The sequence below is a fragment of the Shewanella corallii genome, from assembly GCF_023349125.1.
Lineage (GTDB): Bacteria > Pseudomonadota > Gammaproteobacteria > Enterobacterales > Shewanellaceae > Shewanella > Shewanella corallii.
Genome location: NZ_JAKIKT010000004.1, coordinates 228,345 through 286,015, shown reverse-complemented (window position 1 = coordinate 286,015; position 57,671 = coordinate 228,345). Strand labels below are relative to the sequence as shown.

At 48.6% G+C, this 57,671-nt stretch carries 55 protein-coding genes (2 of these 55 cut by a window edge); 36 read left to right on the top strand and 19 right to left on the bottom strand.

Annotated elements, in window-relative coordinates:
* The 16 genes from L2725_RS12835 to L2725_RS12755 form a co-directional block, all read left to right on the top strand.
* Positions 1 to 4,269, top strand: partial view of an RHS repeat-associated core domain-containing protein gene (locus L2725_RS12835; RefSeq protein WP_249249328.1) — the 3' end only. The gene continues 6,516 nt to the left of window position 1, outside the view; the window shows 4,269 of its 10,785 coding nt (coding positions 6,517-10,785); its start codon lies off the left edge, out of view; it ends in the stop codon at positions 4,267 to 4,269.
* 1,269 nt (positions 4,270 to 5,538) lie between these two features.
* Positions 5,539 to 5,850 carry a hypothetical protein gene (locus L2725_RS12830; protein ID WP_249249327.1) on the top strand — a complete coding sequence of 104 codons (312 nt, stop codon included), beginning with the start codon at positions 5,539 to 5,541 and terminating at the stop codon, positions 5,848 to 5,850.
* Positions 5,851 to 6,234: 384 nt separating this feature from the next.
* The gene (locus L2725_RS12825) at positions 6,235 to 6,576 is read left to right on the top strand and encodes a hypothetical protein (protein WP_249249326.1); all 342 of its coding nucleotides are present in this window, start codon (positions 6,235 to 6,237) and stop codon (positions 6,574 to 6,576) included.
* 417 nt (positions 6,577 to 6,993) lie between these two features.
* Complete coding sequence (locus L2725_RS12820) at positions 6,994 to 7,359, top strand: hypothetical protein (protein WP_249249324.1); 366 nt, start codon at positions 6,994 to 6,996, stop codon at positions 7,357 to 7,359.
* A 59-nt stretch (positions 7,360 to 7,418) separates the two neighbouring features.
* Positions 7,419 to 7,745, top strand: a complete 327-nt coding sequence (locus L2725_RS12815; protein ID WP_249249323.1) for a hypothetical protein — start codon at positions 7,419 to 7,421, stop codon at positions 7,743 to 7,745.
* A gap of 122 nt (positions 7,746 to 7,867) precedes the next feature.
* A complete protein-coding gene (locus L2725_RS12810) occupies positions 7,868 to 8,260 on the top strand; it encodes a hypothetical protein (RefSeq protein ID WP_249249322.1) in 393 nt (130 codons plus the stop codon).
* An 85-nt stretch (positions 8,261 to 8,345) separates the two neighbouring features.
* Positions 8,346 to 8,702, top strand: a complete 357-nt coding sequence (locus tag L2725_RS12805) for a hypothetical protein (protein WP_249249321.1) — start codon at positions 8,346 to 8,348, stop codon at positions 8,700 to 8,702.
* 19 nt (positions 8,703 to 8,721) lie between these two features.
* Positions 8,722 to 9,072 (top strand): hypothetical protein, encoded by a 351-nt coding sequence (locus L2725_RS12800; protein ID WP_249249320.1) that lies wholly within the window; start codon positions 8,722 to 8,724, stop codon positions 9,070 to 9,072.
* 31 nt (positions 9,073 to 9,103) lie between these two features.
* Complete coding sequence (locus tag L2725_RS12795; RefSeq protein WP_249249319.1) at positions 9,104 to 9,463, top strand: hypothetical protein; 360 nt, start codon at positions 9,104 to 9,106, stop codon at positions 9,461 to 9,463.
* Between the two features lie 975 nt (positions 9,464 to 10,438).
* A complete protein-coding gene (locus L2725_RS12790; protein ID WP_249249382.1) occupies positions 10,439 to 10,768 on the top strand; it encodes a hypothetical protein in 330 nt (109 codons plus the stop codon).
* A gap of 296 nt (positions 10,769 to 11,064) precedes the next feature.
* Complete coding sequence (locus tag L2725_RS12780; protein WP_249249317.1) at positions 11,065 to 11,418, top strand: hypothetical protein; 354 nt, start codon at positions 11,065 to 11,067, stop codon at positions 11,416 to 11,418.
* Between the two features lie 643 nt (positions 11,419 to 12,061).
* Complete coding sequence (locus L2725_RS12775) at positions 12,062 to 12,490, top strand: hypothetical protein (RefSeq protein ID WP_249249316.1); 429 nt, start codon at positions 12,062 to 12,064, stop codon at positions 12,488 to 12,490.
* Positions 12,491 to 13,216: 726 nt separating this feature from the next.
* Positions 13,217 to 13,570 (top strand): hypothetical protein, encoded by a 354-nt coding sequence (locus L2725_RS12770; RefSeq protein ID WP_249249315.1) that lies wholly within the window; start codon positions 13,217 to 13,219, stop codon positions 13,568 to 13,570.
* 540 nt (positions 13,571 to 14,110) lie between these two features.
* Complete coding sequence (uvrD, locus tag L2725_RS12765; RefSeq protein ID WP_249249314.1) at positions 14,111 to 16,276, top strand: DNA helicase II; 2,166 nt, start codon at positions 14,111 to 14,113, stop codon at positions 16,274 to 16,276.
* A gap of 206 nt (positions 16,277 to 16,482) precedes the next feature.
* Positions 16,483 to 17,349 carry a 4-hydroxybenzoate octaprenyltransferase gene (gene ubiA, locus L2725_RS12760; RefSeq protein WP_249249312.1) on the top strand — a complete coding sequence of 289 codons (867 nt, stop codon included), beginning with the start codon at positions 16,483 to 16,485 and terminating at the stop codon, positions 17,347 to 17,349.
* A 198-nt stretch (positions 17,350 to 17,547) separates the two neighbouring features.
* On the top strand, positions 17,548 to 18,201 hold the full coding sequence (locus tag L2725_RS12755; protein WP_249249311.1) for a GntR family transcriptional regulator: 654 nt from the start codon (positions 17,548 to 17,550) through the stop codon (positions 18,199 to 18,201).
* Between the two features lie 118 nt (positions 18,202 to 18,319).
* Here the strand turns inward: L2725_RS12755 and L2725_RS12750 are convergent, their stop codons facing one another.
* Genes L2725_RS12750 through L2725_RS12740 form a run of 3 tightly spaced genes read right to left on the bottom strand, consistent with a single transcriptional unit; the run spans position 18,320 to position 20,844 of the window.
* On the bottom strand, positions 18,320 to 19,285 hold the full coding sequence (locus tag L2725_RS12750; RefSeq protein WP_249249310.1) for a DMT family transporter: 966 nt from the start codon (positions 19,283 to 19,285) through the stop codon (positions 18,320 to 18,322).
* 54 nt (positions 19,286 to 19,339) lie between these two features.
* Positions 19,340 to 20,515, bottom strand: coding sequence for a UxaA family hydrolase (locus tag L2725_RS12745; protein WP_249249309.1), 1,176 nt, complete (start codon positions 20,513 to 20,515; stop codon positions 19,340 to 19,342).
* A complete protein-coding gene (locus L2725_RS12740) occupies positions 20,515 to 20,844 on the bottom strand; it encodes a UxaA family hydrolase (protein WP_248936478.1) in 330 nt (109 codons plus the stop codon). The genes L2725_RS12745 and L2725_RS12740 overlap by 1 nt, the downstream gene beginning before the upstream one ends.
* Before the next feature lie 639 nt (positions 20,845 to 21,483).
* On the opposite strand from L2725_RS12740, the gene L2725_RS12735 reads away from it, so the two are divergent.
* Positions 21,484 to 21,672, top strand: a complete 189-nt coding sequence (locus L2725_RS12735; RefSeq protein WP_249249308.1) for a DUF2986 domain-containing protein — start codon at positions 21,484 to 21,486, stop codon at positions 21,670 to 21,672.
* Positions 21,673 to 22,089: 417 nt separating this feature from the next.
* On the opposite strand, the gene L2725_RS12730 is transcribed toward L2725_RS12735, so the two are convergent.
* The 6 genes from L2725_RS12730 to L2725_RS12705 form a co-directional block, all read right to left on the bottom strand.
* Positions 22,090 to 22,404 carry a superinfection immunity protein gene (locus L2725_RS12730; protein ID WP_249249307.1) on the bottom strand — a complete coding sequence of 105 codons (315 nt, stop codon included), beginning with the start codon at positions 22,402 to 22,404 and terminating at the stop codon, positions 22,090 to 22,092.
* A 174-nt stretch (positions 22,405 to 22,578) separates the two neighbouring features.
* Entirely contained in the window at positions 22,579 to 23,007 is a 429-nt protein-coding gene (locus tag L2725_RS12725; RefSeq protein ID WP_249249306.1) for a hypothetical protein, read from the bottom strand.
* A 514-nt stretch (positions 23,008 to 23,521) separates the two neighbouring features.
* Positions 23,522 to 24,493, bottom strand: coding sequence for a lipase family protein (locus tag L2725_RS12720; RefSeq protein WP_249249305.1), 972 nt, complete (start codon positions 24,491 to 24,493; stop codon positions 23,522 to 23,524).
* Positions 24,494 to 25,136: 643 nt separating this feature from the next.
* Entirely contained in the window at positions 25,137 to 25,775 is a 639-nt protein-coding gene (locus tag L2725_RS12715) for a TlpA family protein disulfide reductase (RefSeq protein WP_249249304.1), read from the bottom strand.
* A gap of 44 nt (positions 25,776 to 25,819) precedes the next feature.
* On the bottom strand, positions 25,820 to 26,233 hold the full coding sequence (locus L2725_RS12710) for a cytochrome c-type biogenesis protein (protein WP_249249303.1): 414 nt from the start codon (positions 26,231 to 26,233) through the stop codon (positions 25,820 to 25,822).
* Positions 26,230 to 28,191, bottom strand: a complete 1,962-nt coding sequence (locus L2725_RS12705) for a heme lyase CcmF/NrfE family subunit (RefSeq protein ID WP_249249301.1) — start codon at positions 28,189 to 28,191, stop codon at positions 26,230 to 26,232. Before L2725_RS12705 ends, L2725_RS12710 begins: the two co-directional genes overlap by 4 nt.
* An 832-nt stretch (positions 28,192 to 29,023) precedes the next feature.
* Between L2725_RS12705 and L2725_RS12700 the strand changes: the two genes are divergently transcribed.
* The 12 genes from L2725_RS12700 (at position 29,024) to L2725_RS12645 (ending at position 41,686) form a co-directional block, all read left to right on the top strand.
* Positions 29,024 to 31,066 (top strand): multiheme c-type cytochrome, encoded by a 2,043-nt coding sequence (locus L2725_RS12700; protein WP_115137503.1) that lies wholly within the window; start codon positions 29,024 to 29,026, stop codon positions 31,064 to 31,066.
* A 153-nt stretch (positions 31,067 to 31,219) separates the two neighbouring features.
* Entirely contained in the window at positions 31,220 to 31,648 is a 429-nt protein-coding gene (locus tag L2725_RS12695) for a rhodanese-like domain-containing protein (protein ID WP_248936487.1), read from the top strand.
* A gap of 142 nt (positions 31,649 to 31,790) precedes the next feature.
* Positions 31,791 to 32,561, top strand: coding sequence for an FKBP-type peptidyl-prolyl cis-trans isomerase (locus L2725_RS12690; RefSeq protein WP_249249300.1), 771 nt, complete (start codon positions 31,791 to 31,793; stop codon positions 32,559 to 32,561).
* Between the two features lie 35 nt (positions 32,562 to 32,596).
* Positions 32,597 to 33,289: a tetratricopeptide repeat protein gene (locus L2725_RS12685; RefSeq protein ID WP_249249299.1), complete on the top strand. Its 693-nt coding sequence runs from the start codon at positions 32,597 to 32,599 to the stop codon at positions 33,287 to 33,289.
* Positions 33,290 to 33,417: 128 nt separating this feature from the next.
* Complete coding sequence (locus L2725_RS12680; RefSeq protein ID WP_115137627.1) at positions 33,418 to 34,125, top strand: 4Fe-4S dicluster domain-containing protein; 708 nt, start codon at positions 33,418 to 33,420, stop codon at positions 34,123 to 34,125.
* 3 nt (positions 34,126 to 34,128) lie between these two features.
* Positions 34,129 to 35,076, top strand: coding sequence for an NrfD/PsrC family molybdoenzyme membrane anchor subunit (gene nrfD, locus L2725_RS12675; protein WP_249249298.1), 948 nt, complete (start codon positions 34,129 to 34,131; stop codon positions 35,074 to 35,076).
* Positions 35,077 to 35,222: 146 nt separating this feature from the next.
* A complete protein-coding gene (locus L2725_RS12670) occupies positions 35,223 to 35,711 on the top strand; it encodes a nitrous oxide reductase accessory protein NosL (protein ID WP_249249297.1) in 489 nt (162 codons plus the stop codon).
* Positions 35,712 to 35,806: 95 nt separating this feature from the next.
* A complete protein-coding gene (gene nosD, locus L2725_RS12665) occupies positions 35,807 to 37,291 on the top strand; it encodes a nitrous oxide reductase family maturation protein NosD (protein ID WP_249249378.1) in 1,485 nt (494 codons plus the stop codon).
* 3 nt (positions 37,292 to 37,294) lie between these two features.
* Complete coding sequence (locus L2725_RS12660) at positions 37,295 to 38,230, top strand: ABC transporter ATP-binding protein (RefSeq protein WP_249249296.1); 936 nt, start codon at positions 37,295 to 37,297, stop codon at positions 38,228 to 38,230.
* On the top strand, positions 38,227 to 39,057 hold the full coding sequence (locus tag L2725_RS12655; protein WP_249249295.1) for an ABC transporter permease: 831 nt from the start codon (positions 38,227 to 38,229) through the stop codon (positions 39,055 to 39,057). The genes L2725_RS12660 and L2725_RS12655 overlap by 4 nt, the downstream gene beginning before the upstream one ends.
* A 391-nt stretch (positions 39,058 to 39,448) precedes the next feature.
* On the top strand, positions 39,449 to 40,732 hold the full coding sequence (locus L2725_RS12650) for a winged helix-turn-helix domain-containing protein (protein WP_249249294.1): 1,284 nt from the start codon (positions 39,449 to 39,451) through the stop codon (positions 40,730 to 40,732).
* Positions 40,733 to 41,065: 333 nt separating this feature from the next.
* Positions 41,066 to 41,686, top strand: coding sequence for an outer membrane beta-barrel protein (locus L2725_RS12645; protein WP_249249293.1), 621 nt, complete (start codon positions 41,066 to 41,068; stop codon positions 41,684 to 41,686).
* A gap of 90 nt (positions 41,687 to 41,776) precedes the next feature.
* Here L2725_RS12645 and L2725_RS12640 read toward each other — a convergent pair whose 3' ends face one another.
* Entirely contained in the window at positions 41,777 to 42,349 is a 573-nt protein-coding gene (locus L2725_RS12640; RefSeq protein ID WP_249249292.1) for a nucleoside triphosphate pyrophosphohydrolase family protein, read from the bottom strand.
* 153 nt (positions 42,350 to 42,502) lie between these two features.
* Here L2725_RS12640 and L2725_RS12635 point away from each other — a divergent pair, with 153 nt between their 5' ends.
* Positions 42,503 to 42,964: a BLUF domain-containing protein gene (locus L2725_RS12635; RefSeq protein ID WP_249249291.1), complete on the top strand. Its 462-nt coding sequence runs from the start codon at positions 42,503 to 42,505 to the stop codon at positions 42,962 to 42,964.
* 45 nt (positions 42,965 to 43,009) lie between these two features.
* Here the strand turns inward: L2725_RS12635 and fre are convergent, their stop codons facing one another.
* Positions 43,010 to 43,708, bottom strand: a complete 699-nt coding sequence (gene fre / locus L2725_RS12630) for an NAD(P)H-flavin reductase (protein ID WP_249249290.1) — start codon at positions 43,706 to 43,708, stop codon at positions 43,010 to 43,012.
* A gap of 47 nt (positions 43,709 to 43,755) precedes the next feature.
* On the bottom strand, positions 43,756 to 45,237 hold the full coding sequence (ubiD, locus tag L2725_RS12625) for a 4-hydroxy-3-polyprenylbenzoate decarboxylase (protein WP_249249289.1): 1,482 nt from the start codon (positions 45,235 to 45,237) through the stop codon (positions 43,756 to 43,758).
* Between the two features lie 450 nt (positions 45,238 to 45,687).
* On the opposite strand from ubiD, the gene L2725_RS12620 reads away from it, so the two are divergent.
* Positions 45,688 to 46,641 carry a TerC family protein gene (locus L2725_RS12620; protein WP_249249288.1) on the top strand — a complete coding sequence of 318 codons (954 nt, stop codon included), beginning with the start codon at positions 45,688 to 45,690 and terminating at the stop codon, positions 46,639 to 46,641.
* A 74-nt stretch (positions 46,642 to 46,715) separates the two neighbouring features.
* Here L2725_RS12620 and L2725_RS12615 read toward each other — a convergent pair whose 3' ends face one another.
* Together L2725_RS12615 and ppk2 are read right to left on the bottom strand one after the other, a co-directional pair.
* Positions 46,716 to 47,063 (bottom strand): hypothetical protein, encoded by a 348-nt coding sequence (locus L2725_RS12615; protein WP_249249287.1) that lies wholly within the window; start codon positions 47,061 to 47,063, stop codon positions 46,716 to 46,718.
* A gap of 20 nt (positions 47,064 to 47,083) precedes the next feature.
* On the bottom strand, positions 47,084 to 47,977 hold the full coding sequence (gene ppk2 / locus L2725_RS12610) for a polyphosphate kinase 2 (protein WP_249249286.1): 894 nt from the start codon (positions 47,975 to 47,977) through the stop codon (positions 47,084 to 47,086).
* Positions 47,978 to 48,114: 137 nt separating this feature from the next.
* Here ppk2 and L2725_RS12605 point away from each other — a divergent pair, with 137 nt between their 5' ends.
* Entirely contained in the window at positions 48,115 to 49,014 is a 900-nt protein-coding gene (locus L2725_RS12605) for a LysR family transcriptional regulator (RefSeq protein ID WP_249249285.1), read from the top strand.
* Positions 49,015 to 49,102: 88 nt separating this feature from the next.
* Positions 49,103 to 49,564 (top strand): type II secretion system protein, encoded by a 462-nt coding sequence (locus L2725_RS23245; RefSeq protein WP_283164289.1) that lies wholly within the window; start codon positions 49,103 to 49,105, stop codon positions 49,562 to 49,564.
* 31 nt (positions 49,565 to 49,595) lie between these two features.
* On the opposite strand, the gene L2725_RS12595 is transcribed toward L2725_RS23245, so the two are convergent.
* The 3 genes from L2725_RS12595 to L2725_RS12585 form a co-directional block, all read right to left on the bottom strand.
* Positions 49,596 to 50,426 (bottom strand): penicillin-binding transpeptidase domain-containing protein, encoded by an 831-nt coding sequence (locus L2725_RS12595; protein ID WP_249249284.1) that lies wholly within the window; start codon positions 50,424 to 50,426, stop codon positions 49,596 to 49,598.
* Between the two features lie 117 nt (positions 50,427 to 50,543).
* A complete protein-coding gene (locus L2725_RS12590) occupies positions 50,544 to 51,380 on the bottom strand; it encodes a leucine-rich repeat domain-containing protein (RefSeq protein ID WP_249249283.1) in 837 nt (278 codons plus the stop codon).
* 150 nt (positions 51,381 to 51,530) lie between these two features.
* Positions 51,531 to 52,934, bottom strand: a complete 1,404-nt coding sequence (locus tag L2725_RS12585) for a multiheme c-type cytochrome (protein ID WP_249249282.1) — start codon at positions 52,932 to 52,934, stop codon at positions 51,531 to 51,533.
* 352 nt (positions 52,935 to 53,286) lie between these two features.
* On the opposite strand from L2725_RS12585, the gene L2725_RS12580 reads away from it, so the two are divergent.
* Positions 53,287 to 54,174, top strand: a complete 888-nt coding sequence (locus L2725_RS12580; RefSeq protein WP_249249281.1) for a helix-turn-helix domain-containing protein — start codon at positions 53,287 to 53,289, stop codon at positions 54,172 to 54,174.
* Positions 54,175 to 54,359: 185 nt separating this feature from the next.
* Positions 54,360 to 55,913: an Ig-like domain-containing protein gene (locus L2725_RS12575; RefSeq protein WP_249249280.1), complete on the top strand. Its 1,554-nt coding sequence runs from the start codon at positions 54,360 to 54,362 to the stop codon at positions 55,911 to 55,913.
* A 96-nt stretch (positions 55,914 to 56,009) separates the two neighbouring features.
* Here L2725_RS12575 and L2725_RS12570 read toward each other — a convergent pair whose 3' ends face one another.
* Positions 56,010 to 56,396 carry a response regulator gene (locus L2725_RS12570; protein WP_249249279.1) on the bottom strand — a complete coding sequence of 129 codons (387 nt, stop codon included), beginning with the start codon at positions 56,394 to 56,396 and terminating at the stop codon, positions 56,010 to 56,012.
* 199 nt (positions 56,397 to 56,595) lie between these two features.
* Between L2725_RS12570 and L2725_RS12565 the strand changes: the two genes are divergently transcribed.
* Positions 56,596 to 57,105, top strand: coding sequence for a MerR family transcriptional regulator (locus L2725_RS12565; RefSeq protein WP_249249278.1), 510 nt, complete (start codon positions 56,596 to 56,598; stop codon positions 57,103 to 57,105).
* A 58-nt stretch (positions 57,106 to 57,163) separates the two neighbouring features.
* Here L2725_RS12565 and L2725_RS12560 read toward each other — a convergent pair whose 3' ends face one another.
* On the bottom strand, positions 57,164 to 57,671 hold the 3' portion of the coding sequence (locus L2725_RS12560; RefSeq protein WP_249249276.1) for a GNAT family N-acetyltransferase. 35 nt of this gene lie beyond the right edge of the window; 508 of the gene's 543 nt are visible here — the last part of the coding sequence; its start codon lies beyond the right edge, outside the window — the gene reads right to left on this strand; the stop codon is at positions 57,164 to 57,166.

Genomic DNA, 57,671 nt, shown 5'->3' with positions numbered 1-57,671 from the left:
AGGGTAATGAATATTGCGGGAGCTGCTACGGTAGTGACTTCAGTTGAAACAGATACTCCTGCTCAAGGCTCCTCAGAATTTGCTGAAGTGAAATACAGTTATCGCGGTGCCAGAGCGCAATTTGGCCGCGGAAGCCTCGGGTTTGAGTCGATTGTTACCGTATTCAATAAGCAGGGAGTTCCCTTCTCGACAGAGACTGAATATGGGCAGGTATTCCCTTTGACAGGGATGCCATTGCGAACAATTAAAAAGGCAGGAGGTACGATAATCAATGCTGCTGAAAATCGTTATTCAGTAGACTCTGTAGATCATGGTAATGGCAGTATAAGTTATCGTGTCTATCAAAATGAGAGTAGAGAATGTCAAGCTCTTGTTGACTCAATCGAAGGCTCGTTAGTCACTACTTCTGTATATAACTGTCAGCAAACCATCACGGTTCAAGATGAATATGCGAATGTGACGTCTAGTTTGAGTGGTAATTATGATGTGACAGACGCTTTAATGTTTGTTGATATGGAGGATGTTTTTTCGACTACGTTAAAAGCTGGTGCGCTTTCTAGTCTGTCGAATTCTAATCATTATGGTTCTTCTGAGACTGATAATCGCTTTGGACGCCTGAGTCATTCTACTGTAACTCATAGCAGGAGTATTAATGGAGAAGAACTCTCCGAAACCCGGAACAGTAGTTTTACCTATTACGACAATGGAATGCTTAAAACAGAGGTAATTGAACCTGAAGGGACTTGCGATACTCGTCTACTAACTGAATATATCTATGATGATCTTGGTAATATTGTTAACAAGATGATTAGCAATGGGAGTGGGTGTTCTCCACGTATAACCCGGACCAATACGACATTTTATGATGACACTGGTCGATATATTCTGGAGAGTTACAACAGTGGAGTATTGAATTCTAAGATTCTTCAAAGGAACGCACTTGGGCAGGCAACTAAACTTGAAAACACTGATGGCGTAGTAACTCGAATGTTACATGATGCATTTGGTACAGAGGTGTATAGGTACAGTGCGTCAGGAGCTCAATCAAGTAAGTTGAATAAGAGGTGCGATGATAGCTCTTTTTACTGCTTTAGTATGATTGAAGCCACTGAAAATGAAGTGTTAACTGCAAGGCAATATATTGATACCTCGGGAAGAGTCTTTAAGGAGAGTACAAGAGATGTACTGGGTAATTGGCACAGTAAATCCCAGCAGTATGACCAATATGGACGTGCGGTTTCTGTCATTGAACCTGGGCTTGAGCCGGTAACCAGCGAGTATGATGCTTTGGACCGGGTTAAGGCAACAGACGACCCAAATACAGGAACAGTTGCTTATCAAACCTTTGAAGCGAGAAATCAAACCAACACGCTGACTGGTGATTTGCCTGGAGGCACCCAAGCTAAGAAGACAGAATTTAATGCCCTCGGTGAGAAGTATCGTATTACAGATGCTATAGGCAATGTACTCACATATACCTACGATGTGTTTGGGAATTTAGACACGGTGCATAGCAGTGCAGATGAAAGAGTTTTATCTGATATCGACTATGACAAGCTGGGCCGCAAAACCCAAATGATTGATGAGGACAGAGGAACTTGGACCTATGAGTATGACGCGTTTGGGCAACTGACAAAGCAAACGGATGCCCGTGGCGTCATAACCGAAATTTACTATGACGATCTGGGACGGAAACGACACCAAAAGATGACAGGTACGGCTGAGGTCGTGTCTGAGGATATATACTGGGTTTATGGCACAGGCTCGACTAAACACCGCCTGTTGTACGAGTACACTGGAAGCTGGCGTCGCGATCTATATTACGACAACTTGGGGAGATCCGTTTCCACGTTGACGAATCTGGATGCCACTACAGAGTGTATAGCTAAAGCCGTATTTAATTCAGCGAATAACGATCTAAGGTTACTGGATGATGTTCTGACAAATCCGATTTCCAGCAGGTGTGTTATTCAGCAGACCAAATACGATGAATATGGCAGGGTATTTCAGCAATTTGATGACTATCGCAGGAAGCAAAATGGAGAATATATCGAGGCGAGAGGGGTTCGGTATCACTATGCATTCAATCAGGTACTAAAACAGCAGGAAGCAAGAGAAGGCGTTTCAGGCCGAATTTATAATGAGATTGTTCATATCGATGATGCGGGATTACTACGTGAGTACAGGAAAGGTAATCAGACAGTTGCACTTGAGTATGATGCAGCGAACAGGTTATCGGGAATCAGTAGTGGTAACCATATCCAAGCTGATATTTATAGTTACGATGGCATTAACAACCTTAAAACCCGACAATCTATTGGTCAGGTAAATGAAGATAGCTTTGGCTATGATGAGCTAAATAGGGTCACGGAAGTTAATGGGGTTCAACTATATCATTACGATGTCAACGGTAATCTGTCTGAAAAAGATGGTTGGACTTTAGGTTACGAGTCGGATTCAGACAAGCCAATTCATGGCGTTGCCAGTCGCAGTAAGTTGGGGTATGCGACAGAAACTTACGGTTACGATGCAAATGGTAATCAAATCTGGGGTGAGAAAGATGGTGCCGCGTGGAGAAGCATTTCCTACAGTGCTCGTAATAAGGCAAACAGAATTGAAGTTGATGGCAGAGCCAGCGCCTTTGGCTATGACGCTAACAATAGAAGGTTCAGACGCGTAGATGTTGGAGAAGATAGCTCAACGACGATTTTCTACGTTGGTAATCTTGAGCTAACCATAAAAGAAACTCCAGGGAGTGGCCAGCAACAGAGTTACATCAAGCGTTACGTTGGGGATGCAATGCAGACCTATTACGCTAATGGCAATAGTATGTTGCGTTGGTTGTATAAAGACCACCTTGGCTCGGTCACTGCGATCTCTAATGAGAGCGGCCAATTGGTAAAACGTTTTGCATATGATGTATTCGGCAACCAGACCGAAATCATACCTACTGAAGCAGAACGATTGGCATTCTACGAAAATACAGCTTTATCATCTTTGTTACTTGCTGAAATCAATCCTAACACCCGGGGTTATACAGGCCACGAGCCGGTAGCATTCGATGGTGATAATCGTATTGTCCATATGAATGGACGTATGTACGATGCTGCTTTGGGGCGGATGTTGCAGGCTGATCCAGTAGTGCAATCCCCAGACAATCTGCAAAACTACAATAGTTATAGTTACGTGTTGAATAATCCACTCAACGCTACTGATCCGAGTGGATACTTTATCAAGAAACTGATCAAGACGATTGCAGACATACCATGGCTAAATTCAATTGTAACAGTAGCTTTGAACTTTATACCTGGATGCCAGGTATGGTGCTCTTCTCTATGGAATGCAGCGGCGACTTATACTCAAACCGGCAGCTGGGAGGCGGCACTGACTTCAGGAGTTGGTTCAGCAGTAATCCAAAGTACTTTTATGGTCATCGGGCAAAGTTTTAACTATGAAGGAGCTATCAATGCAAAAGCGGTGAAGAAAGGGCTTATTGCTAGAGAGTCTTTTATTGAATTTGGGGGGAATCTGTTGACCGGAGGGCAAGTCACGGGGCAGATTAGTGCTCACGCTTTTGCTGGAGGTATATTCTCAGTCATTCAAGGGGGAAAGTTTGGCCATGGCTTCTTCAGTGCCGGTATAACTAAAGGATTGGGTGGTGCCTTCTTGCCAGGTGGCGGTGTGGAAGGATTCGAAAAGGTTAAAGCAACAGTGATTTCAGCAATCATTGGAGGGACCTCCTCTTCGCTGTCTGGTGGCAAATTTGTCAATGGTGCCGTGACTGGTGCTATGCAGTTTCTATTAAATCAGAATAGCAAGGATGAAGTATCTCCCCAAGATGAAAAAATTGCTATGGTAGTTTCTGGTAAAGCTATCAGCAAACTAATAAAAGGTTATGGCCATGAACTAGGCTTTGAAATAGATTCTAATGGGAAGTTTGTTTTAGCAGCAGATGCTGATTTGTCTTCAGTAAGGTTACAGATTAATTCTGAAGGTCAAGTCCAGTTTGTGAGTGATTATACTGCTGGAGGTTTTACAGTAGCCGATGGTCAGTTGAATTCTTTAGTGCTAGATGTCGGTTTAATTAGTGTGAATTTGACAGGTTATGAAAATATGGTATTAAATTATGATATTACTTTTGGTGCTGCTGTTGGTGTAAAAGTTTACGGCGGGTTCAACTTGAAGGAGTGGGCGCCAATTAAGATGGTACATGATGAAGTAGAAAGAAGTAATGACATCGTCTGTTATTACATGAACAAATACTGTTGACATAGGTGAAATTTTGAGATTACTAGTTATCATTGTTTTTTGTACTTTTATTTGTCCTTTTATAGAGGCAAGTGAATATACTGATAGAGACTTAGATAAGTTACTTGAGGATGCTATACGTAACGCGGTCGCTAGTAACATCGATGAGGCTGAAAGTGATTATCTCGAGGCCTATAATAGATTTTGTGAATCAAATAACGAAGATAAGTGTTCGATCGTGTATGCTTTCCTTGTAGATATATATTCACATAAAGGTGATCTTTTGAACTCCATTAAGTTTGGTAACCTTTTGTTTGAAAATGGATGTTCTAAGTTATGTGAAAAAATTAGGTATAAAAAAATATGTGGTAATAAGGAAGCCGCGAATTCAGTCTTAGAACTTAATGAGTTCTGTAATAAATGGTCTTATTTACAAAAAGATTTATGATGATAAAGCTGTGTTATACAGTTTTGTGGATACGCAAGTTGACTTTGTATATCATTGAATAGTTTTTGTATGAAATGACCGCACTTTCTCATAGAATGGTGTTTTAAATGAACTATAACTTTGATGATTGTTTTTCTCCGTTTATACAAATGCTAATTACTATTGCAGTGGCAAAGTGTCTCACCTTGGTTCAAGTGATGGCTTATATATGAGTAATGGCCTCAGTGCACTATCTTTGCAGTATGACAGAGCCTAGGTGTAACGCATGGCTGTCTTTATTGCTTACAGCAAAGATGTCAGATAGGAGCGTATTGGTATATTACTCGAGCTCATCGTCAGAGGGGGGGAGCAAAATAATGGGTTATGCACATCTATTGGATCTTGGGTCAGACCTGCTGACCCAATCTATTACGTTCAGATTCAGTGAATAACCTAGCTAATTTTATCTTACAGAAATTATGATGAGACAAGGCTGTATGAAATTAAGAGTGCTAATCCTGTGCTTCATAGCTATATGTAGTTGTACATATAGCGACGAAATGGTCTATCAACATAATGTGACAATAAAGCGTCATGGTTCCCATTGGGGAAATACCTTTTATATGAATTTGGAAGAGGGGTTTACCAAACCATGTAAATATGGCTATGCCTATTGTGCTGCTGATGAGCCAAGTTGTAAAAGTATGCTGGGTATTGCACTGACGGCGCAAGTAACAGGGAAAAAGTTGCCCGACTTTCGCTATATGTATAATGTCGACTCAAATATGTGCACAGTATGGTTGCTATCAACTGACCCAACATAATGATTATTAAATAATTTACAAACTAGCTGGAGAACAGCTATGAAGACTTTGACTTTATTCTTACTGTTGATGTTCTCATCTTTAGTGCATGCGAGTGGTGCAGGGCAAACCGTTAAACAGATTTACTACTGTGGTGAAGACTTTGCCATGCGCATGAGCGGTGGCGAATGGTACTTGGTTCAAAAACAGCGTGTTGGTGAAAAGAAGTTCGATCACTTTCTGTCTATGGCTTTGTTGATGTTGGCATCGGGTAAGAAGACGGCAAATGTATTCCCGGGCGACCCTATACCCAACTGGTGTGGTAACGCTAACTTCAGGCCTATATCCATTTTTAGTATACAAGCGGAATAAGTAGTGTGGTTTCGTTTAATCGTAAGAGGGCACACATGATGGCTTACCGCATTCTCCTGTTGGCAATGTTAGTTGCTGTATCACGACCTTGCTTAGCCAGGACCGATTGTCCCGTTGCTAAGGTGCTCCATATTCAATTGGAAGGCAGCAAAATAATGGTTTACCAAGAGGGTGGCCCGTGGCGAACGCTGGGTTATTTGAATGAAACCGGTACTAAAGAAAGATACTCAGCAGTACTGGCAGCCCAACATGCAGGCAAGGGAATAACGATTGGCTATGCGAGAAATGACTTTAACTGTAGCGCAACCAATTACGGTGAGTCCGCATATATAGTCAGAACCTTCAATCAATAGCCGACAGAGAGTTAACTGAGGAAAATAGTATATGGATATACGGAAACCTATATTTATATTGCTGGCGATAGCTATTAGCTTTCCCCTGTACGCAAATTCGTATTCTGGGCCAAGAACGATAAAAAGTATTGGCTGCCATAAGCGTGACAATATCTGTTTTATTGAAATAGACGGCGCTGCTGTTGGACCAAGTGGTTGTCATGCAACATCAGTAAGGTTTGAAACCGAAAAAGAGATTGCTGGTAAGTCTGCGTTCTCGCTTTTTACTGCGGCTTATTTCTCTGGCAAAAGAGTGAACTTAAAAGTGAGCGAAACTTGTTTTCAATATCAAACTAATTTCCCAACCTACGATTGGTTTTATATCGTGGATTAGTAATACTCAGCTGGAGATATGATGATCAGACTGCTCACGTTGATAGTACTTTTAACCAGTTTTCATGGTGTTGCTGATACTTCACTACCAAGTAGCAAAATAACCAAAATAGCAACGGGCTGGAGTAGCGAGGGACTCTATTTTTCATTGGAGGGTAGCATCAGAGCAGAAGGGTGTCATAACGCGAGGGTCAGGATCCCTTCGGACCACCCTATGTTAAACGAGATATTGGCCTTGGCATTATCTGCTTATCATGCAAACAAACCGGTCGTATTCAGAATTTCAGGTTGTATAGGTAATGATATGAAAGGAATAGCGATTGATATCTGACTATATAGCTATCGAGGGTCTAAATTTGAGCTTTTCAAGTAGTTGGTGTCACTGGCTCAAGTTATTGATACAGTTCAGGGGATGACGATGTTCATAGCCAACTTTAGAGTAATAGTATTGTTATCTATCACGGCCGTTTTATGTAACTCCAATATCTGTAAAGCTGGAGTATGGAGTGATGGAAGACAAGAGGTAAAGCACATTATTTGGCGGCCGGGGTTTCATGGTTTTTATGTTGACTCGAGTAATTTTCACAATCCTCAAGGTTGTTCTAACTCAAGTGCGAAGCTCTACCTACTCTCTCCAAGTTTTGAAAACCAGGCACCTGAAGACGTTCAACGTTTGTATTCGATGATGTTAACAGCATTTGCTATGGGTAAACCTCTGCATGTTTGGCTGGATGGTTGTCATAATGGTTATCCTCAATTCACAGGGTTGCAAATCAATCCCTAAATAACAGGAATTAAATGAATTTGGTCGTCAGCATTTATAGTTAACTCAGGAACACAGTAATGAAAAAGCTATCAGGGATTTTGGCTATTTATATTATCAGTTTTTCAGGAACTGCATGGGATGGTGTGAAAACCGGAAAAGTCGCTTCAGTCGACGTCACTGGCGGCACCAACTATGGATTTAGAGTTGTGTTGGAGGGGGCACCAAAATTATGTGGCAACGGCCATGGATGGGCTTACATCAATGAGCCAGATAGTAACTATCAAACATACGTGTCTGTACTGTTAGCAGCAAAAATGGCGGGAAGCACAGTAACTATATATGCCAATCAAGAGCGCAACTCAGGCAATGGATATTGCCATATTGGTTATATATCAGTGCGATAGCACTTAATGAATAATTATCTCAGACTTTGTTGAGGTTAGTTTCGGTAGTCATGCTAGTTTTGACCGCTCTTTATTATTTCATTTTATCTCAGTCACGAGCAGACATGCGGAGAGTTTAATTGATGGATATCAAAGTATTTTTTGTAAGGCTATTCGTGCTGTCGACTTGTTTACTTAGTACATCTTTGTTTGCAGCACCTCCGACTTGTCACAGCTCCCACGATGGTTATTGTCAGTATTCCGGGACGGTAAAATCTATCTACGTCAATTCAGGGAATGTGATCTTGATGTACTTTGACACCGGGTTTGACCCCTCTTCTGCCAGCGGGGCTGGTTTTACTGTGTCTAACGGTAATGCCGCAGCCATTAGAATTACCGACAACCCTGCTTTTGCCAATCTGTTTTATTCCACTGCACTTGCTGCCCAGGCCTCCGGCCGCCCGGTGACGGTTCAGATGAGAGGCGTGATATCCGGCTATCTGAAAATCGATCGTATCTGGCTGGCAGAGGAATAAGAGTGGATCGCACTGTGGGAGTAATTCTGTTTCTCATGAATGCCCTAAACAACGAAGAATTTAAAGGCCAACAGGAGAACGAGATATGAAAAAACTGATAGCGACCTTGATGTTGCTTTGCATCAGTTTTGTGTCACAAGCTGTGTGGCTGAATCCCTCGGGTAAGGTCACAGGCATCATTACCTATGCAGGTCGCGACACTGTGCTTATAACCTTGGATAGTCCGGGAACCAAGGTAAGTGAATGCGCCAGTGATAGTGTGTTCGCTATTGGTCATGACTACTCTGCTGAGCAGCGCGCCAGGATGTATGCCATGTTTCTTGCCGCGCAGGCATCAGATCGCCGTGTGACGGTATCCTACAATGACACCGGCAATTGCGAACCATGGGGAAGTACACCTTCGGTCTATCGAAGAATCGTGCGTATGACCCTGGGGAATTAGTACCGCGGAGATATGTAACATGGATAGAAAACGACTGTTGTTAAGTGGGCTATTGGCTTTAGCGTCATGCATTATTTCTCCTACAGTTGCTGCTGCCGATATTGTGCTTTATGACGTTGCAATTACACAGCTTTACACCCAGAGTCGAGATGGCAGCACTGCTCATTTTATCCGTATCGATAAAGATATTGAGTCCCAGTGCCATGCCGACAGAATCTATATCGATTTCGAGGATAAGGAGTTGTACTCAGCAGCACTTGCATTCAAAGTATCTGGGCAAAGGTTCAATATTGTCTACACCATTGATAGTGAGAATCGACTTGCCAGGAGGCATATATCAATACCATGCAAACTAATCAGCATGTTTTGATAATCTTTTTATTTTAGTTGGTAATATGTATATGAATATCATAAAAATAATATTTGTTGGGATCGCATTTTTATGTTTCGCTCCTGAGCTGTCTGCCGCTCATTACTACAGGAATGTAGAAATTACAGCCGCTGGTATTTATGGCCAAAACGGGAAAAGCATTCTCTTCATTAATATATCCGGAGATAAGTCTGGCATGCCAGCTTGCGCCAGTACCGGGCGCCTTGCAATTAACAGTGATGCTCCTCAGTTTAAGGAGCTGGTCAGTATTGCACTATCCGCCTATGCATTAAATGATTCGCAAGTTGATGTATATGCTAATGGTACTTGTAATTATTGGAGTAATAGTGAGGATATTTTAGGGATAAAGATGGGCGCTATGCCATGGTGAATATTATTAGATCAACTATATTTGTACTTCTTTGTTCGCTTTCAAGTTCAGTGTTTGCTTCTGATGTTCGGGTTCGCGATACCAAAATTGTCAGAATGATTTCCTATAACCAGTTTGGCAATGGTGATGTTGTCTTTCGCACTGAAAGCACATCAGATATTTGCTACGGATATTGGATTACTAAAGTAGATGATGGATTTGATTCAAATTTTAGTATGTTATTGTCCGCGTATCATTCAAGTTCTAAAATCAATGTTTACGCCTATAGTAATCAAAGATGGGCGGGCAGTAGTAATCATTGGTGTAAAGTATATGCAATTGAATATTTGAATTGATAGGTTCCTGTGTCTGCTCGTCAAGACATTGGGTTTTACCATCATTTAGATCTCTGTATTAGTATCTTTGGGTTGTTACTAATTGCTATCTACTAGTTCAATAGTAAAGATGTATATTCCTCTGTTCATTCCTTTGACGATTTTTCCTCGCTAAGCGTTTGTATAGTATAAATATAATGCAATTCATCTCTGAGTTGGCTATATATGGATTATTCGTATAATCAAGGTGTTAACATTCTGGCGGTTAGTTGATATTCCTATAGTACAACTAACGAGAGTTTTATATTTTATGATTAGAATCACGCTATTTTTAATTGCTCTATTGTCTTGCTCCTCATACGCAGCACCTCAATGGTGTAGCGGGAAAATTGTTCGTCTCTATGTTGAACGAAGTGGTTCTGTATATATATTTGGCAGTTGGCGCAATGATTATACGCAGATATGTAACTTAAATTACGATTGGAAGACAGTCTCAACTGAGCTGTGTAAAAGTTGGCTTTCCGTTGCGATGACAGCAAACATCAGCCAATCAAATGTCATTGTGCAGTACTCTGATACGGAATCATGCCAGACGATTCCAAAATATAGTGCGTCACCTTCACCAAATTATCTGATGCTAAAGGAATAGGATAGCTCCAGAATGAAACTATTCACTATTTTTTGCTTCACACTAATATCTGTATTTTCGGCAAATAGCGAAGCGGCTGATTATGTTATTCGAATATGTGATATGCAATCTCACTCGAATTCAAATAGTGCTTATATCAGGCCTTGTGACTATTGGTCGAGCAAAAATGGTTGCCCAGGAACAACTTGGCTGACTTGGGATATGAGTAAGTTTCAAGGGCAGGCTATGTACAGTACAGCCATGGCGGCTTTGGTTGCAGATAAAAAAGTGACCGTGCGACTGGATGGTCGCTCATGCAGCCATTACGACATCACAAGCATGATTCGGCTCCATAAAAATTGAGGTCGGTTCGTTTAGGGTCTATTGACCTTTGAAGATGGCTTTTGCAGCATTTTGTCGTTGTTTTATACAAAGCAACGCGATTGAAGTGTAGTTGTTCTACATAAATGAGCGTTAATGCAGTAGAAGGCGACGACAAACGCTGCCCGAAGGGCTCGGCTATACGCGCTTTACTCTTTGTTGCAAGGTATTTGCTTAGGCCCACTAGGCGGCACACCTTGCGTCGCGATTAAAGCGCGTCTATCTCGAGCAAAATTCAACCATGAAAGGTCAACAGACCCTAGGTAAAGGAATTGAATATGGGATTGCGAAAGTTGGTTTTGTCTTGCCTGCTATTACTTTCATTTGAGGCCAGTGCTGCATATACCTGCCATGGCTTGGTGAAAGGCTTGAGTATTGAAGCCAGAACCGGAGATGTACTTGTAGAGAGAATTGGCCCTTTGCAATGGCCAAGGTTATGCAAGGTCGATGGAGAGCATGAAGGTATCTCTGCTGAGGCGTGTCGGACTGTGTACTCAACCTTGATGACGGCCCAAGTCAGTCAAAAGAGCGTCACTTTGTGGTTTAACGATAACAAGGACTGTTCTGCGGCCAGCCATGCTCCATGGCAGTGGCTGACTGGTTGGTATTTCGGCCCACGCTTGGTGGATTGAGGAGGTTCTCTATGGCTCGGTTTAGTTGGATATCTTCGGTAATCTGCCTCATTTGTCTCATGTGCCACCAACCTGCTGTCGCCAGGGATATCGGGTTTGGGAAACTAAGCGGGGTAAAGGTATATGGCTTCTCTAATGATAAATCCGTTGCTCTATATTTTGAGCCAACGGCCACCCACTTAAATCCAGACTGTGACAGAAAGGCCACCTTCAGTTATTCCGAACATAGTATCGAAGAGATTAATCGTTTCCTCAGTATTGCGATGGCAGCCTACTTAAGCGGTAAGAAGGTTAGGGTTCATTCTCAAAGTGCTAATTGTGAGGGGCATTTTATCGCCTTACAGGATAGCTACTTTTAAAGGAGTATCAGGTTTGAGAACAATAGTGTTGTTGATAGTCATTATTTTAACTGCCCACCCAGGAGTATCCTCCGCGGGCCAGCAGACTGGCCTGATTACTCAGATCAATGTGCGTGATGAAGGTTTGCACTGGTTTCACCTTTCTGGAGATCGCGGGAGTATGCCGGACTGTACGAAGGGCCGATTCACCTACTGGATGATCAAAGACGAAAACTCTGTCTATGGCAAAAGTCAGTTCAGTATGTTGCTTGCTGCCTATATGTCGCAACAACCTGTGACTATCTATGGGACAGGAAATTGTACGCGATGGGGGGACGGAGAGGATATTAATCGTGTGCAACTTAAATAGCTCTGTTGGTGTGCGGGTGTTCAAACCCTTGTTGGCGGTTTTACTTATTATCTCTCCATGTTCTCTAGCTGGAGGCTTCTCTGCTGCAGCAACGCCTACGAGGATTGATATAGAAAGAGGCGGAGGATTGATGATCTTTGGCGCATTTGGTAATCCGTCTAGCTGTAGTGTCAGTGATCGTTTGTATGTTAAAGCAACACATCCTCAATATGACAAGATCTATGCCATGGCGTTAATGGCTTACGCATCGGGTAAAAAGGTATTTGCATACTCTCATAGCTGTGAACCTGTAGGCTGGTATGCAGTTGCAGAGACGACTTTCAATATAGTTCAGCCGTATGCTGCGTTTAATATCAGAGATTGAGGTGTGTTATGAGACTACTTTTCATCTGTCTTGTTTTTATTCTCTCTGTTTCTGATGTAAGTGCAGCAAATATCTGATGCAGAGGGACGGTAACTAATGCTTATATTGATGCGGGAAACAATTTGATAATTCTTGGAACCTGGAGGAATGGCTACACGCGTCTTTATAAGACAGATGGCTCTGCAGAAATTAATTCTGTCACTTGCTCCCTTTGGTTTTCAATTGTGACTACTTCAATGGTACATGAGAAAGAAGTGCTGCTTATGTACTCCGATAACAATGGAACTATGACCTGCGGCTCTATCCCTACATATAGCTCAGCGCCTAACCCTGCTTATGTCATGTTGGTAAAATAATTATCGTATTGGAATGTTAATATGAAAGTTAAGATAATATTTCTCATTGCTTTAGTTTTTCGTCAAACGTTTATGCGGATCCTTGGTCAGGATGGACTAAAATAAAAATTGTGTACCCATATGGTGGCGGCTTAATATTTATGTCCGAGTATTCTAACTCTGAGTTGAGTTCATGTGATAATGGAACCAGATTTCAAATACCATTGTCGCATCCAAATTATAATGTATTGTCTAGTTCATTGTTGACTGCATTTATTACTCAGAAGGATATCTCTTTTAATATTGATAGTGGCCAACCCAGATCCTGCTCGCCAAATATTAATAGGTTTATGGTGCAAAGATGATTCCGATGATCAAGTTGGAGAGAAGAATGAACAACAGGCTAATAGCATTATGCTGCTGCATATTTTTGCTGTTTCATCCAGAATTTGCATTAGCGGGTACAGGCTCTGGTGATGGACAGATTAAATTGCTTTATGTGCACCCCAGTAATAACTGGATTAGAGTCGATTTTACTCAGGGTATCCAGAATCCAGATAATTGTGAGGGCAGTGGGTTTTATATAGTCGAGCTAAATGATAGCAAGTCTTCCGATAGATTTTATAGTGCAATTCTCTCTGCTTATGCAGCACAGAAGACAGTTTACTTTTGGATTGCTGGCTGTTCCTCCGTGGCCCCTTGGGGTAAAAGGAGACCCAAAATTTACGACATCTATATGAAGTGAGGCACGAAAGCTGGAGGGTGTAAGAACTTAGCTTCGCGAGTATCACACATCAAGGCTAGTTTCTTGCTCATTAAAGGAGATCAGAGGGGATTAAGGTGAGGATGTTGGGTTTACTTTTGTTATTGGCCTGCTCGCAGGGGGATGCGGGAAGTCTTATATGTGAGGATGTGAAGGTCAAGCATGTTGTCTAACACATGAATAATAAGATGATGATTCTATGAATCTTCCGGTATTTTCTGCAGTCCAGATGCAGATTGGAACGTATCGGGGACTGGATATGTGACTGGAGCTTAAACCTGTAAGGCTTTGTTTTCGTTATTTCTCGCCGCCAGAACCAGTGGCGAGACTTTGACTCGGGTTCACTTCGATGGTGACGATGTACCTTCAAGCTTTGATGGCTGGGGACATTGGAAGTCTGCCAATATTCGCTTTATCAATTACTGAGGTTCAGTTCTTAGGGATTGTAATCTCGTTCACTCTCTTCGCCCTAATTCACATTGCTTACGATATAATGCCCGCGTATTTTTTGCGGAGGCGGGAATGGACGTATCTTCTTTACTTGATGGTCTGAACGATAAACAGCGTGAGGCGGTGGCAGCGCCACAATCTAGCATGTTGGTGTTGGCGGGTGCCGGCAGTGGCAAAACCCGGGTGCTGACCCACAGAATTGCCTGGCTGATGCAGGTAGAGAACCAGAGTCCCTATTCCATTCTGGCGGTAACCTTTACCAATAAAGCGGCTGCCGAAATGCGCGAGCGGGTTGAGAAAACCGTCGGCGGTAATGTCGGTCGCATGTGGATAGGTACCTTCCATGGCCTGGCACACAGACTGCTGCGTACTCACTATCAGGACGCCAACCTGCCGCAAAGCTTCCAGATCATCGATTCTGACGATCAACTGCGTATGCTCAAGCGTATTCTCAAAACCCTGAATCTGGATGAGAAGCAGTTTCCTCCCCGTATGGTTGCCGGTTATATCAATGGCAAAAAAGATCAGGGGTTGCGCCCCAATCATATCGACGCCGGTGGTTTCCCGCTGGAGCAGCAACTGCTGAACCTGTACAAGGTGTATCAGGACTCCTGCGATCGTGCCGGTCTGGTGGACTTTGCGGAGATCCTGCTGCGTGCTCATGAGCTTTGGCTCAACAAGCCCCATATTCTGGCTCACTATCAGGATAGATTCCGCAATATCCTGGTGGACGAATTTCAGGATACCAACGCCATTCAATATGCCTGGATCCGTGTACTGGCAGGTAATAGCGCCAATGTGATGATCGTGGGCGATGACGATCAGTCGATCTACGGCTGGCGTGGTGCTCAGGTCGAGAACCTGCATAAATTTCTGGGTGATTTTCCGGGGGCCGAAACCATCCGTCTGGAGCAGAACTATCGCTCCACCGGTAATATTCTGAATGCGTCCAACGAACTGATCGCCAATAACCCTGATCGTCTGGGTAAGAAGCTGTGGACTGAAGGCAAAGATGGCGAGCCTATCTCTGTTTACTGTGCTTTTAACGAGATGGATGAAGCCCGCTTTGTGGTCGGGCGTATTATGGATTGGCAGGATAAGGGTGGCATGCTCAGCGAGTGCGCCATTCTTTACCGCTCCAACGCTCAGTCGCGGGTGTTGGAAGAAGCCTTGCTGCACAAAGGTATCGCCTACCGTATCTATGGCGGCTTGCGCTTCTTCGAACGTCAGGAAATTAAAGACGCCATGGGCTACCTGCGCCTGATGGCCAACCGGGATGATGACGCTGCCTTTGAACGTGTGGTCAATACTCCCGCCCGGGGTATCGGTGACAGAACCCTTGATATTCTGCGTTCTACAGCTCGTAACCACTCACTAACTTTGTGGCAGGCGTGTCAGCGTTTGTTGGAAGAGAAGGTACTGGCAGGCCGTGCAGCCAATGCTGTACGTGGTTTTATGGATCTGATTATCCAACTGACCACAGATACCGAAGAGATGCCTTTGTATCGCATGGCTGATACCGTGATCCGTGATTCCGGCCTGAAGGCAATGTACGAGGCAGAGAAGGGCGAAAAGGCCCATGCCCGGGTAGAGAACCTTGAAGAACTGGTGACGGCAGCCCGCACTTTTGAGATGCCCGAGGAGCTTGAGGATATGGGTGAGCTCAATGCCTTCCTGTCCCATGCTGCTTTGGAAGCCGGTGAAGGTCAGGCTGATGCCTTTACCGATGCGGTTCAGTTGATGACGCTGCACGCCGCCAAAGGTCTGGAATTCCCCGTGGTGTTTATGGCCGGTGTTGAAGAGGGTTTGTTCCCCAGCAAGATGGCTTTGGAGGAGGGCGATCGACTCGAAGAGGAGCGTCGCCTGTGTTACGTGGGGATGACCCGAGCCATGCAGCATCTGTATATCACCTATGCTGAGTCCCGTCGTATTTACGGCCGCGAGGACTACTCCAGACCATCACGCTTTATCAAGGAGATCCCGCCTCAGTATTTGAACGAGATCCGTTTGAAGGCATCGGTGAGTGCACCTATGGCCAACAACAGATTCAATCAGCAACAGAAGGTGTTCAATGACTCAGGCTTCGCCATGGGCGACAGAGTCACGCACTTCAAATTTGGTGAAGGCAGGGTGACCAACTATGAGGGCAGTGGCCCTCAGGCGCGGGTGCAAGTGAACTTTGATGACGTCGGCAGTAAGTGGCTGGTCGTGGCTTACGCCAAACTGCAGAAGGTTTGATAGAGCAAAAAGTAAAAGCTGCAACTACGAAGCGCAGAAAGACAAGTAGCTTGAGTTTGTGCAGGAGCGACTTTGGATGGCTTAACTGGCGGTCACAATTGGTTATGTGATCGCCATCAAGTCAGCAAAGGCCTGTACAGTGACTGAATTACTTGCATAATGGATGACAAAGTGGGGCTGAAGTCGTATCAGGAGAGCCTAACGTAATGAATATTAGGGAAAAATTAGATGCTTATGCGAGGCTGGCGCGAATTGACCGGCCCATAGGTACCACCTTGTTACTTTGGCCATGCATGATGGCCTTGGTGCTGGCAGCCAATGGTATGCCGGATCTTAAGGTGCTGGCCATCTTTATCGTTGGTGTGTTTGTGATGCGCGCCTGTGGCTGCATCATCAATGACTTTGCTGACCGTAAACTTGATGCCCACGTAGAGCGCACCAAAGGCCGCCCATTGGCAACCGGAGAAGTCACCTCGAAGGAAGCATTAATCCTGTTCGTGGTGCTGGCATTGTTCGCCTTTGGTCTGGTGCTGATGCTGAACCCACTGGTGGTTCAGTTGTCTGTGGTGGGCATTATCCTCACCATTATCTATCCCTTTACCAAGCGCTTTACCAATATGCCGCAGATGTTCCTTGGCATTGTCTGGAGCTGGTCTATCCCCATGGCTTACGCGGCCCAGTTGGGTGAAGTGCCACATGCCGCATGGTGGCTGTTTGCCGCGAACTGGTGCTGGACTGTGGCCTACGACAGCATGTACGCCATGGTAGACAGGGATGATGACCTCAAGATAGGGATCAAATCCACTGCCATCATGTTTGGCAGTTATGACAGGCATATTATCGCCCTGTTCCAGCTGGCTGCATTGGCGTGTTTTATCACTGCCGGTTGGGCAGCAGATCGCGGTCTTTTGTATGCGCTGGGAATCATCACCTTTATCGGCTTTGGTCTGTACCAGCAAAAGCTGATCAATGGTCGTGAGCGCGCCCCATGCTTCAAGGCCTTCCTCAATAACAACTGGGCGGGCATGGTGCTGTTTATCTTCCTGGGTGCGGATCTATACTTCTTCGCCTGATGAGTTTAAGCGTCGGAGACCTGTGTATCCGGCGCATCAAGCTCCACTCCTTCAGACTGTTTATGTGAAACAGATCTCCTTCCTGATTGTGCCGAAAGACAGTGCTATTCTGGCAGACACTTATCTTCTGTTAAGCTGTGACGCTTATTGCAGTCATCCGGCATCAACGCTAATCGGTACAAGAGGCATATCCTGGGCATGAAAATCGTCAAACAAAGTCTGGAAGGGCAGACCACACAATACCTGCGCCAGGCGATCATTGATGGTCATATTGGCTTGGGTGAAAAGCTTGTAGAGAGCAATCTAGCTAAGGAGCTGGACTTGTCCCGCAGTACCATACGCATGGCGCTGAACTCTCTGGTTCATGATGGTCTGGTGGTGCAGAAGCCCTACTCCGGCTGGCATGTGATCTCTATTGAGCGGGAAGATCTGTGGGAGCTGTACAATCTGCGTCTGGCCCTTGAAGGTCAGGCCGCTGAGATGGCGACGCTGAAAGCTTCAGAGAATGACAAACTCAGACTCAAGGCACTGTTTGAAGAATACTGTCAGCTTTGCATTGATGCGCCGACAGATATTCAGGCGGTCAGTGAGATGGACTGGCGTTTTCACCAGTTGGTGGTGGAGATCAGCGGCAGTGATCGCATGAAGTCCATGTATGAGCGTATTCTGTACCAGCTGAAAGCCTACATAGGCATGACTCACCAGGATTACGACCTGTCTCAAAGTGGTGAGTGCCACAGAGCCCTGGTTGAAGCCATTTGTAGCGGTGATGGTGACCTTGCCCATAAAGAGGCGAGAGCCAATATTACGCTGTTCAGCGAGTTGCGAAGTGAAGAGCTGACTGCTGAATAATGATGGAAACACAGAAGGTGCCAATGGCACCTTTTTTGTTTTTGTTTCTGTTCGATACAAAAAACGCCCGCAGTTGCGGGCGTTTTAGCTTTGAAATCAATTACTGAGCCATCAGCAATTATTCAGCAACCGGCTGCTGAGAAACAGCCTTCTTACCAAATTTGATCTTGTCACCCAGGGTGTAGATACACAGGGCGATAACTACGGTCACTACACCGGCCAGCTTCTGCAGTGTGATGGTTTCACCCAGCAGGAAGTAAGCCACAACCATGGCAAACAGTGGCAGCACGTTCAGCGCCATAGTGGTGATAACTGCGTCCTGAGTTTTCAGGGTAGCCAGTTCCCAGATAGCGTAGGCGATACCGGAACACAGCAGACCCAGCGCCATGATGGCAGCAAAGTTCTTACCGTTTTCAACCAGTACAGCAGCTGAGCTGAAGTCTGCGCCTGTCACTACACCCAGTACCAGCAAGGCGACAGTGGCTGCAGCAAACTGGTAGAAGCTGCTTGAGAACAGGTCGTAACGGGAGTTCAGATCAGAACCAAACTTACCCAGAATATAGTTGTAGGTTACGAAGCCCAGTACACCCATCAGAGCGAACAGGTGGCCCAGATTCAGGCCCTGAATCTTGTTGGTTGGGTCATAGGCAATCACACCGGCACCGGCCAGAGACAGCACCACCGCGAAAATTTTAGGTGCAGTCGGCTTAATCTTGTCGATAACAAATACCGCCAGCATGGTCAGGAACGGTGCCATACCGTTGATTACACCGATCTCGCCGGAAGAGGTGAACTCATAGGCCAGAATGGTGAAGTAGAAAAACACTGCCTGGGCAGATACACCGGCAGCTGCCAGCAGAGCAAAGTCTTTCTTGCTTTGGATCTTCTTCAGGGTGTGCTTGCGGGAGAACATAAACAGCAGCACAAAGCCCAGAGTGGCAATAGCGTAACGGGCGATCGCCAGCACAACAGGGTCCAGCTTACCGGCCAGAACACCACCCAGAGGGAAAGATGCGCCCCACAGCGCGGCACACACCAGGGCCAGGGTCAGACCCAGTGATTTATTTGGAGTAACAGTACTCATTTTTCAGATCTCGAATAAAGGCGCTGCGCTCAGCGCCTTTGAAAAAGGGGAGAGTTATTGCGGGCAAATACCGATAACATGCTCTAAACGCTGGTCTTTCTGGTACAGGGATGCATAGGCATAACCCACACCTTCCAGGTTGGTCTTGTCACCGTTGGCAACAGCAAACACACGCTCAACAATCTTGTTGGATACGTTGTCGATGGTGTCGGTCGCATCCATGATGCCGCAGGCATTGATATCCATGTCTGCAGTGATCAGCGAGCTGTTACCGGATACGCGGATAACCGGAACGATAGAGTTGTTAAAGCCTGCTGCACCGGCAGTCCAGAGGATCAGCTGAGCGCCCAGAGAGGCAAAGTGCATAGCCGAGCCACCACACAGCATGGTGGTTTCAGTCAGGTAGAAACCTGGTGTGGTTGGCTTCTCACGGTGAATATGGCTGATACGCAGACAGTCCTGGATCGGGCGGGAACCTGTCTTGTGCATGGCACCCTGAGACTTCTCATCGATGGTGGTCAGGCCGCCAACACTGTTACCGATAGACATGGTTTCAGTGCCTTCAATCACGTGCCAGCGCTTCAGATCTTCAGCGATCAGACGTTCGATCTTGTCGCCCACTTCAGGGGAAACAGAACGTGCCTTCAGAATATCTTCACAACCCAGCAGTTCCAGCAGTTCGCCGGCCATAGTGGTGGCACCCAGGTCGATCAGCTTGTCAGAAGCCGCACCCACAGATGGGTTTGAAGCCAGACCGCTGGAGGTGTCAGAGCCACCACACTTGATACCGATGCGCAGCGCAGATACTGGGGCGTCTACACGCTCGATACCGTCAGCGTGGGCTTTCAGTTGTTTGGCCAGTTCGATACCGTCTTTGATGGTCTCGATAGTGCCTTTGTTTTTAATTACAGTCAGGGTATGAGCAGGCAGGCCTTCGGCGCGAACCGGACCGGCAACCAGCTCAGGGTCAATAGAGCCACAACCCATGGCAATCACCAGTACACCGGCGATGTTTGGGTTAATGCCAGTGTGGATGATGGTGTCGATCATCTCTTCGTTACCGCCGTACATACAGGTGTAGTGGTTGGTAACAACAACTGAGCCTTCAATCTCTTTGCTGATGTTGCGTGCGATACCTTCGCAGCACTCATCAATGGCCACGATCATAACGTGGTTACGAATACCAAAGGTGCCGTTTGGACGTGGGTAGCCTTTAAATGTTGCGGTCATTACTTTTCAATCCCCATCTGCTTGATGATTTCTTCGATAATGGCTTCTGGAATATCCAGGCGTTCACTGCGTACGTTCTGCACGTGAACCAGCTGGCCCAGCGGGATCTCGGTAATGGACTTACCGATGGAATGACCGGCTTTAAGAATCTGTTCGCCGTTGGCGATATCGCACAGGGCGATCTTGTTGCCGAAGGTAATTTTCTGAAGTGCCTTAATCTCAGCGATCACTTCATTGTCAGCAGAAATAATTTCTACTACTTCATGTTTTTCTACGTCACCCAGCAATGTTGCTACGTTGTCGTTAGAAGCAAGTTTGATTGCTTTCATTTATCGTCGTCTCAGCTATCGTTGATTTCCCGGGGTTGCTGTCCTGTGCACTGATCAGCAACTGGTTTCCCGGTTACCCATTTGCAGCCAAATGGGCGGATACATGTCGAACCTTATCCATGCGAAATGTTATCCGTCCCTTCTTTCGCTCATGGTCGATTGTCCGACAATCGACATTATACGGATAAGCTAAGGCTAAAATACGATCCTGATCACAGTCGGCTGGCACATTGTCAAATATGAGATCACGGCCACAGAACGAATCGCATTGTTTTTTCGCTATATGGATGTTGAAGTCTTATAAGTTGGGGGGCTTACTGGAAGTGTGTGCTTACATTTTCTGGCGTCGAACTCTATTGTGTTTGTCTGTTATTGCAGCAAAAACCTGCATATTTGAGGTGCTTTAGCTGGGGCGCGTATTCTGATTGAAGAAAAGATAAGCAGCAAGATGTCAGCATAAATTTTGATTTGAACTGCTGCCAGAGGCGTTTAATGGCAGTGATATTGCTGCTATAGTGCGCCGATTTTTCGTCATCTGTCGCCCATAAACGACAGCCGACACAGCGCTGAGACACTGCCTTTTATGCCTGACTAAAAGTACTCAAGCGCAATCCGAAAATTTTAGTGAGATGTGAAGCCATGAACCGCAGAAAGAAAATCAATCAGACGCTGATTGCCAAAGACAAAAAGAAGAAAGCCAAACTGCATGGCAGTAATAAGCCTAAGTATGTCAGCAAAGCTGAACGCGAGAGGTTGGCAGCTCTGGCAGAGCAGGGGGCCACCGAGGTGATTCAATCTGAAGCTCAGATTTACCCGCTGGTTGAGTAAGCCCTTGCAGGGCTTTGCCGCTATCACGGCGAGAGATAGCCAAGCTTCGCTTGGCAGAACTGGCGTTCTTCTGTCCCTGGCGGGACATGCCGCTTTCAGCGACGAAAGTCGTGGGTCTCCAACCCACACCCGGGGAAAGGGGACCGTTCCGGCTGGCCCCCTTATCCAATCCCCCATCGACTCCCGGCGAAGTGGAAATCCCCTCGGTGATTAGGTTCAAATTACCTATCGCGCCAGACGCTCGTCCATGATTCGACTGGCGCTGACTTGGCATCCATGCCTCGTCCACGGCATTTGTACCCATCCCCTTCGGCCACTTCGAGGGAGACTAGGTGTAACCTTCAACTCTTGTGTACTCAAAAAGATATGGGGGTCCTGTCTTCTCTCCCTGAACCCAGCGCGGTTAGTTCTTTGATTTCACGGCCGAATTAACTCTGCTTTTTTAGTGTTGAACTCAGCTTCTGAAATAACGCCTTTTTCTTTCAGTATGTGAAGCTTCTCGATTTCGTCTGCAACACTCGAGACTGAAAGTTGGTTTTTTTCAGGAAGGATAAAGCTCCACACAAGCGCGACCAGCCATCCGGCTCCACCTAACAGGCCGCCAAAAATATTGACGAGTGCGATAGGAACTGCATAAGGATGATTCTTTTTGAGAGCGATAATTGTTGGGAGAAAGGCTACCGGAAGAACTACCAAACTAATCAGAATTGGATAGAAGATAGTAATGTCCATAGTTAATCCTGAACTCTAAAGTGAATCTTGTCTGATACTAGCACGCTTGATTCTAAAGACATATGAGCCGCACTCTAGTGCGCTTAGTTGTCTCCTGAAGGCTGGTGAGCTTTCCTCTTTTTCGTACCTAATTAAATTAGAGGAGGTCTTTTCAATGGGATTGCTGGGCTGAAGCTACTCGTTACCTGTAATACTACCGTTCTGAATGTAGTGCTTTATTCTTTCGATTCTGGCTGTGTCTCTATGACTATCGATTTGTTTTGAACCGTCACAAATGCCAATGCGGATATCATTTTCGCGTTTAAAGATCAGGTATTCCCGGCCTATGGTCATCATAACCCCACAGTCACCGCCACCAGTGCCGGTTTGTATAAGGTCAATGTCCGGGGCGTATCCTTTTATTCTGTCTTTGACCTGCAGGTGTCCCTGAACCTGATGCCAACCGTCGTATGATTCAGGGTAAACAAGCTCTGCAGACTTCAATTCCCCAATGTAAATAATATCTGCACCTTCAACGGTGCCTTTCAGGCTCAAATCTACGCACGAGCATGCGTAGCCATAACCTGGAAGCAGCAAGAGCATGAGTAAACTGAACTGTTTCATATCAAAGCACCTCCATGCCAGCAAACCGGACATCTCACGGATGGAATCTAAGCTAGCGAATGGAATTGGTAGTGTCTAATGGGAAGGGATGGCGGTCGCAGTTTTAAAGTTGATTATCCAAGCTTCGCTTGGCAGAACATCGCGGACAAATCAGTCCTTGTAAAACAGCCAGTTTGCCGCCCATGGCTCAGTGACGCTTATGCTGTCATCCATGACAGCATCCACTATTGCATCCTAATCCCTCGATTCTAGCATCCTGCTTCGTTCTACCTCCTGCATCCATGCAGTCGTCCGGTAACTCCGGACGGGGACTAAATGCAATCTGCTCCGAAGGGTTAACTAACTGTGGTGCAGGAGTTACTTTGGACTCTAGAGGAGTATCTGGCCTTGCTCACCCGAACACACCACGGAAAGTGTTTTTGTGTGAAAATGGAGCGCCATCGACACACAAAAAAGAGCGTAGCATTATGTGCCGGATGGAGTAATTTGTTAGACGACACAATCCTAAACATAATCACGGTCTTCCTATACCAGTTGCTAGAGCTAACAACTCTGCATAGCCTTCTATTGAGTGTGCCTTTATGCTTGAAAGTAACTTGGGAACGTGGCCAGCCAATCCAAATGTGTCGGTACGCTCTGTCAATCCAATCGTTCCTGTATCAGTGAGCTCGTACTCTTTGCTGCTGTCAGCGAAGCCCATCTTTCTAAGCGGCACCGTTGGAACGAGATCATTCTTTCTATAAATATGGTGCGGGCCCGGGAAATTACAGACGCTACCAAGTCCGCAATACCGAGGCATACCAAAAGTATATGCGCAAATAGCATGACCCGGAATTTCCTCTGCTAGCCATATCCTAGTATTCCGGGCACCGTGGATCGCATAGCCTACAGCGGCCATTGCTCCTCCTAGTGAATGGCCAGTCCATACAACCTTGAGTTCGTTTCCAGAATTCTGTCGCTTCTTAATTTGGTCAGAGATAGATGCGAACTGAGGAATAACCGACTCAAAGAATCCTCGATGAAAGAATTGGTCGTCAAATCTAACGTAGCCATAATCAAAGGGATGAAAGTGTGGACTTCCATAAACATAATACTTCTCGGCATCTATATTTGCTTTCCAGTCCCAAAGCTCGCGGAATACCGTGCCTCTTATTGCAAGTATCACTACATCGTTAAGGATTGTGCCGAGCACCAATGCATATCGACCACGAACTATGAAAAATCTAGCATCTAAGTTCGCTTCGCCAAGCCCGTCGAGAATTGAGTTGACGGTGTGGTTTGCAATCAAGCTCCTATAAGTCTCGCTAGCAAAAAGATGAATTCGACTTGCCTTCTTTAATTCATACTCCTGAACATCTTCGTAAACTATTGAGGATAGTTCGGCACAAACCTGTGCCTTTCCGACAGAAAAGGACTCATCATTCCAATCTTGCTGGTAAGCAAGACTAAGAATTCCTTTCAAACGATTTTTAAGGTTTGCATCCATGATTTGTCTCCGCAGCATGACCGCCTAACCTTTTAATAACAAGAATCGCTATTTATTTGAATAACAGGACCTATCATTATCTCACTTTATAATTCACGTATAACGGACAGGGTTGATGGTTAAGGTATTGAATAATTGGTGATTTATTGGTCATTGTCTAGATGTCTATGAATTGTCTCTCTGGGATAACTGGAGCGCAAAAAGTAACTTTGAGACAACTCCGAGTTGGCGGGATACACCCATTCCCCATCGGTGCCGCCGAAGAATGTTGATGAAAATTGCGTGGCTTCGACATGGATGTCGAAGCAGGCTCGTCGAATCATGGACGAGCGTCTGAGCCGATAGCCATTTTCATCATAAATTCGAGGGGTAGTCGGCACCGTCTGGGGCGGCAAGGGAGATGCAAGAGGGAATTGCTGTTGATCCCCTCTTGCCCGGGTGAAGCCTGGAAGGCTTCGATCTTCCTATCGCCGGAACGGCGATTATTCTCTATGCCGAAGGCAAGTGTGGGGTGGAGACCCACGATTTCGGCCAAGCGCAGCTTGGCTCTCCAATCCCTAAGCTGAAGCCACTTCAAAAGCTGGAACCTGAACTCCCAACCCTTGGACCCCTCAGGACTAAATCAAAGAGATCCCCCGCGGCATCAATTGGCCGCGATATTCTCTGGAGTCTTCCCCGCATATTTGGCAATCAACTTATCCAAATACGGTTGTACGCCTTTGTCATCCCAGTGCAGGAAGCCGCGCATAAAGCCCACCAGGTTACCGGCGCCGTCAAATACATAGGTGGCTGGCACTACGTTGGCTGGCATGATCTGCTCAACCTTCTTGGTTGGGTCAGTTAGAGATTCAAAATCCTTAAAACCATGCTCTTCCATAAAGGCCGGAATGTTTTCCGGATGCTCGTCGATAGACAGAGATACGATCTCAATCTGGTTGCCCTTGTTGTTGGCCTTCAGCTTTTGCAGCGCCGGGATCTCCTGCAGACAAGGAGGACACCAGGTCGCCCACAGGTTCAGCAGCAACAGCTTGCCGTGGTAGTCGCTCAGCTTGACGGAGTTACCCTCAAGATCGGTAAAGGCTATGTCCTTTACGGTGCGGGCGTGCTGCATTTCGATAAAGCCGGTCATCTGCATGGTTTTCGGAATAGGCTCACCTGTGTGGTAGGCCTTGTTCTGCAGAGTGTGGGTGTTGGCGTTTACGCTGGCGGCGGCCAGGGTCAGGCACAGACCTGCGCCCAGGTTCAGACCCAGGCTCTTGGCTGACAGGAGTTTCTTCATCATGTTGAGCAGACTTCCTTGGAATTAAGTGAATTTCAAATGCCGACTTATGCGGCACGACGTGAGCGACGGACAAACAGCACGCAGCCGCCAATCCCGCCAAGCAATAGCAGTGCAGGGCCAAACCAGAGCAGGGCAGTGCCGCCGCTCAGGCCTGGGCTATAACGGATCTTCTCGCCGTATCTCTGCACCAGATAATCAACGATTTCGCCCTTGGTTTTACCCTCATCCAGCAGACGGAAGATATGGCCTTTCAGCTCATTGGCAATCTGGGCGTTGGAGTCAAACAGGCTTTGGTTGACCGACATGGGGCAGCGCAGTTCACGGGCGATTTCAAAGCCGAGATCTTTCTTCTGCTCCGGGGTGTACACCACTGCCGCCTCGCTGGAAGCGATAAACAGACCGGAGACGACGATTGCCGCGAGCAAGGCAATCGTCATTTTTTTCATTTGGGCAATCATGCAGATTCTCCTGCGAGTAGTGGCTGTTGGGCAGGATGTGATTCAGTCACGCTAACCCGACGTCGGCAAGGCAGAGCACACAGCAGGCCGCCAATCATCATCAGAGCGCCACCCAGCCAGATCCAGCAGGCCAGCGGCTTGATGCTGATACGCACCAGATATTCAGTGTCGGAAAGCTGCACACCTTTGGAGATATAGAGGTCGCGCAGGAAACCACGGTCGATACCTGCCTGGGACATCTGCATGCCATTGCTCTTAAAAGTCTGACGTTGCGGGAAGATATACCCCAGCGGGTTTTCTTCGGCGTCCAGTACAGCAATGCGGGCTTGCAGCGCAGTAAAGGCGGTGGATTCGACATTCTCTGTGGCTTCATACACAAAGATGTAGTCACCCAGCGGCTTGCCCTGACCGGGACCCATGCGCAGCATGGCTTCCTCTTCATAGTTGGAGATAGCCGTGGCACCGATAATGGAGACCACGGCACCGAAGTGGGCGATATACATGCCCAGCATACGGCGACTGAACTTGCGGTTTTGACCTTTACAGGCAAACAGACTCAGGATCAGGCAACCCAGCAACCAGATGGCGGAGGCACTGCCCAGCCAAAGGAACAGGTTCATCGGCTCTTTATGCAAGACACATAAAGTGGTGGCGCCCACCAAAGTGATGGCGGCCAACATCAGCAGAGGTTTCAGCTGCAGGCTTCTGTCTTTCTGCCACTGCACCATAGGGGTGATGCCCATAAGCACCACAGTGACAAAGGTCAGGGGTACGAAGATGGCGTTAAAGTAAGGTGCGCCGACAGAGATAGTGCCCAGACCTGCCAGTTCAAACAGCAGCGGGTAGAAGGTACCGAGCAGCACCGACATGGCGGCGGCCACCAGTATGGCAACGCCCATCAGAATAAAGCTGTCTTTGGAAACCAGCTCAAAATCCAGTGCGCGCTTAAAACGTTCACCTTTGAGGGCAAACAACAGCAGGGCACCGGCCACAAAGATAATCAGCAGGCTGAGAATAGACATGCCCCGGGTGGGGTCAGATGCAAAAGCATGTACCGACTGCACTATGCCGGAGCGCACCAGGAAGGTACCCAACAAACTCAGAGAGAAGGCCAGCAGGCACAGCAGTAGTGTGGTCAGCTTTAGGCCGTCGCGTTTCTCGGTAACGATAACCGAGTGCAGCAGTGCAGTGGCAACCAGCCAGGGAATAAAGGAGGAGTTTTCCACTGGGTCCCAGAACCACCAACCGCCCCAGCCCAGCTCGTTATAGGCCCACCAGGAGCCCAGTGCATTGCCACCGGTGAGGAATACCCAGGCGATCAATACCCAGTGACGCAGCCAGCCCGCCTGATGTTTTTCCAGCTTACTGCCCAGCAAAGCTGCCATGGCGGCGGCAAAGATAATGGTCAGGCCCACATAACCCAGGAACAGCAAAGGTGGGTGGAAGATAAGGCCGATATCCTGCAGTACCGGGTTCAGGTCGCGACCTTCAATGGGAATATTGGGCAGGTTGCGGGCAAAGGGGTTGCTGGTAAACAGCAAAAACAGGTTAAAGCCCGCAATGATCATCCCCAGAATGGCCTGCTGACGGGCAATAAAGTCAGGGTCATCCTGGTAGTGTTGCAGGGCAATAATGGCGCCCCACACGGCAATCAGGGTTACCCACAGCAACATGGAACCTTCGTGGCTGCCCCAGACGGCGGCGATTTTATAGAACCAGGCCAGCTGGGTATTGGAGTGGTTGGCCACATAGCTGATAGAGAAATCGTCGCTGATAAAGCCCCACGCCAGACACAATACCGAGGTGACCAGAGCCAAAGCGGCACTGGAGCTGAGTACCCGGGTGTAACTGCGCAGATAACCATTATTGGTCATGACACCATATAAAGGTACCAATGCCATAAGTAAGGCTAAGGCTGTGCTGATAATAAGCAGCAGGTGTCCGATTTCTGCAATCATCTTAATCCTTTCTGAATACAGTCAATCTGCCTTCCGGCAAATCAATTGTTTCTTCCAGCTATAACAGTGTGCGGTGCACCAGCTTATATATGCCGAAGCAAATGATATTGATTGGCGAATATTAAGTAAGCGGTACAGATTGGATAAGTGGTGTGACGAAAATCGCGCTTTTATATAAGCCTTTGCTGTTTTCAAATTCACATCACGCGCAAAGCGTATCCCAAGCGATCGGCGGTTAATGTGATCTTGCCTAATTAATCTAAACCTCAAGTTTTGAGACTGTGATTTTTTATATTTTTGAATAGGGGTAAAACGCCTTTTAGATATAAAAAGCTAAAAATCAGAACTGAAATAAAATCTTGTGGTTGAGTCTAAGTTGTTGTTTTTGCTGGTGGTTTTAGGGTTTTATAAGTCGTTATATGTGAGCGGAAAATTAGTGTGCGCTAGTTCAGGTTTTTCATTCCTTGGCTGTGAAGAATAGGCCTTGCTCAAGTGTTTATGTCGTTCGGTGAACTGTCGGGTTCAGTGACAAAAATAAAACTAACTTGGGAAGGATTGAATAGGTCTAGTGAGGGCTCTGCGGCGATTACAGTCGATAGATGCAAGGCGCAGCTCGAAGTTAATGGTGCTCCCTTGGCGAGAGTTGGAACGCAGCAGATGCGACTGTAATCCCGCCCTTCGGGGCTTCCGGGCGAACACGATTTCCACAGTATTTCAGACTCAAAAGGCGGCCAGCCTTCTCTCATCTGAAAACTTCGAACTCGAATTCGTCCGATAAGCCAGAGTACCGCTAAGACCTGTTCATTCCTTCCCTGAAAATTAGGAGTGAATGATGAAACAATGGAAACACAAGACAGCGCTCAGCGTGTTGTTTTGTTTTGGCGCGGTAGCCAGCACTTCCGCTCTTGCTGCCAAACCAGGTGAACCAGGTTATGGCACTAAAGAAATGGGTGTTTCTGCTCAGAAAACTATCGCTAACCCAGATCTGACAGAAGCAGATAAAGGCGTAAAGACCCTGCAGGATTATATCGTGCAGGAGAAAGAGCTGTTTGACTTTCTGTTCCAAAACCACCCTGTATTTAAATACCACGAAGAAGGTCGCCTGATCGGTACCTATAAGATTTCTGACCGTGGTGAAGAATATCTGGATCAAGGTAACAGCCAGAAGTACTCCAAGTACAAAGGCCGCCCAATGGCGATTCAGTATCGTCTGGGTGAAAAATCTATTCTGGATTATCCAAACAAGTTTGTAGGCCCTGAGAAGTGTGGTGAGTGTCACGCTGCTCAGTATGAAAAGTGGAGCCGCAGCCGTCACTCCAAGACCATTCGTTTCCCTGGTGAACACCCAGAGGTGGACAATGATCTGGAACAGACCATGTACGAAACCAAAGATACCTCTATTCTGCCAGACGGTATCACTCCTGACGCAATCTATGCCACCGTTGGTACTCCACGTACCAAGTACGGTCTGATCGACGCCTGGCTGGTTCGTGGTACTTACCACATCCGTGACGGTCTGCTGAAAGACGGTACCGGTACCATGGTGGCTGGTGGTAACCAGTTCTCCCGTGGTTGGGCTGAATGGCTGACTCCTGAAAAAGCTCAAGAAATCAAGAAGATTATCCCTGACTTCCCAACCAAGCTGGAAGAGTTCGGTCCTACCAGTTCTCACCAGTGGGGTATGACTTCTTACGGTGCCAAGTACGAGAAAGAGTTCCTGTTCCAGCCTGCGTCTTCTTACTGTGAGGTGTGCCACACCTTTAAGTTCGACTTCAAGAGCAAGGATGAATTTTTCGCTGCACTGGGTAACCCAGAAGAGCTGCGCAAGCACACTATCTCCCGCGGTATCGCCTGTGAAGAGTGTCACGGCGCAGGTGGTCACCTGGAAGGTGGTATCGGTGGCGGCATGCCATCCAACTGTGAACGTTGTCACCAGCGTTTCAACTTCGTTGACGAGCTGGTTGGCGCTGAAGGCAGCGACGACAAGCTGGAATACGCATTTGGCGTGAAGATGAAGTCTTCCTGCCCATCATGCGGTACCGAAGGTTCGCAGATGTTCTCTTCCATGCACTACGACAAGGGTATGCGTTGTGCGACCTGTCACGACCCACACGAAGTGACTGGTAACGATTGGAAGTCTGAGTACACCAAGCCTGCCATGAAGAAAGACTGTCAGGACTGTCACGAAGCGCAGAAAGTGATTGCTGACAACAGCAAGACTCACGCGAATCAAGACTGTGCTTCCTGCCACATGCCTAACACGGGTTCCTGTGAAAACTTCGCCGGTATTCAGTACCCAGACATGGCTGGTTTCGACGCGGTACGTAAGGCTCACGCCTGGAAGATCGACGTTCACCCAGAGCGCAAGATGCTGAACCCACCTGAAGGCAAGCCACGTGACTCTTCTGTGAAGGGTTGGACTATGGCCAAGGACGAAGCAGGTCACTACTACCTCGACCTGATGTGGTCCTGTGCCCGCACCGCGATCTCTGATCACGCAGTGGTAGACAACAAAGGCTGTCACAGCCCATTCCAGTCTGAACTGGAAGTTGGTCTGCACTACGAAGACCAGATGGAAATCTACGGTGAAGTTCAGAAGTGGCAGAAGCCTATCAAGGAAACCTATGCCCAGGTTGTTGCCGCTATCGAGCGCATCGACCAGCTGATGGAAGTGACCAAGCTGACCAACGACCAGAAGTCCGAAGTTTACATGCTGACTGAGAAAGCTCAGGAAACTGTAGACCTGCTGGAAGCCGACGGTTCATGGGGTGTTCACGGTCCTCGCTACACCAAGAAGCGTATCGATGCTGCTCTGTCTTACGTAACCAAGGCACAGGCAATCATCGACGGCTCTCTGACCGCCAAGAAGATGTAAGTCTCGCCTTAGTGTGAGAGGAGCATGAGTCAGGTGCTGTGTCTGACCCCGGGGCGGCTCCCCGGCAGACACAGCCCAACTCACCAGCCCCGGCAGACGCATTGCCATGCCGGGGCTGTTATCCAAACCAATCAATCCCTGACGGAAAAGACAATGACCAAGTTAATCAAACAGCTCTTCGCTTCTCTGGTGCTGCTTATGACAGCCAATACCTGTCTGGCCGGTGCCGGTGGTGATCTGACTCCTGCGGTGCAGCACGACCTGAACCCCAGATACATTAGTCTGCTGGAAGGTGAAGCACTGCATAAGCAAGGTGATGTTTATTTTTTCGACGTAAACACGCTGGAGATCTGGGCTGAAGGTTTTATCCCAGGCGCGGTTTTTTTCAACGTAAAGAGTTGGAGAGAGTTACTTCCAAAGAATAAAGACGCCCAGATGGTGTTCTATTGTGCCAACCGTCTGTGTACCGCCAGTGTCGTGGCGGCCCGGGAAGTGATGAAGCTGGGCTACACCAATGTGTTGCAGATGCCTGACGGCATCTACGGCTGGCGCATGTCCGGTCGTCCTCACGAAGTACCTTGATTATCTGCAAGCGCAAATTAGTTAACGGCCGACGCCACATCCTGCCCCCAGTGGCGTCGGCTACCTCAAATCAAACGGCAACACCCACAGCCGGGTTGCCGGGAATTTACAAAAGCTGCCAGCAGCCAAAGAGAGAGTGTCGATGAAAATGTTCAAGAAAACCCTGATTGCTTCTGTTGCCGCCCTGGTATTGGGTTCAAACGCCATGGCCGCCGACCTGACCAATGATCTGGAGCGCGAGTCTTATGCTCTGGGTGCTTCTGTTGGTAACTATATGTCCAACCAGGTGTATACCCAGACTGAGCTGGGCGCTGAAGTGAATATGGATGTGCTGGTAGCGGGCTTTGTGGATGCCCTGAAAAACCAGTCTGAAATCAGCGAAGAGGAAGTGGTTGATCTGCTGAACAAGCGTCTGGAGTTTCTGAACGCCAAGCGTGATGCCCAGGTTGCCAAGCTACAGGCCGAGAACAAGGCTGCAGGTGAAGCCTACCTGATTGAAAACAAGTTGAAAGACGGTGTGACCGTGACTGACTCAGGTCTGCAGTACGAAGTGCTGACCATGGGCAACGGCGATAAGCCAAAGCCGGAAGATGTGGTGACCTTCAACTTTGTGGGCAAGCTGCTGGACGGCACCGAGTTTGAATCCACCTACACCATGAACAAGCCTGCCCGTATGGCGATGATGACCCTGATTGACGGCTGGCAGGAAGGCCTGCAGCTGATGCCTGAGGGCTCTACTTTCCGCTTTACCCTGCCACCTGCACTGGCCTACGGCAGCGAAGGTGCTGGTGCCATTCCTCCTGAGTCCACTCTGGTATTCGATATCGAGCTGGTGAAGGTGGAAGTACAGAAAGACAAGCCTGCCGGTATGGGCATGGGAATGGGTATGGGCGGAATGGGTTCGGGTCACTAATCCAGGCTTAATAAACCAATTTCAGGGGAAACAGAATGAACAGTTTGGCAGTGGTTTTGGCGGGTGTGTTGATGGTGTTCAGCGGCATGCTGCTGGCGCATCACATGCAGTACACACGCAGAGCCGCTGCCCTCGCTCCGACAGGCGAGTCTGAGATTCCGGCCTTGAGCAAGGCCTCCCCCGGATTTCCTGCTGTGATGGCACTGTTTGTGGTGCTGCTCAGTGTGGGGATCTACCAGTCCACAGGCCGCTTCAGCGACTGGGACAAGGGCGTGCTGGACGACAACATTGATTACCTGGTGGCAGCCGAAATCACCAAGGGACGTCAGGCGGTCGACCAAATGCCCGACAATGAGATCGCATTACTGAATCTGGCGCACTCCTACATGGAGGGTGGCATGTACCGGAATGCGGTGGAGACACTGGATACTTTGCTGACCCTGACCGGGGAAGATGCGGAGTTGATGGGGCTCAAAGCCACAGCCATGTACTACCGGGATGAAAGAGCGATTGCTCCGGAAACCGGCATTGTCATCGCGAGGGTGTTGGCGCTCTTCCCGGAAGAGATGCAAACCCGCATGTTGCTGGCCAATGACGCTTACTTTAAAGGGCAGTACGCCAAGGCCATAGAGCACTGGCAGATCCTGCTGACCAATAAGCGCCAGGCCGTCAATCACAGAGCTATCAATAATGCGATTTCAAAAGCGCAGACCAAAGGCGAGCTATAACGGCCGCCGATAACAAGCACTGAGCACGCCAGTGGTAAGTCTCGCTCAGACTGCCAGGGCACCGGACATAAACACATACGACGCAACGATAAATAATGGTCGGTGCAAGCCGACAGATGGAGGATGTTGTGAGTGAAATTCTAGAGAGACGGAGGTTCCTGAAAGGTGTCGGAGCCTGCTCTTTACTGATGGCGCCATTAGGCTGTACATCGGTTAAAGAGGAGGAAGATGGCATCAACAGACCTCACTACGTCATGGTCTTTGACCAGAATAAATGTGTGGGCTGCGGCGACTGTAAAGGCGCCTGTAACAAAGCCAACGACCTGCCTGAAGGTGTGTCTAAAGTGCTTCTGGAGCAGCAGTCCGGTCGTGTGGAAGGTCAGCCATGCCCACATTGCGGCAAGATGGAGTGTAACTGCGAACGTAAGTTCGTCCGTGTCTCCTGCCAGCAGTGTAAGAGTGCCCCCTGCGTTTCTGTATGTCCTACCGGTGCGGCTCACAAAGATCCGAAAACCGGCGTGGTGACCATGGATGATTCCAAGTGCGCTGGTTGTAAGTACTGTATTACTGCCTGTCCGTACAACGCCCGTTTCATCAACGCCAAGACTGATGTTGCGGACAACTGCGACTTCTGTCTGGAAAGCAAGCTGTCCAAGGGCGAGCTGCCGGCGTGTGTACAGGCGTGTCGTTACGATGCCCTGATATTTGGTGATGCCAACGACCCTAACTCCTATGTCAGCCGTTTGCTGGCGGTGAAAGACTCAGTGCGCATTAAAGCCCACCTGGGTACTGAGCCCAGCCTGCGCTACATCCCAATTGTGAAACTGGGGGTATAACAGATGGACGGAACTATTGAATTCACCATGGGATTGTCTGAAGGGGTCGCCTGGCCCTGGCCAATCGCCGTGTATCTGTTCTTCGCCGGTATTTCCGGCGGTGCCATGACTATTGCTCTGTGTCTGCGCTTCTTCAAGGGCCAGACCGAGAATACACCTTTCCTGAAGGCGGCTTCTATTGTTGCTCTGGGAACTATCCTGCTGGGTATGGTGTGTCTGGTATTCGATTTGACCAACCCGCTGTTCTTCTGGCGAATTTTGGTGTTCTACAACCTGAACTCAGTGATGAGTATCGGTGTGGTCGCCCTGCTGTTCTACATCCCACTGGTGGCTGCTCTGGCACTGCTGGCGCTGGAAGAAGAGATCCGTGACATCAAGGCGCTGAACTTCCTGCTGCCAATCGTCAATGCCCTGAAAGGTATCCGCCGTCCGGCTGAGATGCTGACTCTGGCACTGGCTCTGGCTGTGTGTGCGTACACCGGCTTCCTGATCTCCGCACTGATCCGCTTCCCGCTGATCAACACCTCAGTACTGCCTGCGCTGTTTGTAGCGTCTGGTCTGTCTGCCGGTGCGGCATCTGCCAAGATGATCGCTGTGGGTATCTTCAAGGAAGACCTGCACTCCAGCGAAATGAAGCTGCTGCACGGTGCTGAATGGCCAATCATGTTCTTCGAAGCCCTGTTCATCTTTATGATCGCTGTATCTCTGATGACAGGTAACGCAGGTGCCCAGGCTGCATTTGCTGCCTTCACCGAAGGAACCTGGTCCAGCGTATTCTGGGTCGGTGTTGTGGGTATCGGTTTTGCCGGTCCACTGCTGCTGAACTTTGCCACCGGCAAAACCTTCAGCCACTCCTCTCAGGCGTTCTACCTGTCCGGCGTGTGTGCTGTAACCGGTATGATGTGTCTGCGTCTGTTCATCCTGTACGCAGGTCAGATGTACGCTATCTAACGGTTAACCATAGGGCTGCCAGGCCATTACCTGTCAGCCTTACTTTTGCTTGCCAGTCCGGTCTTCGCGGCGCCCTAATCGCCTCCGGGTACCGGACACCCAATTTCTCCCGATTTGTCGGCTCCCCGAGCCAAGTTGAGTCTGCTATGAAAAAGTTTTTAGCCCTCGCATTGCTGCCCCTGATGTTTGCCTGTAGTGAAGGCACGGCTGAGGTAAAAAAAGTTGAGCCTGTTGCCATTGGTGATCATGACCGTTGTCATATCTGCGGCATGGTCATTACCAAGTATCCTGGCCCCAAGGGACAACTGACACTGAAAGACTCAGATACCATCCCTAAATTCTGCTCCAGCAGGGATATGTTCAACTTTGCTTTGCAGACGGAAAATCAGCGTCAAATCGGTCACTTATTCGTACATGATGCAGCCAAAACAGATTGGCAAAACCCGAGCGACACCGCATTTATCGATGCTGAATCAGCGTATTATGTGTACGGAACCAGCAAGAAAGCTGTGATGGGACCCGCTGTGGCCCCCTTCAGCAGCCGGGAAGCCGCTGAGCAATTTGCTCATCAATACGGTGGCCGGGTACTCAAGTTTGAAGAGATTACCCTGGAGTTGTTGGCCGGCGACAAATAGCCCTGACAAGCCACTGCTTCCCGAGTTGAATTTTCTGAATGCGCTGACTGAGGTTGGCGCATTTTGTTTGCGCAGATAGGGAGTATGTGGTGGCAATGACAGGGTGTGGGTTGGCTCAATTCGACCTGTTTTATGGCGTAGTAAGACGTGAGATATCCAGATTTAGGATTGGGTTAAAGGCGTTACTTCTTGCGTTGCAGCTATTGGTCTCTATCGTATCTGTGCCTGTAATAGCCGCCCAGCTGACAGTGTCTCCTGATGATGATCTGCAGGTGGTGCTGGACAGTGCCAAAGCCGGTGATACTGTTACCCTGCAGCCCGGTCGTTATGCCGGTAACTATACGGTCAATGCCGCGATTCATCTGACGGGCGTGATTGACGCCGAAGGCAATCGCCCCCTGATTAACGCGGGTGGTAAGGGCTCGACTGTGACTGTAACAGTGCCGGGCGTCACCATCTCTAATCTCAAATTCTTCAATTATGGTGCCGACAGCTACTACCTGGACTCTGGTGTGCTGCTGATGGATGGCGCCCATGATGCACATATCGATAACTGTGAATTCCACGGCTCCGGCTTTGGCATTCGTGGCGACAACCTCAATAACCCCAGGGTTACCCGCAACCACATCGCGGGCAATGACAAGATGCACAAGCTGGATCGCGGTGATGGCATCTACTTCAAGCGGGTGAATGACCCTTATATTGCCCATAACCATTTCAAGCAGGTGCGGGATGGCGTGTACCTGGAGACGGTACACAGATCCATTGCCCACGATAACTTTTTCACCGACCAGCAGTACGGCCTGCACTATATGTACACCTGGGATGATGAAGCCTGGCATAACCATGCAGAACATCTCGATGGCGCCTGGGCACTGATGAGCTCGGAGCGCATCTATCTGCATCATAATACCAGTGAACACACCCTGGATTTCGGCATTCTGCTGAACCTGACCCATGACTCCCGCATTGAAGCCAATCAGGTGCGTCACGGTCGCAACCCTAATGGTGATATCGCCATTATGACCGAGGGTAAAGGCATCTTTATCTATGGCGCAGGCGGTAACCAAATCTACGGCAACCTGTTTGCTGATACCGATACCGGTATCAATCTGGCCATGGGCGGCGAAGGTAATCGGCTTTGGGACAATAGTCTGATGAACAACACTTCCCAGGTGAAGTATGTGGGCGACAAGCAGGTTGAGTGGAGTCATGAGGGTCGTGGGAATTTCTGGGACGATTATCAGGGCTGGGATTTCAACCGTGATGGCATAGGTGATATCGCCCACAGACCCAATGACAGTCTGGATAAGTTGTTCTGGATCTACCCTGAGGCCAAGTTATTGATGGACAGCCCTGTGGTTGCCCTGCTGCGCTGGGTGGAGCGGCAATTCGCTCCGGTTAACAAAAGCGGCGTCAGCGATTCCTTTCCTTTGATGGAGCCTGTGCCCATATCGGCAGATAAGCGGCAATTCGCTGTTGATCAACCCGATAACAAAAGTGGCGTCAGTGATTCCTTTCCTTTAATGGTACCGGCTGCCCAGTTTGTGGAGCCTGTACTTGTCACCAACCGGAGTTAAGTTGTGGATACGCCAGTGATCCGGGCCTCTGGCCTGGGAAAAACCTATAGTCACAGGGGCAGTGAAGCTCACACCGCCCTGACGGATGTGAGCTTTGAATTGGGCGCAGGGCGTTTGCTGGCGCTGCTGGGCCACAATGGTGCCGGTAAATCGACCCTGATCAAGCTGGTATTGGGCTTGATAGAGCCAAGCCAGGGTGAAATCTCTGTGATGGGGCAAAATCCTGTGCACTCAAGAGGGAAGCGGGCACTGCCTATTGGTTATCTGCCGGAGAACGTTAGCTTCTACGACAATATGACCGGCTTTGAGTTGCTGAAATACTTTGCCGCCCTCAAAGGCATTGGTGCCCAGAGTGTAAAACAGTTGCTGGAAGAGTTCGGGCTGGATTACGCCATGGACAGAAAGGTCAGGACTTACTCCAAGGGCATGCGCCAGCGTCTCGGGCTTGCTCAGGCCACCCTGGCGGAACCTAAGGTGCTGCTGCTGGATGAGCCCACTGTCGGCCTGGACCCGTTGGCATCAGCGTTCCTGTACCGCAAACTTAATGAGCTGAAGCAAGCCGGTTGCGCTGTGATTGTCTGTACCCACGAGCTGGGGCTGGTGGAGCAGGAGTTGGATAAGGCTTTGATTTTAGGTAAGGGCAGGGTGCTGGCCAAAGGCGATATGTCAGTGTTGCGCCAGGGCTGTGATCTGCAATTGAGGGTGGCCTTTGACGACCTGCCAAAGCGGGTGGCCGGTGATGCCTTCCTGAGTGAATTTGTACGTGAAGACGCCCTGGTGATGAATTTTTCCCGCCGCGAACAAGTGCTGGATTACCTGATCCGGGAGAAGCAGATCTGTGACTTGTCTGTTTCTCTGCCCTCTTTGAGCGATATTTTCCATCACCATGTGTCGCCACTGGTGCACTCAGCAACCTGCAGCGGAGGGATTGAGCTGTGAACCCAGTACTCACTATTGCCGGTAAAGAAATCCGAGACAGTTTGCGCAATCGCTGGCTGTTGATGATCAGTCTAATTCTGCTGGTGCTTTCCCTGTGTGTCAGTTTTGGCGGCAGTGCAATTTCGGGCTCACTGGATATGCCTTCAGTGGGCAGTTTACTGTCTGGCCTGGTGACCCTGTCGGTATTCTTGCTGCCGTTGGCGGCGATTCTTCTCAGCTATGATGCCTTTGTCGGGGAGGAGGAAGCCGGTACTCTGCTACTGATGCTGACTTACCCTGTGACCAAACTGGAGATGTTGCTGGGCAAGTTCCTAGGGCATATCAGCTTGCTGGCCATGGCCTGTTTGTTGGGATTTGGCCCTACCGTTGCTTTACTCTTGGTGGCGACCAAGCTGCCAGCGGCTGAGGTGCTGCAGGCTTTCGGTCACTTTATTGCCAGCGGCCTGTTGCTGGCAATGGTGTTTATTCTGCTGGGCTATCTCATCAGTTTGAGTGTGCGGGAAAAGGCCAGAGCCTTGGGCGCCTTGCTGTTTATCTGGTTTTTGGTGGTGCTCATTTATGATTTGGCGCTGTTGGCAACTGTGGTGGCGCTGGCGGATGTGCTGAGTCGCCAGACGCTGAATTTGATGATACTGGCCAACCCGGCAGATATCTTCCGCGCCCTCAATTTGCTGACGGTAGACCTGGGGCCTCAGGCCGGGCAGAGTGCGCTGGCGGCATTGAGTCAAACCGGGCTTGGACTGGGCAGTCTGTATGCCCTGATGCTGTGCTGGGTATTGGCGCTGCTGGCTATTTGCCAGCTGAGGTTTGTGCGCAAGACACTTTAGCTTTAACTTTCGCTAACAGCGGGGCAGTGTCTGTCCCGCTTCAGCTCCCGCCACTTCTCTGATAAATTTTCAGGACTCTGTCTTTGAGCTTTGTGAGCTGTCAGGAGATATCAGCCTGTGGCGACTGAAGCGCAATAAGTTCCCCTGAATGTCCCGGCTTTTTATCAGAATTGAGATCTGTATTGATAGGATGTTTTTTTAATTCTTAACTTATCTTCATGTTTAGCAACCAGTTTTTTGGGATTTTCAGATCTTTTTATACCTCTTTAGAGGGTGGTTGATTTGCGGAAGCAGTCACAGACTGACTTTTTAAAACCAGTAATATTTCAATTAGTTATCTCGCTGTCATGGGCAGCAGATACCCTATAGGACAAGTTGTAGGCAGCGAAAAGTGTTGAAAGTTACTCCGTATCTCGAATTGGACGAACAGGCAAAGCATCTGGTTGACCACCTTCACGGCACCAAGATCGCACTGACCTTTTCTGAAGCCGCGGTATTGGCAGCTTTGCTGCAGCACCCGGATGTGGTGTTGACCAAAGAAGAGCTGTTGGAAATTGGCTGGCCGGAACGTGTGGTGGCGCCGACTTCTTTGACTCAGTGCGTCAGTACCCTACGCAAGAAGCTTGAACCCTACAGCGAAGTTCAGCTAAAAACCCTGGCTCGTCGCGGCTATCAGCTGCATATTTCTGAACAATCCAATGTCAAAATGCTGGCCATCAAGGATGCCGAGTCGATCCGTGAACTTTTGGTCAGTGTTTCTTTGCGCACCAAAGCCGGCGGTATATTTGCCATCCTGCTGCTGATTGCTGCTGGTTGGTATATGAGTGATTACCACGGGGTGATTAAAGCCAGCGCCAACTGGAAAGCGGGCAAAGAGATCCCGTTGAATATCGGCGGTGTGGAAGAGCAGGCTCACCTTATTCACCGTGTGGGCAAGGAGCAGTTGCATCCTTCCTGGTGGCAGAAGCATATCGCCCCGGAAGGTAATCATGTGGTGGGCATGAAGGACTTCAGTGCTTTCGCCATGGCGGATATCAATAACTACTCCATGTCCCTGTGTCCCGGTAAAGATCCTAAGTCTTGTAACGGTGACGGCATTATCAATATTGCCCTTATCGATGATCAGCCTGCAGGCCTGAACATTTCGGAGTTTGTGCCACTCAGCAAAGAGATGGAAAACCGTATTCGCTACAACCGCATTCAGTTGCCTCAGGGGATTGGTGCAAGTGGCGAAATGACAGAGCACAATTATCACGCCGATGTGTATTTCCCGGTGGCAGGTGAACTGCTGATCCGTAATGACATCACCATGTCGCTGATCTACGACGAAGAGGACTCTGGCACCTTTTACTTCTCCTCGTGCGTGACAGATGAAGATTGCCTGACCACGCCGATTAAATACCGTCTGCGGGGTGAGTTTGATCAGTATGCGGGGCGTATCGGCAAGATGGATGTGGATGTGTTCCATGTGAAGGTGGCCCAGAAGACACTGACCAAACCTGAGGAGATTAGCTCTTCAGCGGTGCACTTCTTCCGCGAAAGCCGCAAGCATGAAGTGCTGGATGACGAGCTTTACTTCTACCGGATATTCCAGAATGACAAAACTGCTGTCTGGATTGTGCCGCGGTTGGGCAACTTTATTGCCTGGACCAAGTACCAGAAGCTGGATCTCTGATCTCTGGGCTGGGTGAGATTAGTCGTCAAGGCGTACAGAAATGTACGCCTTTTTTGTATTCCCCAAAGTTAATTACGATATTGTTGTTTGATTTGAGTTTGATCACATATTTATTGGCTATGTTGATAATGGTCATTCAAGTGTTTTGTAATTGTCTGAGTTATATTTGATAGCATTGTTTTTAGTTCGGAAATTTAATTAATATCGACACAATATATTTAAAGTTGTCTTAAGCTTGAATTAATGTTTTTGTTTAGGTTTGGCTATTCAGTATTCATTCAGTAATTAAGCGTTAATTTCTAACTCAACGAAACTGAGTTAGAGGACAAAACTATGAAACTGAGAAATATTGCTTTGCTTTCCTGTGTTGCTACTGCATTTGCTTTCCCCACTATGGCCGATGATTGGTTCCTTGGGGGCAGCATAGGTGCTCAGAAGAATCGCTTTAACGAAAACCTCTCAAGTCCGCAGCCAACCCCCATGGCAACTGAAGACTTCGACTTCAGGACCAGCGAGACTGACGTATTTTATGATGTGAAGTTTGGTCGATTCTTTGGTGATTCCGACCAGCACAGAGTTTATACCACATACAGCTATAACGATGGTCGCGTCGGAGATTTGGGTGATGCCAGATTTAATCAACAGAATATACTGCTTTCTTATGATTACTTGGTGCCCCTGGGACAGACAAACATCAGTTGGTTTATTGGTGCCAGTGCCGGTTACTCCTATTCAAAAGTAAATGCATCACACCTGGGTTCACAGCATAACTTTGTTTACGGCGGACAGACAGGTTTCGAATATAAACTGAATAATGCTGCCAGTGTTGAGCTTGGTTATAAATATCTGAAGCAGGATTACAAAAAGTCTACTGTTGATGATATGCAGATGAATTTAACGACTGAGTTGAATAAGTCTGAGCAGTTTTATCTCGGCTTGAATTACCGCTTCTGATGTAAGTCAGAAATCGCTCCCCAACCTTCCACTCTCCTCGCTTGCCTGTTGCAGCACCCCGGGGAATCATCCCCCGGGGCTTTTTTTTCGCTACACCAACGGCTTTAGGTCAGCCGGGCGGTAGTTCACATTCTTGAGTACCTTACCGGCACGAATGGTTTTGCCATCCAATTCCACATCATTAGCGCTTTTCGCAATAATGAAGCCACCTTTATGGCTGGCAGTCAGGGCGATGCCTTTGTCCGCATAGAAAGCTTCTGTGGCGGCGTACTCTTGCTCATCTTTGCACACCTTACTCATATTGCTTGAGTGCACCTCGTTCCAGCAGGGAATAAAGTCGATAGCCAGATTGCGGGCGACATTCAGGAACAGGTCCACCAGATAACTGATTGCCAGATTGTCTTCCATGGTTTTGGCGCCCAGATGTACCTGACGTCCCATCAGTACATAGACGGAATCGACAATGGCATCGGCCTGCTCAACCTTATCCGGTGCTTCTGCCAACTCCGTCAGCTCTTCAATAATCAATGAGGTGTGCAGGGTATCCGCCTTGCTGTCGAGCGAAGCAGGATCTTCAACAGGCAGATCGAAGGTGGCACGAAACTCAAAGATATCCCGATAGATATGTTGGTAGATGGCCGGGGTCAGGGCAGTCAGTTGCATAGCAAACTCCAGAAAAAAATGAGTCTCGAATACTAAGCAATGTCAGCTAAGGTTTCAAAAGGTCATTCTCTTGATTGAAATTTACTGAAACGGTCTTGTCAGGTTATTTCTTAATGGGTAGTGTGGTTTCATCGTCAGATCCAGGGAGGGTGTATGGTGTTAAAGGATGATGCACTGGCGTTTTTAATCTATATCAGCCGGGAGGCTGAGGTTATGACGGCCGAGGCCTTGGCTAATTTGCTGAGCAGCGCCAGAGAATTCAATGTCTCAAAGCAGATTACCGGCATGTTGTTGTATCGGGATGGCTGTTTTATGCAGGTGCTCGAAGGTGCCAAGGCGGATATCTGTGAGCTGTTTGAGAAGATTGCCAAAGACAGCCGTCATGAAAAGGTCGATTTGCTGGTGCTTGAAGCTGCTGAGCGACGTTATTTTGAAGAATGGAGCATGGGCTTTTGCGATATGGCCCGTCCCGGTGACAAAGAGCTTGCAGGTTACTCTGCCTTTCTGCGGCAGGGACTAAGAGCTGCCAATGCACCCCTGGCTCCCTGTATTCCGTCGGGCTTTCTCCGGGTCTTTGCCGATGACGCCAGTCGCAGATCAAGCGAGTCCGCGTAGATAATAAAAAAGGAAGCCATTGGCTTCCTTTTCTGTTGCAGTAGCTTACTTAATAAAGGCGAAAGCATCACCGTACAGGTGCTCCTCTTCCACACCCATCTCACGGAATACTTCCCGCGCGGCGCCAACCATGTCGAAACGACCTGCGATATAGATGTCGTAGCCATTCAGGCTGACAAAATCCTTCTTGAGCTGCTCCAGCAGATTACCCTCTTTGCCATCCCAGGCTTCATCGGCCTTTTCAACCACAGGCACAAAGCGCAACCAGGGGTGTGCGTCATGCCACTGGCGGGCGATCTGCTCATAGTACATGGAGTCTTTGGTGCGGCAGCCCCAGTACAGAGTCGTCTCCACGGTTTGACCCAGTTGAATCTGCTCCTCTATCAGGCTCTTGATATAGGAGAACCCGGTACCGCCTGCGATCATCAGGCGCGGACGTTTGGCATCATGACGTAACCAGGCTTCGCCACCCGGTGCCAGGATGTCAATATGAGATTCATTACGCAGGCGTTCAACCACCTGCATAGGGTAGGACTCGGTGACCGCAGCGCCAATGTGTAGCTCAATGGTATCACCACCCTGAGGTGATGCGATGGAAAACGCCCGTTTGTCATTTTCGCCCATCACGACCAGCAAATACTGACCGGCTTTGTGCTCTACCGGCTGTTCTGGCTTAAGCACCACCTGATACACCGCATCATTGAATGGGGTGATTTTTTCTATCTGACAACGAATGTTCTTCATCTCGATTCCTTGTTACCTCTTCTCCGAAGGTTTATGCCTGAACCCTTTTACAGGGTCGGCGCTTCATCAATACCCAACTCATCCCAGATTGCATCGACTTTCTGTTTGACGGCTTCATCCATCACAATAGGGGTACCCCATTCACGGTCGGTTTCGCCTTCCCATTTGTTGGTGGCATCCAGACCCATTTTGGACCCTAAACCCGCGACCGGAGACGCGAAGTCCAGATAGTCGATGGGGGTATTGTCAATCATCACAGTATCCCGCTTGGGATCCATGCGAGTGGTAATGGCCCAGATAACATCCTGCCAGTCACGACAGTTTACATCTTCATCCACCACCACAATAAACTTGGTGTACATAAACTGGCGCAGGAAAGACCAGGCGCCCATCATGACCCGTTTGGCGTGTCCCGGGTACTGTTTACGGATGGAGATCACTGCCATCCGGTAACTGCAGCCTTCGGGCGGCAGATAGAAGTCCACAATCTCCGGATACTGCTTACGCAGGATCGGCACAAACACCTCGTTCAGTGCTACACCCAGCATGGCTGGCTCATCCGGTGGACGACCGGTATAGGTGCTGTGGTAAATAGCATCTTTACGGTGAGTAATATGGGTCACGGTAAACACCGGGAACATATCAGTTTCATTATAGTAGCCGGTGTGGTCGCCGTATGGGCCTTCCTCTGCCAGCTCATCAGGATCGATATAGCCCTCAAGAATGATCTCACTGGTGGCCGGTACTTCCAGATCGCAGCTGAGAGCTTTAACCACTTCAGTGCGTTCGCCACGCAGCAGGCCAGCAAAGGCGTATTCGCTCATAGAGTCAGGTACAGGGGTGACCGCTCCCAGAATAGTAACAGGGTCGCTGCCCAGCGCCACCACTACGGGGTATTTCTCACCCGGGTGTTTCTGTTTGAAGTCAGCAAAGTCCAGTGCGCCACCACGGTGAGATAACCAACGCATAATCAGCTTGTTGGGGCCCAGCAGTTGCTGGCGGTAGATACCCAGGTTCTGGCGTTTCTGGCGTGGACCTTTGGTAATAGTCAGGCCCCAGGTCACCAGCGGTGCAACATCGCCCGGCCAGCAATGCTGGATAGGTAACCTGGTCAAATCGACCTCGTCACCGGTTTTCACCACTTCCTGGCAGGGGGCATTGCGAACAGTTTTGGGAGGCATATTCAGGGCTTGCTTGAACATGGGGATCTTGGCGATCACATCCTTGAAGCCTCTTGGGGGCTCAGGTTCTTTCAGGAATGCCAGCAGCTCACCCACGTCGCGTAGAGCGATTGGGTCTTCCTTGCCCAGTGCCATAGCTACACGCTTTGGGGTGCCAAACAGGTTTGCCAGCACGGGCATATCGTGGCCCTTGGGGTGTTCAAACAAGAGTGCCGGTCCACCGGCGCGTAGTACGCGATCGGCGATCTCCGTCATTTCCAGATGCGGGTCAACGGGATAAGTTACCCGCTTGAGTTCACCGCTGGCCTCAAGGTGACTGATAAAACTACGTAAATCCTTAAAACTCATGTGGAAAAAGACCTGTAATCTCCATATGCGGCGCACTATAGCATTAAACCGGGTCTGGGTCACAGAAGGTAAAATCGATTATTGGAACTGAAAACTTTACTCGGGTGAAACGAAATTAATATCCCGGGAGTGGGGGCGGAGGTATAATCCCGGTCACAAGGGGAGTAACTATTGCAGCGGACTTTTTGGCCGGGCAACCTGTCGTCGTCAATCTCGGTACAAGTCTAATCTATGATCTTGTACCCGGTGGCAGGGCAACGCACCAGGCGTTGTCAGTGAGACCTTGCCGAAAGGCGAGGCGTCCCATATCCAGAATTTGTGGCCCGTTGCCTTTTGGCAGCGGGCTTTTTTGTATGCCGACATTCGTCCCGTCGGGCGCTGACAGCATGTTGAAAAGCCACACGTCACAATAATTGGGCGGTTATTCAAGGCCGCATACTGGAGAGCAAGATGATTGAGCAATGGTGGTTATGGGTAGCCTTCTTTGCCCTGGTGTTGGGGATACTCTGGATTGATATTCGCTTTGTTGGTGGAGGTCACAGTCATAAAGTATCGGTAAAAGAGGCGGGTATCTGGACCCTGGTGTGGGTGGCCGTCGCCATGGCCTTTAATGCCGGCCTGTGGTTCTACTTCAACCATATTGGTGGCGCTGAGCTGGCGCACCAGAAAACGGTAGAGTTCTTTACCGGCTACCTGCTGGAAAAGGCGCTGGCGGTGGATAACGTATTTGTGTGGCTGATGATCTTCAGCTTCTTTGCGATTCCGGCAGAGCTGCAGCGCAGGGTACTGTTGTACGGTGTACTGGGTGCCATTATTTTGCGTTCCATTATGGTATTCGGTGGTGCGTACCTGATTAACCAGTTCCACTGGATCCTTTATGTGTTCGGTGCTTTCCTGGTGTTTACCGGCGTGAAGATGCTGCTGGTGAAAGAGTCTGAGGGTGACCTGAGCACCAATCCAGTACTGGCTTTTATGCGTCGTCGTATGAAGCTGACCGATGAGCTGCACGGCGAGCGTTTCTTTGTGATGAAACAGGGTGTGCGTTTTGCGACGCCACTGTTTTTGGTGCTGGTACTGGTGGAGATCAGTGATGTGATCTTTGCTGTGGATAGTATCCCGGCGATTTTTGCGGTGACCACAGATCCCTTTATTGTGCTGACTTCCAACATCTTCGCGATTATGGGTCTGCGTGCCATGTACTTCCTGCTGGCGGGTGTGGCGGAACGTTTTGCCTTGCTGAAGTATGGCCTGGCGGCAATTCTGGTATTTATCGGTACCAAAATGCTGATTATGGAGTGGTACAAGATCCCAACCCTGATCGCTCTGGGTGTGGTGGCCAGTATTCTGGTGATCTCCATGGTCGCCAGTTGGATGCTGAGCAAGCCTGAAGAGAAACAAAATTAGGCTTAACCTTTACCAAATGAAAAAGGCCAGTGGCGCAGGGAAGTTGCCATTGGCCTTTTTGATTAAATCTCTCTTTATGCTGCGCTTGGACTGGCGGCGCCATTAAGCTTTGCACTGGCGACCAGAGCTTTAGGGGTACCGGATTTTTTAGCCTGCTTGCTCTGTTTTTTAGCCCTTTTCACAGCAAACTTTTTTGCCGCATTTTTATGGGCGACCTGCAGCGCCCTGGCCTGTTTCAACTCCTTTTTGGCCTTCTTCATTTTCTTTTTGGCCTGTTCGGCAATCAGCTCAGCTTTGTCTGCTTTATCAATTGCCTTGTTGGCAATGTCTGTGGCTTCTTTGGCTGCCTGCGCAGTTTTCTCAGCATCCAATTGATACTGGGCGAAGCGTTTCTCAAGTACTGCGATATCTGTAACCGACATGTGTAGCTCCTTAATTCTTATCAACGTTCGCGTTTGAAGTCTTTGGCTGGGCCGGCGATCAAAGGATCGACACAGTCGACGACATCATGGTCTTTGCCCGGGTAATCCAGTTGACTGAGGAAGTGGCGCATACAGTTGATGCGGCCACGTTTCTTGTCATCTGAGCGGATCACTGTCCAGGGGGCATCTTTGGTATCTGTATGGAACATCATGGCGTCTTTGGCTGCACTGTAGTCGTCCCATTTGGCCAGCGAGGCCATATCCACAGGACTGAGTTTCCACTGTTTCAGGGGGTCATTCTGCCTGGACTTAAAGCGGCGGAACTGCTCGGTACGACTGACCGAGAACCAGTACTTAAACAGCTTGATGCCTGAATTAGTCAGCATACGTTCCAGATCCGGTGCCTGACGCAGAAACTCCAGATACTCTTCGTCGTTACAGAAGCCCATCACCTTTTCGACACCGGCACGGTTATACCAGGAGCGGTCAAACAGGATGATTTCGCCTTTGCTGGGCAGATGCTCGATATAACGTTGGAAGTACCACTGATTACGCTCTCTGGCATTGGGCTTTTCCAGTGCAATCACGTGGGCGCCCCTGGGATTGAGGTGCTCCATAAAGCGCTTGATGGTGCCCCCTTTACCGGCGGCATCCCGGCCCTCAAACAGGATAACGATGCGCTGATTGGTTTCCTTTACCCAGCCCTGCATTTTCAGCAGTTCAATCTGCAGCTCATGCTTGTGACGCTCATACTCCAGCACCTGCATTTTCTTGCTGTATGGATAGGTACCATCGGCATTCCAGGGAATGCTGGGGTTCCTGGCGTTCAGGTCATACAGCACAGTGGACTGTTTGGATGTTTTCTTCTTAGGCATGGCAGTTTTTATGTCTATGGCTTTTGCTTGCTCGGTCATCCCGGTTCCTTCTCATCCTCAGTGTGGTGTCGGCCTATCAAAGAATGCAAATTCTGCCAACACATTTATTATGCAGGGTGCATGTCTGTAACTGAAATGTTATAAATGTATAGCTTCAATAATTTGAGATTATTGCTATGAACCTGACGCAGTTAAAGCTATTCAGTGAGCTGGCCCGGGAGTTGAGTTTTGTGAAGGTGGCTAAGCTTAATCACATCAGCCAGCCAGCTGTGAGCGTGCATATCAAGAAGCTGGAGCACGCATTGGGGCAGCAACTGTTGTCCCGCACTTCCCAGACAACACAGTTGACCCCGGAGGGGTTGCTTATCCTGGAAGATGTGCGGGAGATCCTCAGGTTATGTGAGCAGATCAAAAGTAAGTCCAACTATCGTCAGGGAATACTCGAGGGGCATATTCGGGTTGCTGCGATTCACAGTGTAGGCATGTATGAGCTGGGGGATTTTCTGGCGGGCTTTATGAAGGCGTTTCCCAAGGTGTGTGTTCACCTTGAGTATCGTCACAGCGAAGAGATCTACGAAGCAATCACCAAAGAGCAGATAGATCTCGGGGTAGTGGCTTACCCCCAGAATCGGCCGCAAATTCAGTCTATCCCTTTCTCTGAAGATGAACTGGTGCTGGTGGTAGGTAATAAGCACAGGCTCAGCCGTAAGAAGTCAGTTTCAATCAAGCAACTGCATCAGGAACACTTTATCGCTTTCGGTGAGGGCATTCCCACACGGGTGGAGATAGACAGATTGCTGCGCAGCCAGAGTATCGATGTGGATATCCGCATGACTCACAACAATGTGTTCACCCTTAAAAAAGCGGTGGAGGCGGAAGTGGGATTATCCATATTGCCGGCGGAAACCATCAAGGAAGAGGTGGCCAAGGGCAGCTTGAATCGCATTCGCCTAAGCGATATTGACTCAAAGCGGCCGCTTGCAATTATTCACCATGGTTCGCGGGCACTGAGTACACCGGCTCAGGTGTTTGTGGAGCGACTGCTGGATGACAGCCGCAAGCGCCAGCAGGGCTAGCTCAGGAATTAACTCTGCGAGGCTTGGTCATGTTACTTGAGTTGGTTATATTGTCATCAATTAGACAATAAGAAACTAATGTAGCTAAATGAGAAGTTTGAACGGTTTTTCATTGATCGAGCTGGTCGTTGTTATCCTGATACTGGGTATTTTGGCGGTAGTCGCGTTGCCCAGATTCGTTAATCTCTCCACTGAGTCCAGAATTGCGGCATTGGAAGGTTTGCGCGCTGCGGTTACATCAACATCTGAGCATGTTTCCATAGCTTGTAAGCTCACCGCGAGTTGCAACAATACTCTGCGCGGAGATTCCATTTTTCTCCCTGCATATAATCAAAACGTTCGAATAGTTTGGGGCTATGCAGATGCAGGACTGTTATCCCGGGATGATGAAATTGATGATCTCGTGGAAAGTGACGGCTTTGATATTACAGCTCCCAATGGTGCCACTGTTCGCTGGTCTTTTCCTGACACTACCAACTGCTATGTTCAATACGCTCAACCTCCCAGCAACGGTACTCCGACTTTGTCTATGGTTACCAGTGGTTGCTAGATAGCGTCAGCAGGGTTGAGCGCTTTCTGTGTCAGATAATACCGGCTTGCTGCAATGCGCTGCGCATAATGGGCAGGCGTTTTTTCATGGTAGGCCAGAACTTTTCCCCTTCCAGATTCATGGCGAAGTAAAACACGCCATCACTGTTTTCGACATAACCCACATACCAGCCCAGTGATTTACCTGAATCCAGTTTGCCGCCGCCGGTTTTGGCGTAGAGGCGATAGTCGGGTGTTTGCTCTACCAGCATCACCTGCTTGAGTTTAGCCAGGGAGTCTGGGTTAACGGCCAGCTCACCATGGTACAGAGACTTGAGAAACACTATCTGCTCGTCAGCCGAGATCTTCAGGCTGCCATTCAACCAAAAGCTGTCCAGCCCTGAGCTGATATCTTTATTGCCGTAATTAAATTTATCCAGATAGGCCTGCATCTTTGCCACACCAATATCAGTCGCCAGTTGGCGGTAAACGGGCACAGCAGAGCTTTGAAAGGCGATGCGCAAATCGACAGGCTTTTCGTACCAGATTTTGGGCCAGCCAGGCTGCACCGGGTAATCGGATTTATCAAAGCTCAATGGCTGCTGCAGATTTTTGATAACACCCAGATCCAGCGCGATCAGCGAGTTGGGAATTTTGAAGGTGGAAAAGGGGGACAGGGCGGTGGCTGAACGCTTCGGATTTATCAGGGTTAACACTTGAGTATCGGATGCGATCACCAGGGTGCAGTCGTCGCGACATTCCGGTGTTGTCTCCTGGTTATCAGGCTCAGTCGCCGCGGCTGAAAGTGAAAACAGGCTAAGGACAATCGGCAGCAGCATAAGTCCTGGCAGATACTTATGCATAGGGGTGGAGAAACAAGCCATAAGGGATCGCAGTTGAATCAGTTGTGACTGAATTATCCAACTTAATGTGAGTGAAATACAACGGCCTTGTTAGAGAGGAAGAAACCGGAGCATGGCTCCGGTTTCTTATCATACTGGCTACCACTCAAGATTGGGGATCCAGTTTATGGTATTGAGATAGAGTTTGGTGTTTTCACTCAAAGGGTTGTTTTTCAAATCGACCCTGAGCAGATCCGGGTTATTGTCGAGGTTTATTTCAGTCAGGGCGTTATTACTTAAGTGAAGCGCGGTGAGTTGCTGATTAGCGGCAAATTTCACAGATGACAGCTGGTTATAGTCCAGTACCGCAATTTGCAGTGACGGCATAGTCTCCAGGTTGATCGTGCGCAGTTCGTTAAACTCCAGGCTGATGGTACTAAGTGCATCATTGTCACTGAAATCAACGGTCTGAATTCTGTTTTTCATGGCACTGATATAGGACAGATTCGGCGAATTATAGGTATTTAATATCTTGATATTGGTCTTGTTGATGTAGATATGCTGCAGTTCAGGCAGATTGGATACATCCAGGCTATCCAGTGGTGTATCCCAGATCTGTAACTTGGTTAATGCCAGATTCTCCGAGAAGTTGATTCTTGTCATCATCGGATTTTCGGCAATTAATACTTCTTCAAGAGTGGGTAAGGCCCTTAGATCCAGTAAGTTGATTGCACTGTTGCGGATATCCAGTTTGCGCAGATTAGGAAACTTTTCCAACCCTACGATAGACATCAAGGTGTCTTGCATGCAATTTACGAAAGTGACTTGTCTGGGAGACTTCCAGCCCAGGTTCTTAGCCGTTTCATCTATACAGACGGCCATGGCAGGATCTTCAATACCTACCTGCTCTGAAATCGGCTGAGGTATATCCTCATCTTCCTCGCAGGCAAAAAGCATTGGCAGCAATAGCAGGGGAAGCAGTCCTTTGTACTTCATGGCTTTCATCCTTAAAACGCATTTCCATTGTGTTTGAAATTTAATCAGTTGCGTTTTGGTAAGCTGTGACTGCTATCAAAGATTAAGCACTTATTTTAAAGATAAAAAAAACCGGAGCTGGGCTCCGGTTTTTTATCTAACACCTGTCGCTTACTTCAGGGAGGTGCCCTGATAGCTTTGTTGCAGCTGAGTCATTTCGATGGAAGGAACAGTTACCTTATCTTCCAGCAACAGATCGGCCACGCTCTGATCAAATGAGCGATAGTGCAGCTTCACATCAACCCTATAGTCAGTCACGCCAGCTGGCAGTTCAAATGGGTAAGACACTGTCTTGCTGCCTTTGGCCGGGATAGTATTCTGTACGCTGAACTTGGCCACTTTCCATGGCTTGTGCTCCAGTTTGCCGTGGATATCCACCGCAGTGTCCTGGAATACCACAGTGCCGTCCGGCAGGCTGTTGTCTGCAGTCAGTGTACCTGAACGCAGGATCTCTTTACCCTGATTGTCGGTGATCACTACTTCCAGCCATACCTGACGGATAAAGGTCAGACTGGTTGGCAGGTCGTGACCGGCGCGACGGTTGTGAACTGTCACTTCCAGAACTGGTGTCTTGGCATCGCCGGAAACTATGGCATTCAGCTCTGCCACAGTCTGCAGACGTTTCTTGGCTTCAGCAGCGTGCTCTTCACCACCTGGTACACCCAGCAATGGCGCAACTACAGCGTTACCGCCGACGAAGGTATGATCGTGTACCAGATCACGGTGACCGCCACCCATACCGGCTTTGCCACCCAGACCATGATCTTTCAGCTGCTTGGCGGGTTTCATCTCATCGGCAACACGTACTGCCGTTTCCACCGGAACCATGTGGCAGTCCTGGCACTGGATTTCAGCCTTGGCGTAAGGTGAATCCTTCCATTCCTGATAAGTGTGCTCCAGTGGGAAGTCATCGTGAACCGGGTTAAATACGTTGTGACAGTTGGCGCAGAACTCGGACTTGGTGTGCAGTTCTGAGTAAACCACTTTGTGGCCACGAGCCTTGGCATCAGACAGCGGGCCGCGCTTGGCCCCGTCGGTCGCCAGCTCCAGCGAGGCGTTACCGTGCTCGCCATTGGCTGTCTTGTCGATATTGGTATCCACCACGCTGTGGCATACCTCACAGCTTACGCCCTGAGTGGCGGCTGCCTGAGTGGTGAAGCCACCATACTTGCCGGATTCAGATTTGAACTCAACGGTTTGAGTCACAGTGCCGATAGCGGTATGACAGCCACCACACAGATTACGGGTAGCGCCATCGGTTTCGGTTTCGCCCATGGCCCATTCAGCCTGGAAGACAGGATCGATAAAGGCGATAGAGTGCATGGAGCCCTGCCAGCCTTTGAATTGACGAGGGTGACAGCCCTTACAGCTCTTGGCATCTTTAAACTGGCTGACTTCTGGCATCACGCCATCTTTAACAGTCAGATTGGACAGAGGGTAAGGCATAGGTTCGGCGGCAAGGGCTGCAAATGGCAGGCCGGCGCTCAGCAATAAAGCGAGTGTGGTCTTTTTCATTGTTAAGGCTTTTATCGAATTCTGTAGTGTATAAACAGCTGCTAAAGCAAGCGTCGTTTTTGTGACTGCAAGCCATTGTTAAATTACATTAAGTTCGATAGGGAAAGTGCTGTTTGCTTCGCAAAAGTGCTATTTCAAGATTTTAAATTTACTTTTGAGATATAAGCTTTGAAAAAATACATTTTGTAGCGAGTGTTCTGGCTGTTTTATCGGATATATTTATTTTGTATTTAATTATCAAATTACTGAGTTATATAAGTAATTCATTATTACTTTGGGAAGCGGTTGGCTATTCTTTATTTTTTGAAAATATATAATTCAATCCAGTTTTTTTAGATAAACTGAGTTAAGTATGAAACAGGGCATGAATGGGCAGATCCCGGATGTCAGTTATCGGGTGCCCTGTGAGCGGCGCGCGGGGATAGAGGTGTTGGACCTCAGCAGTTTTTATCAAAAGCTGACACAGTGCCGTTTCGACCCCGGTAAACCCCACAGGCTCAGCTACTACTGTTTTGTCTATATCACGGCAGGCAGTGGCCGCCATTTTGTAGATTTTGAATCCTGCGCCATTGGTCCCGGCAGTTTGGTGCGCATCAATAAAAACCAAACCCACGCATTTGACCTGAGCACCCGTCCCCAGGGATTTATGATTAATATTACTGAAGAGTATATGGTCAGAATCGGCGGACATCTGGGCAAGGCGCTGTTTAATCTTTCCAGTGCATCTCAGGGTTACCCAAGTGTGCTGCATCTGGATAAGTGTATGCAGCAGACCTGTGGCAGTTTGCTTAACGAAATACTCAGATCTCAACAAAGACCTCAATTTGACCCATTGCCCTCTGTGCTGTTGTTTGCCTCGCTGTTGGCCAGTGTTTCTGAGCTGTGGCTCAGAGATGATTCTGACGCGGGGGTACAAAGGCAAAACCGATTCAATCAGTTTCAGCACTTGGTAGAGGCTAATGTTGGCCAGTTTCGGGATACCGAACGCTATGCCGCTTTGATGCATATGTCCTATAAGTCACTGAACCTGCTGTGTCGCACCTGCTGTGGTCAAACGGCCAAACAGGTCGTGGATGGTTTTTGGGTGCTGGAGATTAAACGTCGGCTGGTGGCGGATAAACGTAGCATTCAGGCTATTTCCGATGAGTTGGGGTTTGACGACGTCAGTTACTTTGCCAAGTACTTTAAGCGTCAGACACAACTGACTCCTGCCCAATACCGAGCCAGATTTTGTCTGTGAACCAAGCCCTGGCCTGAATCCCGTGCTGCATGTCTCACTCCTTTCATCCTGTAAGAATTTGGCATGCTTCGGTACGAAAATGACCTGTCCCAGATTCCTGCTGTCGCTAATGTATGCCCGTCTGGGGCTGCGGGCGACACCTGTGCCCGGCGCTCATGTTGAACTCGTCTATGCAGGGATAGGTTATGTTATTGAAAGCGTTGAATCATAAGCCGGTAGCCGGGGTGCTGCTGGCCTGCTCGGTTGGCTTATTGGCAGGGTGTGATGATGACGATACCCCACAGGTATTGCCACCACCTGAAGTAAACTTGCCTCCGGTTGCTCACAATGACAGCCTGACGGCAGTGGTGCGTAAAACCCAGACGATTGATGTACTGGCCAATGATACCGATGCCGACGGTGACGAGTTGATACTGAGCCACGCCGGCATTAAACAGGGGGCTGGCGCGGTGCTGATTGTTGATAATCAGCTGCAGTTTCAGGGCGACTATCCCGGCATGGCAGTAGTGGAGTATCAAATTCATGATGGTAAGGGCGCAAATGCGACCGCGACTGTCAGCATTAATTTGTCGGCAGATGCAGATACCCGCTACTTTGTCGGTACTCAGACTTGTTTGAATTGTCATGAAGATAAGGCCAGCTTCCTGGAGACAGGTCATAACTACAAACTGTCCCGCATTGAAAATGGTCTGGCCCCCAGCTTCCCTTTTACCAGTCTGGAAGGCTCGGTGGAGATGCTCCATGGCGCCGAGAACTCCGCTGGCACCCCTGACTCCTGGGATGATGTGTCTTATGTGATTGGGGGGTATTACCGCACCGCCATGTTCATCGACAAAAATGGCTATATCGTTTCCGGCGATGGCGTGCGTGTGGCGATTCCTGAACATGGTGAAGATTTTGGGATCGAGCATATTCTGCCTTACGCCCCCGGCGATGGTCCGGATTCCCATATGTTTACCTGTGGCAGCTGCCATACAACCGGCTGGCGTGATTACACAGCGGACTCGGTAAGGAGTCCCTACAAGCAGGACAATATGCCCGGCTTTACTGGCAGCTTTTCCTATACAGGTATCCAGTGCGAAGCATGCCATGGTGCCGGCAGTAAACACATTCAAACCGGCATGGCTGAGGATATTACCCGGGTTGCCGAAGGACGCCTGACTGCTGATCTGCTGCAGGATGATATGGCCTATGGTCAGCCAATGGCTTGCGCCGAGTGTCACAGTAAAAAGACCAATCGCAGCTACCCTGGGTTTGTCAGTGAACATAATCAGGACTTTGGTGGCGACAGCCTGGGTGGTCGCACCATTCCCTATGACATCGGTGGCCGGGTTGCCGCAGATGCCATGTTGGGATTGGATGCCAATACCGGTGAGCCTATGGGCAAGAAGCGAGGCATGGCATGTCATACCTGCCATGACCCGCATCAATCAAAAATCAACGATGATCAACCTGGACATGAGATGGCTATGGTCAAAGAGTGTCGGGATTGTCATAAACAGCAAGGTTTTACCGAATACCTGGATATCCATGGAGAAGTGGCACGTTGTGAAGATTGCCATATGCCTAACGACAAGCACTTCTTCAGGATTAATCTGGATTATGCCTCAGACAGCAAACACAACTTCTCTGAAGATGGTAAGTATGTGCAGCCATGGAATACGGCTAAAGATAGCTGCAGTCAGTGTCACGAACATTACGACAGTCAGGCAGACATCATAGAGCGGATGCATAACTAGCCCACAGAGGCGAGACAATAAATTGCAGGGAAAACACCGTTAGCTTGTCACACCGTTCCGGTCTGGTGCCGGAACGGCTTTTTCGGGGAACTAACGTCAGCTCGCTACTTTACTTTCAAGTTTATTCAGCACCAATTTAAGCTGCTTCTCTAATGTTTGAAGATTGAAAGGTTTAACAATAAATCCTGCCACTTTGGCTGCTACGGCTAACTGGATCTTGTCCAGGTCCGGATCGCAGGTGACCATCATTATTGGGATATGTGCCAGTTTTGGATTGGCCTTTACTTCCTGAAGCAGAGCAAAGCCATCTTTTTTGGGCATATTCATATCTGTGATCACCAGATCTATCTTATGCCTGCCCATCACATCCAGTGCGTGCGCTCCATCGACTGCTTCTTCCAGATCTTCATACCCCAGGGTGCGCAACATATGCAGCATAATATGGCGCATCGTCATGGTGTCTTCGACCACTAGAATCTTCATGCTTCCATTCCCGATTTAAATTCTGCTGTCCCTGTCAGAGGCATTCCATCAAGCCTGCCTCTATTAGTTGTAGTACAGGTCCTGGAAATCGTGAATGGGCATTAGTATGAATTAATCACAATAAATAATATGGATACACAGCTTGACCCGTCTAAAGGTGCAGGGTTGAAACTCAGGCTCTGATTGAGAGGAGAGACAGATGTTAACCATAACCCAGTTGGCCCGGCAGTGCGGGGTGTCGCGAACCACAGTGATGTACTACGAGCAGCAGGGGCTGCTGTCTCCGGCTTATCGTGGTGATAATGGTTACCGTTGGTATGGCGATAAAGAGCTGGAGCGGCTTAAGGCGATTGCTGGCTATCGCAGATACGGCCTGTCATTGGTAAACATAGAAACTTTGCTCAATCAGCGAGGGGAATCTCAGACCAGTATATTGAAAGCGCATTTCAACCAACTGGAGCAGGAGATTCAACAGTTAAAATCGCAGCAACAAGCCATACTGGCATTGCTGCAGGAGCCTGAACTATTGGAGCAAGATATGGTGACTAAAGCACGTTGGGTTGAAATTATGCAAGCTGCCGGTTTCAGCGAAAATGACATGGTGAAGTGGCATCGTAAGTTTGAGGAGATGGAACCGCAGGAGCATCAGAAGTTCCTGGAGTCTCTGGGGATCGCCGCTGATGAGATTGCCCGGATCCGTAAGTTGTAAATCAGCAATGTAAATGCCCGCTTTAATGCGGGCATTTCGCTATGGCAGGCGGTAGCTGCTAGTCATCTGTGGCTCGAATTAGTTCGCAATAGCTATCCAGCCCCTGTTCGAAGTCTCGCACATAGAGAAAACCTGCTTTGTGTATATGAGCTGCCAGTGATCGTTCATTGTTGATATGCACATAGGAGTAAACATATTGATAGCGGCTGGCCTGAGCATGACGACTGGTAAAGAAGAGTTCTTCAAACAGTCCCTGTCCTCTGTGCCTGGGGTCAATACATACAGGCCCCCAGAAATAGCTGTTACTGCGGTTGATGCCCTGATGCAATTGTTCCAGGGCATCCGCTCTGGCGCTGACGCTGGCTGAGCCTGACCAAAACTCCCAGCTGGCGCAGACCGCCATAGCTATAGGTTTACCCAGAGACTCTACAAGGTACACTGCCTGCTCATCTTCTATGGCCCGTTGTAGAGCCTGCGCGTCGAGAATCGTATTCAGAAATCCCTGAGGCATCAGTTCCCGCGCCACCTCACTGATGTGGCAACTTTGCTGCAATGACAGCAGAGCT

Coding starts and splice junctions, on each gene's coding strand:
- L2725_RS12570 (WP_249249279.1), bottom strand. CDS start 56,396: ATGAAGATTCTAGTGGTCGAAGACACCATGACGATGCGCCATATTATG.
- L2725_RS12705 (WP_249249301.1), bottom strand. CDS start 28,191: ATGATTGCAGAAATCGGACACCTGCTGCTTATTATCAGCACAGCCTTA.
- L2725_RS12700 (WP_115137503.1), top strand. CDS start 29,024: ATGAAACAATGGAAACACAAGACAGCGCTCAGCGTGTTGTTTTGTTTT.
- L2725_RS12670 (WP_249249297.1), top strand. CDS start 35,223: ATGAAAAAGTTTTTAGCCCTCGCATTGCTGCCCCTGATGTTTGCCTGT.
- L2725_RS12640 (WP_249249292.1), bottom strand. CDS start 42,349: ATGCAACTGACTGCCCTGACCCCGGCCATCTACCAACATATCTATCGG.
- L2725_RS12605 (WP_249249285.1), top strand. CDS start 48,115: ATGAACCTGACGCAGTTAAAGCTATTCAGTGAGCTGGCCCGGGAGTTG.
- L2725_RS12730 (WP_249249307.1), bottom strand. CDS start 22,404: ATGGACATTACTATCTTCTATCCAATTCTGATTAGTTTGGTAGTTCTT.
- L2725_RS12820 (WP_249249324.1), top strand. CDS start 6,994: ATGTTCATAGCCAACTTTAGAGTAATAGTATTGTTATCTATCACGGCC.
- L2725_RS23245 (WP_283164289.1), top strand. CDS start 49,103: ATGAGAAGTTTGAACGGTTTTTCATTGATCGAGCTGGTCGTTGTTATC.
- L2725_RS12695 (WP_248936487.1), top strand. CDS start 31,220: ATGACCAAGTTAATCAAACAGCTCTTCGCTTCTCTGGTGCTGCTTATG.
- L2725_RS12575 (WP_249249280.1), top strand. CDS start 54,360: ATGTTATTGAAAGCGTTGAATCATAAGCCGGTAGCCGGGGTGCTGCTG.
- L2725_RS12770 (WP_249249315.1), top strand. CDS start 13,217: ATGAACAACAGGCTAATAGCATTATGCTGCTGCATATTTTTGCTGTTT.
- ppk2 (WP_249249286.1), bottom strand. CDS start 47,977: ATGACCGAGCAAGCAAAAGCCATAGACATAAAAACTGCCATGCCTAAG.
- L2725_RS12745 (WP_249249309.1), bottom strand. CDS start 20,515: ATGACCGCAACATTTAAAGGCTACCCACGTCCAAACGGCACCTTTGGT.
- L2725_RS12735 (WP_249249308.1), top strand. CDS start 21,484: ATGAACCGCAGAAAGAAAATCAATCAGACGCTGATTGCCAAAGACAAA.
- L2725_RS12810 (WP_249249322.1), top strand. CDS start 7,868: ATGGATATCAAAGTATTTTTTGTAAGGCTATTCGTGCTGTCGACTTGT.
- L2725_RS12710 (WP_249249303.1), bottom strand. CDS start 26,233: ATGATTGCCCAAATGAAAAAAATGACGATTGCCTTGCTCGCGGCAATC.
- L2725_RS12750 (WP_249249310.1), bottom strand. CDS start 19,285: ATGAGTACTGTTACTCCAAATAAATCACTGGGTCTGACCCTGGCCCTG.
- L2725_RS12585 (WP_249249282.1), bottom strand. CDS start 52,934: ATGAAAAAGACCACACTCGCTTTATTGCTGAGCGCCGGCCTGCCATTT.
- L2725_RS12755 (WP_249249311.1), top strand. CDS start 17,548: ATGAAAATCGTCAAACAAAGTCTGGAAGGGCAGACCACACAATACCTG.
- L2725_RS12715 (WP_249249304.1), bottom strand. CDS start 25,775: ATGATGAAGAAACTCCTGTCAGCCAAGAGCCTGGGTCTGAACCTGGGC.
- nrfD (WP_249249298.1), top strand. CDS start 34,129: ATGGACGGAACTATTGAATTCACCATGGGATTGTCTGAAGGGGTCGCC.
- L2725_RS12740 (WP_248936478.1), bottom strand. CDS start 20,844: ATGAAAGCAATCAAACTTGCTTCTAACGACAACGTAGCAACATTGCTG.
- L2725_RS12720 (WP_249249305.1), bottom strand. CDS start 24,493: ATGGATGCAAACCTTAAAAATCGTTTGAAAGGAATTCTTAGTCTTGCT.
- L2725_RS12590 (WP_249249283.1), bottom strand. CDS start 51,380: ATGAAGTACAAAGGACTGCTTCCCCTGCTATTGCTGCCAATGCTTTTT.
- uvrD (WP_249249314.1), top strand. CDS start 14,111: ATGGACGTATCTTCTTTACTTGATGGTCTGAACGATAAACAGCGTGAG.
- fre (WP_249249290.1), bottom strand. CDS start 43,708: ATGAAGAACATTCGTTGTCAGATAGAAAAAATCACCCCATTCAATGAT.
- L2725_RS12595 (WP_249249284.1), bottom strand. CDS start 50,426: ATGGCTTGTTTCTCCACCCCTATGCATAAGTATCTGCCAGGACTTATG.
- L2725_RS12825 (WP_249249326.1), top strand. CDS start 6,235: ATGGATATACGGAAACCTATATTTATATTGCTGGCGATAGCTATTAGC.
- L2725_RS12830 (WP_249249327.1), top strand. CDS start 5,539: ATGAAGACTTTGACTTTATTCTTACTGTTGATGTTCTCATCTTTAGTG.
- L2725_RS12815 (WP_249249323.1), top strand. CDS start 7,419: ATGAAAAAGCTATCAGGGATTTTGGCTATTTATATTATCAGTTTTTCA.
- ubiA (WP_249249312.1), top strand. CDS start 16,483: ATGAATATTAGGGAAAAATTAGATGCTTATGCGAGGCTGGCGCGAATT.
- L2725_RS12690 (WP_249249300.1), top strand. CDS start 31,791: ATGAAAATGTTCAAGAAAACCCTGATTGCTTCTGTTGCCGCCCTGGTA.
- L2725_RS12795 (WP_249249319.1), top strand. CDS start 9,104: ATGAATATCATAAAAATAATATTTGTTGGGATCGCATTTTTATGTTTC.
- L2725_RS12790 (WP_249249382.1), top strand. CDS start 10,439: ATGAAACTATTCACTATTTTTTGCTTCACACTAATATCTGTATTTTCG.
- L2725_RS12685 (WP_249249299.1), top strand. CDS start 32,597: ATGAACAGTTTGGCAGTGGTTTTGGCGGGTGTGTTGATGGTGTTCAGC.
- L2725_RS12615 (WP_249249287.1), bottom strand. CDS start 47,063: ATGTCGGTTACAGATATCGCAGTACTTGAGAAACGCTTCGCCCAGTAT.
- L2725_RS12725 (WP_249249306.1), bottom strand. CDS start 23,007: ATGAAACAGTTCAGTTTACTCATGCTCTTGCTGCTTCCAGGTTATGGC.
- L2725_RS12645 (WP_249249293.1), top strand. CDS start 41,066: ATGAAACTGAGAAATATTGCTTTGCTTTCCTGTGTTGCTACTGCATTT.
- L2725_RS12805 (WP_249249321.1), top strand. CDS start 8,346: ATGAAAAAACTGATAGCGACCTTGATGTTGCTTTGCATCAGTTTTGTG.
- L2725_RS12775 (WP_249249316.1), top strand. CDS start 12,062: ATGGGACAGGAAATTGTACGCGATGGGGGGACGGAGAGGATATTAATC.
- L2725_RS12565 (WP_249249278.1), top strand. CDS start 56,596: ATGTTAACCATAACCCAGTTGGCCCGGCAGTGCGGGGTGTCGCGAACC.
- L2725_RS12635 (WP_249249291.1), top strand. CDS start 42,503: ATGGTGTTAAAGGATGATGCACTGGCGTTTTTAATCTATATCAGCCGG.
- L2725_RS12620 (WP_249249288.1), top strand. CDS start 45,688: ATGATTGAGCAATGGTGGTTATGGGTAGCCTTCTTTGCCCTGGTGTTG.
- ubiD (WP_249249289.1), bottom strand. CDS start 45,237: ATGAGTTTTAAGGATTTACGTAGTTTTATCAGTCACCTTGAGGCCAGC.
- L2725_RS12800 (WP_249249320.1), top strand. CDS start 8,722: ATGGATAGAAAACGACTGTTGTTAAGTGGGCTATTGGCTTTAGCGTCA.
- L2725_RS12580 (WP_249249281.1), top strand. CDS start 53,287: ATGAAACAGGGCATGAATGGGCAGATCCCGGATGTCAGTTATCGGGTG.
- nosD (WP_249249378.1), top strand. CDS start 35,807: ATGACAGGGTGTGGGTTGGCTCAATTCGACCTGTTTTATGGCGTAGTA.
- L2725_RS12780 (WP_249249317.1), top strand. CDS start 11,065: ATGGGATTGCGAAAGTTGGTTTTGTCTTGCCTGCTATTACTTTCATTT.